Genomic DNA, 57,671 nt, shown 5'->3' with positions numbered 1-57,671 from the left:
TTTCGCCGCTGTCGTCCGGGTGGAAACGGTAGGCCATCACCCGGTCAAACCCGGTGGCTCGCTGGACTTCGCGCACCATGTTGTCCAGCAGACCCTGGATGTCGCGCTGGCGGCGCACGCGTTCGATGCTGCGATAGATTCGGTCGGGCGAATAGACGTCCGGGCTGTCGGCGCGGCGCTCCAGTTCGACGACGGTGAGCCCGTCGGCGTTGCGGTGACCTATGACGTCGTGGATCTCGCCGTTCAGCGAGAGGGTCAGCGGGTCAAAAACAGGGTCAGCGTGGCCCAGCCAGTTGGAAAGGCACTGCGCAAGGCCGGGCGGCAGTATTCCCGGCGCGCAGGGTTGATCAAGCACCAGGCTCGCCCCCAGGGTCTGCGCCGCGTTTTCGCTGGCGTAGCGCAGGATTCCCTCTTGGTCGAACGCGAGCAATGCCCCCAGCGGCTGGATGGCGCTAGGGATATGGATCGGTTCACTGTCGCAGTTTGCGAGCGTGAATGGAGGGTAGGATTGGGGAGGCGCATTCATTCGTTTGAGGTGCCGTAGAAGCGCAAGTGTGCTGACATTATGTCAAAGATATTGTGAGAATGTGTGCATTTGCTGCCCCTTCACCTTTCAGGAGTTCGCATGGCCCGCTTGCCCTACGCTGATCTGACTCATCCCGAAGCACGGCCCTTGGTGGACCGCATCGTTGCCGAGCGCGGCAGCGTGCTGCACCTGTACCAGATGCTGCTGCACAGCCCCGCCGTGGCCAGCGGCTGGCTCAACTACCTGACATCGATCCGGCAGCTCAGCACGTTGCCGGGCGACCTCCGAGAACTGGTCATCATGCGCGTCGCCGCCATCAACGGCGCGCCCTACGAGGCCGACCAGCACGCGCCGATCGCCCTGAAAGAGGGCGTGTCGCAGGCGCAGCTTGACGCCCTGGACCGCTGGGAGGATTCAGATCTGTTCAGTGAGCGCGAGAGGGCGGTGCTGGCCTACACCGACGCCATGACCCGCCAGGTGCAGGTCCCGGACGCGGTTTTCCAGGCGGCCAGGACTGCGATGGGCTCGGAAAAGCTGGTCGTCGAACTGACGGCGACCGTGGCCGCGTACAACATGGTGTCGCGCTTCCTGGAAGCGCTGCAGGTGCATTCCCACGATCACCGCTAGCGGGTGCGCGCGGGTGATCGCCGCGCCCGCCAGCTTGGGCGCCGACCGCGGTCGGCGCCCCACCGCATCAGCCGCGCTGGGCGTCGATCAGGCCGTCCAGCTTGATGGCGTCGGCCACGAACAGACGGATGCCTTCCGACAGCTTCTCGCTGGCCATGGCGTCGTCGTTCAACAGCGTACGGAAAGTGACTTCGTCGGCGCCGATGCGGACGACGTCGCCCGAGGCATCGCCAGCGCGCAACTGCGCCGGGGCGTCGCCCTCGGTGGAGGCCAGCTTGTTCAGCAGGTCCGGGCTGATCGTCAGCAGATCGCAGCCGGACAGGGCCAGGATCTGCCCCACGTTGCGGAAGCTCGCCCCCATGATCTCGGTGGGGATGTCAAAGTGCTTGTAGTACCGATAGATATTGGTGACGGACTGCACGCCCGGATCCTGCGAGCCTGCGTTGTTGGCCTCGACCCAGGCGGCGCCACCCGATTTCTTGTACCAGTCGTAGATGCGCCCGACGAAGGGCGAAATCAGCTGCACGTGCGCATCCGCGCAGGCCACGGCTTGAGGCAGCGAAAACAGCAGGGTCAGGTTGCAGCGGATGCCTTCGGATTGCAGGGCGCGCGCGGCCTGGATGCCTTCCCAGGTGGAGGCGATCTTGATCAGCACGCGCTCGCGCGGGATGCCGGCGGATTCGTACAGGGCAATCAGGCCCCGGGCGCGTTCGATGGTGGCGCGGGTGTCGAAGGACAGGCGGGCATCGACTTCGGTCGACACGCGACCCGGAACGATATCCAGAATGGCGCGGCCGAAGGCGACCAGCAGCCGGTCCATGAGTTCGGCGGTGGAAGCGCCGCGATGCTCGCGGGCGGTCTTTTCCAGAAGGGGACGATAGGCGTCCTGCTGGACGGCCTTAAGAATAAGGGATGGGTTCGTGGTGGCGTCGGTGGGACGCAACGCCTTCATTGCTTCGAAGTCGCCGGTGTCGGCGACGACGGTGGTGTGGTCACGCAGGGCGTCAAGTTGGCTGGACATGGACGTATACGGCTCGCAGCGGGCTAGGGTTGAAGGTGCTGCTAGCGTATCACCGACGCCGTCGGGCCGCCGTCCCCCGCAAGGGCTAGGGGCAAATCGCACAATCCCTGCAACGGCGCGGAAAAACAGCCGGTAACACCGATTCCGGCCTTATTTGGCGCGGTTCGCCGGGAAAAACCTCCGGTCAAGGTATAATCCGAAGGTTTGATTATCGATTCTAAAACCGGGGTTTACTGTGCTGCCGCAACTCTTTCCCGAGGGGATCAACCGCTTCCCTCCTGCAATTCTGGCTCTGGCGGACGGTACCATTTTTCGAGGCGTGTCGATCGGTGCGCCTGGCCATACCGTTGCCGAAGTGGTGTTCAACACCGCGATGACCGGGTACCAGGAAATTCTCACCGATCCCAGCTATAACGGTCAGATCGTCACGCTGACCTATCCGCACATTGGCAACACTGGCGTCAACGTCGAAGACGTCGAAGCCAATCGCGTCTATGCCGCCGGCCTGGTGGTCCGCGACTGTCCCGCCCGCGTGTCGAACTTCCGTTCCACGCAGTCCTTGCCCGAATACCTGTCCGAACAAGGCATCGTCGCCATTTCCGGCATCGACACCCGCAAGCTCACGCGCATCCTGCGCGAAAAGGGAGCGCAGGGCGCATGCATCTTCGTGGGCACCGACGCCGAGCGCGCCGTTGAACTGGCCCGCGGCTTTCCCGGCATGGCCGGCCAGGATCTGGCCAAGGTGGTATCCATCAAGGAAAGCACCGGCTGGAACGAAGGCACCTGGCAACTCGGAGAAGGCTACTCGTCGCCCGAGCAGTCCAAGTTCCACGTGGTCGCGTACGACTACGGCGTGAAGAGCAACATCCTGCGCCTGCTGGCCGACCGCGGCTGCCGCATCACGCTGGTGCCGGCCCAGACCACCGCCGAAGACGTCTTCAAGCTCAATCCCGATGGCGTGTTCCTGTCCAACGGCCCCGGAGACCCCGAGCCCTGCGACTACGCCATCGAAGCCACGCGCGCCTTCCTGGACAAGAAGCTGCCCGTGTTCGGCATCTGCTTGGGTCACCAGATCCTGGGCCTGGCCGTTGGCGGCAAGACCGTCAAGATGAAAACGGGCCACCACGGCGCCAACCATCCCGTGCAGGACCTGCAGTCCAAGCGCGTGTTCATCACCAGCCAGAACCACGGTTTCGAGGTCGACGCGGCCAGCCTGCCTGCCAACACGCGCGTGACGCACGTCTCGCTGTTCGACGGCACGCTGCAAGGCTTCGAGCTCACCGACCGCCCGGCCTTCTGCTTCCAGGGCCACCCTGAAGCCAGCCCGGGTCCGCACGACATCCTCGAACTGTTCGACAAGTTCATCAGCCTGATGTCCGGCCAAAAGTAAAGATTGCATCATGCCCAAGCGTACAGACCTTAAAAGCATACTCATCATCGGCGCCGGCCCCATCATCATCGGGCAGGCCTGCGAATTCGACTATTCCGGCGCACAGGCGTGCAAGGCGCTCAAGGCCGAGGGCTATCGCACCATCCTGGTGAACAGCAACCCGGCCACGATCATGACGGACCCGGAAACGGCCGACGTCACCTACATCGAGCCCATCACCTGGCAAGCCGTCGAAAAGATCATCGAGCGTGAAAAGCCCGATGCGCTGCTGCCCACCATGGGCGGCCAGACCGCGCTGAACTGCGCGCTGGACCTGGCCCATCACGGCGTGCTGAAGAAGCACAACGTCGAACTCATCGGCGCCAACGAGCACGCCATCGAAAAGGCCGAAGACCGCCAGAAGTTCAAGCAGGCCATGACCGACATCGGCCTGGAATCGGCCAAGTCGGGCGTCGCCCACAGCATGGACGAAGCCTGGGAAGTGCAGCGCCGCATCGCGGCCGAAGTCGGCACCTCGGGCTTCCCCGCCGTGATCCGCCCCAGCTTCACCATGGGCGGTTCGGGCGGCGGCATCGCCTACAACGCCGAAGAATTCGAAACCATCTGCCGCCGCGGCCTGGAAGCTTCGCCCACCAGCGAACTCCTGATCGAAGAATCGCTGCTCGGCTGGAAGGAATTCGAAATGGAAGTGGTCCGCGACAAGGCGGACAACTGCATCATCGTCTGCTCCATCGAAAACCTGGACCCGATGGGCGTGCACACCGGCGATTCCATCACCGTGGCGCCGGCGCAAACGCTGACCGACAAGGAATACCAGATCATGCGTAACGCATCGATCGCGGTGTTGCGCGAGATCGGCGTGGATACGGGCGGCTCGAACGTGCAGTTCGCCGTCAATCCCAAGAACGGCCGCATGATCGTCATCGAGATGAACCCGCGCGTGTCGCGTTCGTCGGCGCTGGCGTCCAAGGCCACCGGCTTCCCCATCGCCAAGGTCGCCGCGCGCCTGGCCGTGGGCTACACGCTGGACGAGCTCAAGAACGAAATCACCGGCGGCGCCACGCCCGCCTCGTTCGAACCGTCGATCGACTACGTCGTCACCAAGGTGCCGCGTTTCGCCTTCGAAAAATTCCCCACCGCCGACGCGCGCCTGACCACCCAGATGAAGTCCGTGGGTGAAGTCATGGCCATCGGCCGCACCTTCCAGGAATCCTTCCAGAAGGCGCTGCGTGGTCTGGAGGTCGGCGTCGACGGCCTGAACCAGAAAACCACCGACCGCGAAAAGCTGCAGGTCGAACTGGGCGAGCCCGGTCCGGAACGCATCTGGTACGTGGGCGACGCCTTCGCGCAGGGCTTCTCGCTGGACGAAGTGCACAACATCACGCACATCGACCCCTGGTTCCTGTCGCAGATCAAGGAAATCGTCGACATCGAGTTGGCGCTTGAACAGAAGACCCTGGCCGACCTCGATTACGCCACGCTGTGGGAACTCAAGCGCCGCGGTTTCTCCGACCGTCGCCTGGCCTTCCTGCTGGACTCGTCGGAATCCGAAGTCCGCAAGCTGCGCCATCAGTTGAACGTGCGCCCGGTCTACAAGCGCGTCGACACCTGCGCCGCCGAATTCGCCACCCGCACCGCCTACATGTACTCCACGTACGAGGAAGAGTGCGAAGCCGCGCCCACCGATCGCAAGAAGATCGTGGTGCTGGGCGGTGGTCCGAACCGTATCGGCCAGGGCATCGAGTTCGACTACTGCTGCGTGCATGCGGCGCTGGCGCTGCGCGATGACGGGTACGAGACCATCATGGTCAACTGCAACCCGGAAACCGTGTCCACCGACTACGACACTTCCGACCGCCTGTACTTCGAGCCCCTGACGCTCGAAGACGTGCTGGAAATCGTCCACAAGGAAAACCCGGTCGGCATGATCGTCCAGTACGGCGGCCAGACGCCGCTGAAGCTGGCGCGTGCCCTGGAAGCCAACGGCGTGCCCATCATCGGCACCAGCCCCGAATCCATCGACGTCGCCGAAGACCGCGAGCGCTTCCAGAAGCTGCTCAACAAGCTCGGCCTGCGCCAACCGCCCAACCGCACGGCGCGCACCGAAGGCGAGGCCCTGGCCCACGCCACCGAAATCGGCTATCCCCTGGTCGTGCGTCCCAGCTACGTGCTGGGCGGCCGCGCCATGGAAATCGTGCACGAGCAACAAGACCTCGAACGCTACATGCGCGAGGCCGTGAAGGTCAGCAATGACTCGCCCGTGCTGCTGGACCGCTTCCTGAACAACGCCACCGAAGTGGACGTCGACTGCCTGGCCGACGGCGAAACCGTCTTCATCGGCGGCGTCATGGAACACATCGAGCAGGCCGGCGTGCACTCGGGCGACTCGGCGTGCAGCCTGCCGCCGTACTCGCTGTCGGCGGACGTCATCGCCGAGATCAAGCGCCAGACCACGATGATGGCCAAGGCCCTGAACGTCAGCGGCCTGATGAACGTGCAGTTCGCCATCCAGGGCGGCGACGTCTACGTGCTGGAAGTGAACCCGCGCGCATCGCGCACGGTGCCCTACGTGTCCAAGGCCACCGGCCTGCAGCTTGCCAAGATCGCCGCGCGCGCCATGGCCGGCCAGACCCTGGCCGCCCAGGGCGTCACCAAGGAAGTCGTGCCGCCGTATTTCTCGGTCAAGGAAGCCGTCTTCCCCTTCGTCAAGTTCCCCGGCGTGGACACCATCCTGGGACCGGAAATGAAGTCGACCGGCGAAGTGATGGGCGTGGGCATGAGCTTCGGCGAAGCCTTCGTGAAGTCGCAGCTTGCCGCCAGCGTGCGCCTGCCGGAATCCGGCACGGTGTTCATCAGCGTCAAGAACCAGGACAAGCCCCGCGCCGTCGAAGTGGCCCGCGGCCTGCACGCCCTGGGCTTCAAGCTGGTCGCCACCCGTGGCACTGCGGCTGAGATCGAAGCCGCCGGCATCCCGGTGCAACTGGTCAACAAGGTCACCGAAGGCCGTCCGCACATTGTCGACATGGTGAAGAACGGCGAGATCTCGCTGGTCATCAACACCGTCGAAGAGCGTCGCAACGCCATCGTGGACTCGCGCACCATCCGCACGCAGGCGCTGGCCAACCGCGTGACGTTCTTCACGACCATCGCCGGCGCTCGCGCCGCGGTCGAGGGCATGCAGTACCTGCGCCAGGGCCTCGGCCTGCAGGTGTACCCGCTGCAAGAGCTTCACGCGTCCCTGCAGCAGGGATAATCCGGTAGTCGACATTAGGGCACGCGAGAGCGTGCCCTAATTCTTTGCAACGCCATCACCGCTTCGGGCAATCATGGACAGAGTCTTCATAACCGGCGCCAGCAGCGGCCTGGGACGCGCCCTGGCGCAGCAATACGCGGCCGCGGGCGCCACGCTGGGCCTGCTGGGCCGCCGCGAGGATGCGCTGCGCGAACTTGCCGCCAGCCTGCCGGGATCCCACCGTTGCTACGCGGTCGACGTACGCGACCGCCAGGCCCTGCATGCGGCGGCGCACGACTTCATTGCGTTCTGCCAGGGGCGCGTGGACGTCGTCATCGCCAGCGCCGGCATCAGCGCGGGGACGTTGACGGACCACGGCGAAGACTTCGACATTTTCAAGGCCATCGTCGACACCAACCTGCTGGCGACCGTGTCCACCTTCGAGCCCTTCATCGAGCCGATGCGCGCGGCGGGTTCGGGGCGGCTCGTCGGCATCGCCAGCGTGGCCGGCGTGCGTGGCCTGCCCGGCGCTGGCGCCTACAGCGCCTCCAAGTCCGCGGTGGTCACCTATTGCGAGAGCCTCCGGCTCGAGCTCGCCGCGCAGGGCATCGGAGTCGTGACGATTGCGCCGGGCTACATCAAGACAGCCATGACCGCCCACAACCCTTATTCCATGCCCTTCCTGATGGAAGCGGACGCGTTCGCCAAGCGCGCGCATGCGGCCATCGGCCGCGGCACGAGCTATACGGTGATTCCGTGGCAGATGGGCGTGGTGGCCAAGCTGATGCGGCTGCTGCCCAACGCGGTCTATGACAGGCTGGCGCGCAACGCGCCCCGAAAGCCGCGCAAGACGGCCTGATCGCCTGCGCGATCAAGGCACCACGTCGTCGCCCACTTCAGCGGCGACGTGGCCCACGTCGCCCCAATCCAGCACCTGCCACTTGCGGCCCTGCACGCCGACGCGGTTGATGCTCACGTTCAGCAGCGCCGCATCGCGCGGGGCGTTCAGCGGCACGCCGGACGCATGGCGCCAGATGATGTCGAGCACCCCGCCGTGGGTGAACATCAGGATGCGCTCGCCTTCATGGCGGCTGGCGATGTCGTCAACGGTGGAGATGACGCGAGACTGGAACTGGCCCAGGGTCTCGCCGCCGTCCAGCGGGCGCAAAGGATCGCGGCTTTTCCAGGCGGCCGCGGCCTCGGGCGCCTGCACATCGATGCGTTCGTGATCCAGGCCTTCAAGCACGCCGAAGCCGCGTTCGCGAATGCCCGGTTCCACGCGCACGCGCAGTCCCAGTTGCTCGGACACGGGCAGGGCGGTGGCATGCGCGCGCTGCAGGTCGCTGCTGTAGATGGCGTGGATGGGCGTCTGGCGCGCTTCCTCGCGCATGCGGGCGGCCAGCAGGCTGGCCTGATTGACGCCGAATTCGTTCAGGGGAATGTCTTGCCAGCCTTGCAGGCGCCGCTGGCGGTTCCAGTCGGTTTCGCCGTGGCGGATGAACCAGATTTCAGTCATTACAGTCTTGATGCGGGGATTGAGCCTTATGCCTGGGCGGACGCGATGGGCGCGCGCGGTTTCCAGATGGCTTGAATGATCGAGCTTAACGCGACCAGCGCCGGCTCGCTAGCGCGTTCGTAGGGCAGGATGAAGCCCAGCATCGCGTCGACCCTCGCCTGGCCCCACACGATGAAGTCATTGGAAGCGGCGCCCGCCAGCGCGGTTTACTCGCGTAGCAGCGCACAACCGGCGCCCGCCCGCACCAGCGCATCCATATTGGCCTGATCGTCGTTCTGCATCACGATACGTGGCGACAGGCCGTGGCGTTCAAACATGTCGCGCAGCAAAAGATGCGTATGGCTGCCCGAGGGACCGTCCAGCCATGGCAGCTGCGCCACCTCGCGCCAGCCGCCGCGCTTGAGCACCGTCGCGTGCTCGCCGGGCATGGCAATGCGGTAGCGCACGCTGCGCAAGGGCAGCCACAGCACGCCGCGCGGCGCGTTGGCGGCGATCGTCAGCGCGGCCGGCAGGCGGCCCGTGCTGACCTGTTCGGCCAGCATGGCGGCCGGTTGTGTCTGCGTCTTCAGCTCGACCAGCGGCAGGCGTTGCGTGACGGCGGAAGCCAGTTCCCCCAGTCTCAGGAATTCGGGCTTTTCGCTGGGAACGCCCAATTCCACGACACCGTGCAAACTGCCCTGAAGCTGCTGGGCCTCGGACTTGAACTGCGCGCCCAGCACCAGCAGCGACTCCGCCGTGGGCAGCAGCACTTCACCTGCCTTCGCCAGCGCAAGGCGTCCGCCGCTGCGGTCGAACAGCGCCACGCCCAGGCTCTGTTCCAGCGCCTTGATCTGCGCCGTCACGGCGGGCTGCGTCAGCGACAAGGCTTCGGCCGCCTTCGTCAGGTTGCCCAGCCGGGCGACCGTGACGAAAGCGCGGATCTGGTAGATTTCCATGGCCGCGAGTGTAGGTCAGGCCGCCAGCAACCGCACCTGCGTCGGTTCCAGTCCCACCGACACCGGCGCGCCGGCCGGAAACGGCGACAGCCCGGCCAGGTGCGACTGGTCCGCCGTCAGCCGCTGTTCGCCCACCAGCACCTGGTAGCGCGTGAATTCGCCCAGAAATTCACTGCTTTCCACGACCCCGGGCAGCCAGACGTAGCGGGCGTCGCCCAGGCCGTCGGCCATTTCGATCTGCACCGTGTGCGGGCGGAAGCTGGCCGCCAGTCGGGATCCCGCGGGCGCCTCGCCGGACAGCGGCAATTGCAGGTCGCCGACGCCATCCACGGCCAGCGTCACACTGCTGCTGGTGCGTTCCCGCACGTTGCCTTCCAGTACGTTCATCGTGCCCACGAAGTTGGCCACGAAGCGGTTCACCGGGTAGTCGAACAACGTGCTGGGCGCGCCGATCTGCTGCACCACGCCGTGATCCAGCACCGCCATCCGGTCGGCGGTGGTCATTGCTTCCTCCTGGTCGTGCGTGACGAAAATCGTCGTGATGCCCAGGCGGCGCTGCAGGCTCAACAAGTCCTGGCGCATCTGCACACGCAACTTCTTGTCCAGGTTGGACAGCGGTTCGTCCAGAAGCAGAACCTGGGGCTCGATGACGATGGTGCGGGCCAGCGCCACGCGCTGCTGCTGGCCACCCGACAGCTGGTTGGGGCGCCGCTTGGCGTACTGCGACAGTCCTACCAGGTCCAGGGCCGCCTCCACCTTGGTCCGGATCTCGGCGCGGGGCAGCTTGCGCTCGACCAGCCCGAAGGCCACGTTGTCCCATACTGTCATGTGCGGCCACAGCGCGTAGTTCTGGAACACCATGCCGATGTTGCGGTTCCAGGGCGGCGTGCCGCTGATGTCCTTGCCGTCCACCAGCAGTTGGCCCGCGTTGTGCCGATTGAACCCGGCGATCAGGCGCAGTAGCGTGGACTTGCCCGACCCCGAGGGCCCAAGCAGCGCAAAGAACTCGCCGGGTTCGACGCTGATGCTGACGTCCTTGAGCACCTCGGTCTTGCCGTAGGAAAGCTGGATGTTGCGGCATTCGACGCTGACTTTCTTCATGCGGATTCCCCTTCATTGCGAGCCGGCTGCTGGCGCTTCGATGCGCGCTCCACCAGCAGGTGCGATACGTACGTGCCAATGCCCACGGCAACCACCGCCAGCACGCCGAGCGCCGCGCCCGGCCCGCGGCCAGCCGCGCTTTGCATATACAGATAGATGCCATAGCTCATGGGCGCCTGGCTGTCTTTCGTGACCAGCATGATGGTGGCGGACAGTTCCACGGCGGCCGTGACGAAGCTGGTCACGAAGCCGGCCAGCATGCCGCCCGCCATCAGCGGGACCACCACGCGGCGTATGGTCCGCATGCGCGTCGCGCCCAGCGATTGCGCCGCTTCCTCGAGCGATACGTGGATCTGCTGCAGCGCCGCGACGCACGAACGCAGCGCATAAGGCAGCCGGCGCACGGAATACGCAAGCATGATGATGATCCACGAAGAGGTCAGCAGCGTGCCGGTGCCCGGCAATTCCACGCCACGGAAGGTCCGCAGCAGGCCGATGGCCAGCACGATGCCCGGTATCGCCAGTGCGGCGGACGCCAGGAAGTCCAGCCATTGCCGCGCCGGCAGCCGGGTTCGCAGCATCAGGTAGGCGATCGCGGTGCCCAGGATCACGTCTATCCCAGCGGCCAGGCCGCAGTAGAGCAGGGTGTTCGCGATCATGCCCTGCGATTCCGAAAACACGGCGGCGTAGTGCGCCAGCGTGTATCCGTCAGGCAGCGGGGCGTAGCTCCATACGGTTGCCAGCGACAGCAGCAGCACGCCGATATGCGGAGACAGCACCAGCAGCAGCACGAGGATGATCCATCCGTAGGCCAGCGCGTTTTCAATCGGCCGCAGCTTGCGCTTCTGGATGGAGTTGCCGCCCTTTTGCAGGGTGGAATAGTCGCGCCCCTTCAGCACGCGCGCGGAAAGCCACAGCGCCAGGATCGAGAATCCGACCATGATCACGCTGATCACGTATCCCAGCGGATCCTCCAGCCCTACCTGCGTGATGCGCAGGTACGCTTGCGGGGCCAGCATGTTGGTCGTGCCCAGCACCAGCGGCGTGCCCAGGTCGTCGAAGACCTTCACGAACACCAGCGAAGCGCCGGCGACATAGCCGGGCAGCGCAAGCGGAAAGATCACGCGGCGGAACAGCCGGAACCCGCGCGAGCCCATGTTGAAGGCGGCTTCCTCCATGGCTCCGTCGATGTTGCGCAAGGCCACGACCAGGTTCAACAGGATGAACGGGAAGTAGTGGATGGCCTCCACGAAGATGACGCCGTTCAGGCCTTCCATGAAGGGGATCGTGAAGCCGAACCAGTCGTTGAGCAGCAGGTTGACGCTGCCCGAGCGGCCGAAGATCAGCTGCATGGCGACCGCGCCTACAAAGGGCGGCATGATCAGCGGCAGCACCCCCAGCGTCTGGATCAGGAGCGCCCCGCGGAAATCGAAGCGCACCGTGAAGTAAGCCAGTGGCACCGCGATCAGCGACGCCAGCAGGGCGGACCAGCCCGCCACATACAGGCTGTTGAAGAACGCTTCCCGCATCAGCGGCTGGTTGAAGAACGCCCCGAAATGGCCGGTGGTGAAGCTGCCGTCGGCATTGACGAACGCAGTGTGGAACACCGTGCCCACCGGCACCAACAGGAAGAGCAGCAGAAAACCCAGCACCAGCAGCGCCGCCACGACGGGGCCGGCGGGCAGGCGAAAATGGCCCGAATGATTCATCGAGATTCCCGAAATCGTTGCCAAGGAACAGCGGCGGGCCGCGGCGCACGGGATCAGGCCCGTGTGCCGCGGTCAGCGTGTGCAGCCGATCAGAGGGCGGCGGCCTGCCGCGCCAGCTTTACGGCTTCTTCATAGTTGGCGCGAGCGCGGCCGTTCCATTCGCCTTCCAGCTGCGTGATCTGCTGGTTGATGGCGGCGTCCTTCTTGTTGCCGGCGAATATGGCCAGGAACGCAGGGTCCGCCGCCTTCTTGCTGTCGACAAGCGGCCCCCATGCCAGCTTGCGGGCCTGTTCCAGCAGTTCCGCGGCCTGTCCGCTCTTGGCCTTGTCGCCAAGCTTGGCTTCGGCGTCGTAGATGGCCTTGGTTGCCGCCTGCAGTTCCTTCAGCCGGAACGTGACGGTCTGGTCGTACAGGGATTGCACGACGTAGTAGCGCGACTGCGACAGGTCCGCGTCGAAATGGACCTTGCTGCGCTTGGCGATCTCGGCCGGGTCGGGATAGCCCGGCGGGATCTTGCCGGCCAGCGCGGAGTAGGGCAGGACGGGCAGGCGGGAGATCTTCGGCTCCAGCAGCAGTTCCTGGCCCGTCTGGCTCAGCGTGAAGGCGATGAACTTCTTGCCTTCCTCGGTGTTCTTGGCGCCTTCGATCAGCGCGATGTTCGCCGGCACGATCGCCGTTTCAGACGGGTAGACGAATTCGACCGGGAACTTCGAATACTTGCTGGACAGCCCGAAGAAGTCGATCACCGGACCCGCGCCGAACTGGCCGTTGTTCACCCCGTCCGGCACGCCGAACGATCGCTCGGTGACCGCGCTGCTGTTGCCCGACATGCGCAGCAGCGTGCGCCAGCCGTCGTCCCAGCCTTCGCCCTGCAGGATGGTTTCCACCGTCAGGTGCATCGTGCCGGAGCGCGACGGCGACGTGATGCCCACGTGGCCGAACCACTTGGGCGACAGCAGGTCCTTCCATTCGACGGGCGCCGGGATCTTGTGCGCCGCGATGTAGCGGGTGTTGTAGATGATGCCGTATCCCGCCAGCGCCTGCCCCAGGTACATGCCGCCCGGATCATTGATGGGATAGCTGCCGATCTTGTCCGGCACGTCCTTGTTCGCCACGTCGGCCGACTTGGCCAGCAGCTTGTCGCGGCCCAGCACCTCGAACGCGTCGGGCGCGCTGGCCCAGAACACTTCGGGACGCTGGCCAGCCGGCGTTTCACGCACGAAGGCGATGCCCGACACGGTGTTCTTGTTCAAGATTTCCAGCGTGATGCCCGGGTTGGCTTTCTCGAACGCGGTCTTGTAGGCCTGGGTCAGGTCCTTGGGAAACGACGTGATCACCGTGACGGTGCCGGCCAGGGCCGGCGCCGCGCAGACGGCCAGCAGCGCCCCCGCAAGGGCAGTGCGCATTGCGTGCATGGTTTGTCTCCGTAGTTTTTGATTTGTCTGGAGACAGTACCGGGCGCCCTGCGGGGCGTCCAATCAGAAATTTTGATGCGCGCCATCAACCGGCGCGCCGTGCCGAAGGCGCTGGGGCGTCAGGCTTGGGCGGATACGCCGCCTTGCGCCGCGCGGGCCTGCTGCGCCAGGATCTGCGCGATCTGCCCCTGGATCTGCACGGCCTGGGCGTTCAGCGCCATCACCTGTTGCGCCTTCATTTCGGCCGACATGCCGCTGGCCTGGACTTTCGCGATCTGGTCCATGATGCGCTTGAGCTGCTTCTGCAACTCCTTGATCTGACGGGTGTACTCGTCCTCGTTGTCCGTTTCTTCGGTGGCCTGGGCGTTGGCCACTTTCATCCCGGCGGGATTATTGACGCGGACCTTGCCTTCCGCCGTCACGGACACGGCGTCCTGGCCCGCAGCGTTCTTTGCTTCCTTGTTGGCTTGGATCTTCTCGGCCCACAGGTCGGCAAGGCTGCCGATACGGGAGGTGCCGCTGATTGAATTGATCGCCATGATTGCTCCGGGTGCCTCAAGGATTTTCGGGTTTTTCCCTAATACGGCTGATGCGCCCCGAAACTTAAACATTGCTCCCTCTTGATGGCCCCCTTTACACTGGCGCCCGCTCGCAATCAGAAACCCTTGTCCGTTTCCTCGGGGAATCCATGTCCAATTCCTATTTTCCGCGCTGGCGCCTGGCGGACGACGCCGAGCCCGGCGTCATCATCGCGCCCGACGAACGCCTGTCCTGGCCGAAGAACGTCGCCATGGGCGCGCAGCACGTGGTCGCGATGTTCGGTTCGACCGTCCTGGCGCCATTGCTCATGGGCTTCGACCCCAACGTCGCCATCCTGATGTCGGGCATCGGGACGCTGATCTTCTTCCTGTTCGTGGGCGGACGGGTGCCCAGCTACCTGGGCTCCAGCTTTGCCTTCATCGGCGGCGTGATCGCGGTCACCGGCTATGCCGGCGCGGGGCCAAACGCCAACATCGGCGTCGCGCTGGGCGCCATCATCGCTTGCGGCCTGGCCTACACGCTGATCGGCGTGATCGTCTGGATCGTCAACGCGCGCGCCGGGGGCGGCGCCAACTGGATCGACACGCTCATGCCGCCCGTCGTGACGGGTGCGGTGGTCGCCGTAATCGGCTTGAACCTGGCGCCGATCGCCGCGAAGGGCGCCATGGGCGCCTCGGGTTTCGACAGCGTCATGGCGATCATCACGATCGTGTGCGTGGGCGGGATCGCCGTGTATACGCGGGGCATGGTGCAGCGCCTGCTGATCCTGGTCGGCCTGATCCTGGCCTGCGTGATTTACGCGGTGCTCGCCAATGGCATGGGCCTGGGCAAGCCCATCGACTTTACCGCCGTTGCGTCGGCTGCCTGGTTCGGCCTGCCGCATTTTTCGGCGCCGGTCTTCAAGACCGAAGCGATGGGCCTGATCGTGCCCGTCGCCATCATCCTGGTCGCGGAAAACCTTGGTCACGTGAAAGCCGTCAGCGCCATGACGGGGCAAGACCTGGACCGTTATCTCGGCCGGGCGTTCGTCGGCGACGGCGTCGCTACGATGGTCTCGGGCGCGGTCGGCGGCACGGGCGTCACGACCTACGCCGAGAACATCGGCGTGATGGCGGTTACCCGCATCTACTCCACGCTCGTCTTCGTGATCGCCGCCCTGATTGCCATCGTGCTGGGCTTTTCGCCCAAATTCGGCGCGCTGATTCAGACGATTCCGGGCCCCGTCCTGGGCGGCATGTCCGTGGTGGTGTTCGGCCTGATCGCCATCGCCGGCGCTCGCATCTGGGTGGTCAACCAGGTGGACTTCAGCGACAACCGCAATCTCATCGTGGCTGCGGTCACGCTGGTGCTGGGCGCAGGCGACTTCACGGTCAAGCTCGGCAACTTCACGCTGGGCGGCATCGGCACAGCCACCTTCGGCGCCATCATCCTGTACGCTCTTCTGCGGCGCAGGAAGTGAACCTCCCCAGGAAAACCCTGGGACGCGTCATAAATTTCAAGGCGGCGTGATCCAAATCACGCCGTTTGTTTGTGAAATGCCCGGTTTTGGCGGGTTACAGCGGCGAAATGCGCCGAAAAGGCCGTTTTCTCCGGCGGCTTGCAATTCCCGCGGACTTTGACCACAATATGACTTTGATTGCCCCGGTTCCGACCCGAGCCGGGGTTTTGTTTTGGTCGTCCGCGCCGCTCGCCTGTTATTTCAAGTCTTGATCGGCAAGCGCGCCTGGTCCACGACCTTCACCGAGAACGCTCCTTCGGGGCGTTTTTCTACTTTTTGTTTGGGAAACGACATGTCTGCCATTCCTTTGACCGTGCGCGGGGCCGAGCGCTTGCAAGAAGAGCTCCAACGGCTGAAAACCGTGGAACGTCCTGCCGTGATTAACGCAATCGCCGAGGCTCGCGCGCAGGGTGATCTGTCGGAAAATGCCGAATACGATGCTGCTCGCGAGCGCCAGGGCTTTATCGAGGGCCGGATTGCCGAGCTTGAAGGCACGCTTTCCAATGCCCACATCATCGACCCGTCCTCTCTCGAGGCCGAAGGCCGCGCGGTGTTTGGCGCTACCGTCGACATCGAAGACCTGGATTCGGGCGATCGCGTTACCTACCAAATCGTCGGCGACGTCGAAGCCGACATCAAGTCGAACCTGATTTCCGTGTCCAGCCCGGTGGCTCGCGCGCTGATCGGCAAGAGCGAAGGCGACGTGGTCGAGGTCATGGCCCCGGCTGGCGTTCGCGAATACGAAGTTCTGGGCGTGCGTTACATCTGACGCAAACGTCTCTAGCGGTAAAAAAGTCAAACCACCCTGGCCCGGACGCATCGTTCGTCTGAATTCCGCGGTAAATTGCGGATCGCTATGGTGGACCGGGCGCGTAAAGCGCCCGTTTTTGTGCCTGGCCTTACCTTTTGGGCGACCTGCGGGTCGTGCCGCTGCGGGCTCCGGCGCGCAGGCTGAGCGCGCTGCCAGCGCGGCGCGGGATGCCGTGGCCACCCGAAGCAGAGCGGTTGCTCGTGGGACGCATCGGCTTGCCCTTCTTGTTGAGCTCGTCCTGCGGCACGAAGCGCTTCTTTGCGGGCTTGGGCTCTTCGGTTTCGGTGCGGCGCGGGCGTTTGGACACCGACTTGCCTTCCGCGGCCAGCTTCTTGGGCGTGTAGGGCTCGGAGGCGCGGCGCTTTGCGGGGCGTTCCGGTTCCTGGGCGGCCAGTGCGGCGGGCTTGATGTTGCCGGCCAGCGGGCGGAAGAGAATCAGGGTCTTGCCCAAGTGATGCACGGGCGCGCACGATAGCGTGTCGCAGATGGTGGCAAGCATCGCATCGCGGGCTTCGCGGTCGTCGCCGCCGGCGCGCACCTTGATGAGGCCATGCGAAGTCAGTGCCAGGTCGATTTCCTTGAGCACGGCTTCGGTCAGGCCGTTGTCGCCAATCAGGACGACAGGGCGCAGAGGGTGAGCGGCGGACCGCAGGTCGCTTCGCTCACGAGAGGTAAGTTCTAATATAGGCATGCGTGGAATTGTACGGTAATGGCCAAGAATAAATTCTCCAAAGACTGGATTCACCAGCACATCAACGATCCCTATGTGAAGCTGGCGCAACAGAAGGGCTATCGCGCCCGCGCCGCGTTCAAGCTGATCGAGATCCTGGACACCGAAAAGCTGATGCGCCGGGGCGACCTGGTCGTCGACCTCGGTTCCGCCCCAGGAAGTTGGTCTCAGGTGGCGCGCGAGCGGCTGGCCGGGCCGGGCGGCGTCGTGGACGGCCGCATCATCGCCCTGGACCTCCTTCCCATGGAGCCGGTGGCGGGGGTCGAATTCATCCAGGGCGACTTCCGCGACGATGAAGTTTTGAAACAATTGGAAGACATGGTCGGATCCCGCGCGGTGGACCTTGTTATTTCGGACATGGCCCCCAACTTGTCAGGCGTGGGTATTGCCGATTCCGCGCGCATCCAGCATGTTTGCGAACTGGCGATGGAATTTTCCTGCGCCCATCTAAAGCCCAACGGAGCGCTGATCGTCAAGGCTTTTCACGGTAGCGGCTTTTCGCAAATCGTGGAATCTTTCAAGCAGCGCTTCCGGCGGGTGGTCGAACGCAAACCAAAGGCATCCAGGGATAAGTCCTCTGAAACCTTTCTGGTGGCGCGCGATCTGAAGTAACCCACTTCCGGGGCTTTGCCGCCCCGGCCAGAAAAAACACCGGCCCGCCGAGACAACGACCAGAAAACTCAAGAATCAATTGTAATTAAATGGGCCCCACGGCTGCCCGGACGCAATGCGGTTTGACAGGGTAGAATGGGCTATTGACATACTTGTGACTGTGCCATACGCGGGTGCGCAGTCGCCGGTCGGAATCGAAAGCAGGAGATCGACCTTGAACAATTCATTTTCCAAAGTCGCTGTCTGGATGGTGATAGCCCTGGTGCTGTTCACCGTCTTCAAACAGTTCGACGGACGTGCCCAGACCCAGGACGGCGTGACTTACACGCAGTTCATGGACGACGCCAAGGCGGGACGTATCCGCAAGGTCGACGTCCAAGGCGACGTGCTGTACGTCACCCCTGACGCAGGTCGCGCTTACACGCTGACCTCGCCCGGCGACCTCTGGATGGTGTCCGACCTGCTGAAGTACGGCGTGCAGGTTTCGGGCAAGCCGCGCGAAGAGCAGTCGCTGCTGATGAGCATCTTCGTGTCGTGGTTCCCCATGCTGCTGCTGATCGGCGTCTGGGTGTTCTTCATGCGCCAGATGCAGGGCGGGGGCAGGGGCGGCGCGTTCAGCTTCGGCAAGTCGCGCGCCCGGATGCTCGATGAAAACACCAACCAGATCACCTTTGCCGATGTCGCCGGCTGCGACGAAGCCAAGGAAGACGTCCAGGAACTGGTCGACTTCCTGCGCGACCCCAGCAAGTTCCAGAAGCTGGGTGGCCGCATTCCCCGCGGCGTGCTGATGGTAGGTTCGCCCGGCACCGGCAAGACGCTGCTGGCCAAGGCCATCGCTGGCGAAGCCAAGGTGCCGTTCTTCAGCATTTCCGGTTCGGATTTCGTTGAAATGTTCGTCGGCGTGGGCGCTGCCCGTGTCCGCGACATGTTCGAAAACGCCAAGAAGCATGCTCCCTGCATCATCTTCATCGACGAAATCGATGCGGTTGGCCGCCAGCGCGGCGCAGGCCTGGGCGGCGGCAACGACGAACGCGAACAGACGCTGAACCAGATGCTGGTCGAAATGGACGGCTTCGAATCCGGCCAGGGCGTGATCGTCATCGCCGCAACCAACCGTCCCGACGTGCTGGATCCCGCGCTGCTGCGTCCGGGTCGCTTCGACCGCCAGGTCGTCGTGCCGCTGCCCGATATCCGTGGCCGCGAGCAGATCCTGAAGGTCCACATGCGCAAGGTCCCGCTGTCGCCCAACGTCGACGCGACCATCCTGGCTCGCGGTTGCCCGGGCTTTTCCGGCGCCGATCTGGCCAACCTGGTCAACGAAGCCGCGCTGTTCGCCGCCCGCCGCAATGGCCGTACGGTTGACATGTCCGACTTCGAAAAGGCCAAGGACAAGATCATCATGGGGGCGGAACGCCGCTCCATCGTGATGCCCGAAGAAGAACGCAAGAACACCGCGTACCACGAATCCGGCCACGCGATCGTTGCGCGCATGCTGCCCAAGACCGACCCGGTCCACAAAGTCACCATCATTCCGCGCGGCCGCGCGCTGGGTGTGACGATGCAGCTGCCGGAAACCGACCGCTACAGCATGGACAAGGGCCGCCTGCTGTCGACCATCGCCGTGTTGTTCGGCGGCCGTATCGCCGAAGAACTCTTCATGGACCAGATGACGACGGGCGCCTCGAACGACTTCGAACGCGCTACCGCCATCGCCCGCGACATCGTCACGCGCTATGGCATGACCGACGAACTGGGCCCCATGGTCTATGCCGAAAACGAAGGCGAAGTCTTCCTGGGCCGCAGCGTCACCAAGACGACGCACATGTCGGAAGCCACCATGCAGAAGGTGGACACCGAGATCCGCCGCATCATCGACGAGCAATACGGTGTTGCGCGCAAGATCCTGGAAACCAACCGCGACAAGGTCGAAGTGATGACCTCCGCGCTGCTCGAATGGGAAACCATCGATGCAGACCAGATCAACGACATCATGGAGGGCCGCCCCCCGCGTCCTCCCAAGACGCCGCAAGGCCCGTCGGACACGTCCGACACGCCGCCGACCGGCCTGGCTGCAGGCGGTAACACGGCAGCCGCGGTCTGAGGTCGTTCGTTCTGGTTTATGGCAAATAACTTTCTTTGCGGGCGCTTCGAGTTTGATCTCGAGCGCCCGCTTGTCATGGGCATCGTCAACGTCACGCCGGACTCGTTTTCCGACGGTGGCCAGCACGACGATACCGATTCCGCCGTGGCGCATGCGCGCCAATTGATCGACGAGGGCGCTCAGATTCTGGATCTGGGTGGTGAATCCACCCGTCCTGGCGCCGATCCCGTTTCCATCCAGGACGAGCTGGCCCGGCTGTTGCCCGTGATCGAGGCGCTGCGCGAATGCGGCGTGCCCTTGTCCATCGACACGTTCAAGCCGGAAGTCATGCGCGCCACGCTGGACGCCGGTGCGGACATGATCAACGATATCTATGGCTTCAGGCAGCCGGGCGCGATCGAGGCGGTGTCCCAGTCGCGCTGCGGGCTGTGTGTCATGCATATGAAAGGCGAGCCCCGCACCATGCAGGCAACGCCACCCGAGTACACCGACCTGATCGGTGAAATCGGCCTTTTCCTTGGGGCGCGCGCCCAAAAGCTGCGCGCCGCCTGGATCGATCCACGTCGCATCGTGCTTGACCCCGGCTTCGGCTTTGGCAAGACGGGCGACCAGAATTTTCAATTGCTGCGCCGGCTGTCCAGCCTGCGCAGCACCGGCTATCCATTGCTGATCGGCCTGTCGCGTAAAACCATGATCGGCCAAGCTACCGGCCGGCCCGTGGGCGACCGGCTGCCCGGCAGCATTGCCGCCGCCCTTGCCTGCGTGGCGCGTGGGGCTTCCATCGTGCGCGTGCACGATGTTGCCGCCACGGTCGATGCGCTTAAGGTATGGCAGGCGGCTGAACAAGGAGCAATCAGTTCATGATTCGACGTAAATATTTCGGTACCGATGGCGTGCGCGGTGAAGTCGGCGGCCCGGTGATCAACGCCGAGTTCGCACTGCGGCTGGGCTACGCGGCCGGCCGGGTGCTGGCGCGCGAGCACGCCGTGCGCGGCGGCAGCCGTCCGCAGGTCGTGATCGGCAAGGACACCCGGATCTCCGGCTACATGCTGGAATCCGCGCTGGAAGCGGGCCTGTCGGCTGCCGGCATCGACGTCCTGCTGGCCGGTCCCGTTCCGACGCCCGCCGTCGCCTACCTGACTCGCGCCCTGCGCCTGGTGGCCGGCATCGTGATCAGCGCTTCGCACAATCCTTACCAGGACAACGGCATCAAGTTCTTCTCGGCCCAGGGCATGAAGCTGCCCGATGAAATCGAGGCCGACATCGAAGCCGCGCTGGACGAGCCCCTGGGCTGCGTCAGCTCGGAAGGGTTGGGCCGCGCGCGCCGCATGGGCGACGCCCAGGGCCGCTACATCGAATTCTGCAAGAGCACCTTCCCCAACGACCTCGACCTGAATGGCATGTCGATCGTGATCGACGCCGCGCACGGCGCCGCCTACAACATCGCTCCGCATGTCTTCCGCGAGCTGGGCGCCGAGGTGCACGCCATCGGTGTCCATCCGGATGGCTTCAACATCAACAAGGGCGTGGGCGCACTGCACCCCGAGCTCCTGGCCAAGGAAGTGAAAGCGCGCGGCGCGCATCTGGGCATTGCGCTGGATGGCGACGCGGACCGTCTGCAGATGGTGGACGGCGACGGCCGCATCTACAACGGCGACGAACTCATGTACGCCATCGTGCGCGAGCGCATGCAGCGCGGCAAGGTCGAGGGCGTCGTCGGCACGCTGATGACCAATTTCGGCTTCGAGCGCGAAATGAACCGCCTGGGCGTGGGTTTTGATCGTGCCAACGTGGGCGACCGCTACGTTCTGGAGCAGATGCAGTCGCGCGGCTGGCTCTACGGCGGAGAAAGCTCCGGCCACCTGTTGTGCCTGGACTGCCATTCCACCGGTGACGGCATCGTCGCCGCGCTGCAGGTCCTGACCGCGTTGCGCCGCAATTCGGTCTCGATGGCCGATTGGGTGCGCGACCTGCGGATGTATCCCCAGACGATGATCAACGTGCCGTTGACGCCCGGCCTGGACTGGAAGACGCACGCCGGACTGACGTCGGCACGCCAGGCGGTCGAGGCCGAACTGCAGGGACGGGGCCGGATTCTTATCCGTGCGTCGGGCACGGAACCGAAGCTGCGGCTCATGGTCGAGGCCGAGGACGAAGCCCTGGCAACCGCTTCTGCGGAAAAGCTTGCGGCAAGCCTGGGGTAAACCCTGAGTTTTCGTTTTAATATGTGGGCCACGCGTCGTTAATTGATGCGTGGCCCTTATTTTTTGTCCGCGGCTTGTTCCTCAGTTGTAAAGGCGCATCCGCTGGTCGAAAAGTGAACACATCTGTACCGAACCAAACTTCATAGTCACGTAACATATTGGTCAAGTCATTGACATACAGGGCGTCCACACTGGCTGGACTCTCTAGGAGCTTCGCGCAATGCTGGAACTAGCACGCATCAACCCAAGCCGTAATGCCGCAGAACGCTGGACGGGCGTCGCCCCGAAAGTGCTGGCGGTCGGCCTGGCGCGCACCGTTGAAGAAATAGAGCAGATCCAAAGGCTGCGCTATGACGTCTTCACGGAGGACATGGGCGCGGTGTTTCCGGACGCGCAAGATGGCATCGAACAAGACCGCTTCGACCCCTACTGTGAGCACCTCATGGTGCGTGAAATCGACACGGATCGGGTCGTCGGCACCTATCGCATCCTGACCCCCGAAAAAGCGCGGGAAGCGGGCGGCTACTACTCGCAGTCTGAATTCGACCTTTCCGGCCTGGGCGCCATCCGGGACGAAGTGGTCGAAGTCGGCCGCTCCTGCACGCACGCGGACTACCGCGGCGGGGCGGTCATCATGCTGCTCTGGTCGGGCCTGGCCGAATACCTGCGTCGCGGCGGGTACGAATACGTGCTCGGCTGCGCCAGCGTGAGCCTGCGCGATGATGGCGTCACGGCGGCCGAAGTGTGGCGCACCGTCGCCAAGCAGATGCCGCAGGGCAACGAACCGCGCGTCACGCCGCTGCACCGCTATCCGGTTGAAAAGCTCAACAGCACCCTGCCGGCGCGCGTTCCGCCGCTGATCAAGGGGTATCTGAAGCTGGGCGCCACGGTCTGCGGCGAACCCGCCTGGGATCCGGATTTCAATGCGGCGGATTTCCCGGTGCTGCTGAAGATGGGGCGCATGGACGAGCGCTACCGCCGCCATTTCGGCCTGGACGAGCCGGCCGTGGCCGACGCCGTAGCCGACTGCCAGCGCTAAGCATCATGCGCCGCCTGTTCCGCCGATTGACGATCAGACTGATACGGCGGGCCACCAGGCCGCTGCGCATGGAACTCCGGCGGCTGGATCGCGAAACCGATCTATCGCCGTTCTAGGCAGGGAGCGCGGCAGCGCCGCGCCCCGTGCCAGTCTGTCAGAACTCCAGCAGTTCGAACGAAAACCCCACCTTGTTCCATTCCGCTTCTTCCGCGCGCAGCGTGAAGTCGCTAAGGGGGTGTTCGGCCAGCCATTCGCGATTGACCCGGACGACGATGGAGTTGTCACGCACCGAGGCGGTCAGCGGAAGCGGTTCGATCTCGCCGCGGCGGCGGAACAGCAGCACCGCCAGGCGCAGCGCCAGGATGGCTTTCCACTGCGCGCGGGTGCGCACCAAAGGTTCGAGCTTGCTCAGCTTGCCCAGGTGCCCCAGCGCCAGCAAGGCCAGCAACTGCTGGTCCGCGCGCGAAAAACCAGGCATGTCGGCGTTTTCAAGCACGTAGGCGGTGTGCTTGTGATAGGCGTTGTGCGCGATCGACAAGCCCACTTCGTGCAGGTCGGCCGCCCAGCCCAGCGCGGGCCGGAGCTCGGCACGTTCCGGACCTTCGGGGAACATGGCGTCGAACAACGTCAGCGCGGCGTGGCGCACGCGCCGGGCCTGGTTCACGTCCACGTGGTAGCGCTTCATGAACTGGCGCACGGACTCGTCGCGCTTGTCGTGTTCGTCGTCGCGGCCCAACAGGTCATACAGCACGCCAAGGCGCAGCGCTCCGTCGCCCGTGTGCATGACGTCAATGCCCAGCTCGTCAAAGAGCGCGCTCATGATGGCCAGGCCGCCGGGCAGCACGTCGGCGCGCTCGATCTTGATTCCGGGCAGTTCGGACGGAATGACCCGGCCCGACCGCACGATGCGATCTTTCAGCTTGGTCAGGCCGGCGCGGGTGATGCCGCGATCGGAATAACCGCCTTCCGTCAGGATGGCGAACAGGGCCTTGGCCGTGCCCGATGAGCCATATGCCTCTTTCCAGCCCGTCTTGCGGTACTGCTTGGCGATGACTTCGATTTCGCGGCGGGCGGCCAATTCGGCCTGTTTCATCTGGTGCGCGTCCACCACGCCGTCCGAGAAGAACTGCCGGCTGTAGCTGACGCAACCCATGTACAGCGAAGACATCAGGCCGGGCTCGTGCCCTTTGCCGATGATGACCTCGGTGGACCCGCCACCGATGTCGATGACCAGGCGCTTATTGGGGGAGGGGGGCAGGGTGTGGACCACCCCCGAGAAAATCAGACGGGCTTCTTCGCGGCCGGCGATGACTTCAATGGGAAAGCCGAGCGCGGCTTCGGCGCGGGGCAGGAAGTCTCGAGTGTTGCGCGCGACGCGGAAGGTGTTGGTGGCGACGGCGCGGACCCGATTGGGATGGAAACTGCGGAGGCGGTCGCCGAATCGTTCGAGGACCGCGATGGCCCGGTCGATGGCGTCGTCGCCAAGCCGTTTCTCTGCGTCCAGCCCGGCGGCAAGCCGGACGGTTTCCTTGAGTCGGTCGATTTGATAGATCTGGGGCGTACCGTCCTGCTGAACGATGCGTCCGATGGAGAGGCGAAAGCTGTTGGACCCGAGGTCCACCGCGGCCAGAAGTTGATCCATGCGGCTCGTAATATTGGCTGTGAGGTGGATCGATTATAGAGACCCCATGTGACAGCGCCCCCGCCTCCGGCTTTTCGCTTACGTAACAAGGGTTTGGGAGCATCGCGGCAACGTCCAATATGTCCCGTATTTGGCGTACGCTAACAATCGTGCCGTTGTCATAGAAGCGTCACTATTTTGAAGTAAAACTTCACGCTCTCCTTTCCCCTGGAATCCGGTATGCCCTCACGCCCGCCTGGCGAGCCTTTGCTCATGAACCGCGAATTGTCGCTGCTCAAATTCAACGAACGCGTGTTGGCGATGGCGGAGAATCCCAAGACGCCGCTGCTGGAAAGGCTGCGTTATGTGTGCATCGTCAGTTCCAATCTGGATGAGTTCTTCGAAATCCGGATTTCCAGCCTGAAAGAGCAGCAGCGCCAGTCGCCCAACACGGTCGGGCCGGATGGCATGACGCCGGACCAGGCGTTCGAATGCGTCCAGCAGGCGGTGCATGAACTGGTGGGGCGCCAATACAACTTGCTCAATGACGAGATCCTGCCGGCGATGCACGCCGAGGGCATCTCGCTGCATCACGCGTCCGAATGGAATCCGCAGCAGCAGGAGTGGGCGCGCGACGTGTTTCATCGCGACGTGATGCCGTTGCTGACGCCGATCGGGCTGGATCCCGCTCATCCGTTTCCCCGCGTCTACAACAAAAGCCTGAACTTCATCGTGTCCTTGTCGGGCGCCGATGCCTTCGGCCGCCAGGCATCCATTGCCATCGTGCAGGCGCCGCGCGCCTTGCCGCGCTTGATCAAGATGCCGCAGGAGCTGTCCGGGCAGCCCGAAGGCTACATCCTGCTGACGTCGCTGCTGCGCGCCTTCGTGGGCGAGCTTTTCCCGGGCCTGGAGATGCTGGGCTGCTACCAGTGGCGGGTTACTCGCAATAGCGATCTGTTCGTGGACGAGGAAGAAGTCACCAACCTGCGCCATGCGCTGCAGGGCGAATTGTCCCAGCGCAACTTCGGCGCCGCCGTCCGGCTCGAAATCGACAAGCTGACGCCCGTCGAACTGGAAACCTTCCTGCAGCGGGAATTCTCGCTCAAGCCGGATGACACCTACCGGGTGCCTGGGCCGGTGAACCTGTCGCGCCTCATGCAGCTGTGCAATTCGGCGGCCCGCCCCGACCTGCTGTTTCCTGAGTACCGCGCGCCCGTGCCCGCGCCCTTCGACCGCATTGGCGACAAACCCGCCGAACTGTTCGAGGCGGTGGCCGAGAGCGACCGCCTGCTGCATCACCCCTACCAGTCGTTCCAGCCGGTCATCGACTTCCTGACGGCCGCCGCCCTGGATCCCGACGTGATGGCCATCAAGCAGACCATCTACCGTACCGGCGAAGATTCCGAGCTGATGAAAATCCTGCTGGCGGCGGCGCGTGCCGGCAAGGAAGTGACGGTGGTCGTGGAGCTGATGGCGCGCTTTGACGAGCAGACCAACATCAACTGGGCGTCCAAGCTGGAAGAGGTGGGCGCGCACGTGGTCTACGGCGTGGTGGCGCACAAGACGCACGCCAAGATGGCGGTCGTGCTGCGGCGCGAAAAAGGGCGCTTGCGCCGCTACGCCCACCTTGGAACCGGCAATTACCACCCGCGCACGGCCCGCCTTTACACCGATTTCGGCCTGCTGACCGCGGATCCCAAGCTCTGCGAGGACATGGACAAGGTGTTCGCGCAGCTGACGGGCCTGGGCGCCCGCCGGGCGCTCAAGTCGCTGATGCAATCCCCGTTCACGCTGCACGAAGGCATGGTCGCCCTGATCCGCGCCGAGGCGCGGGCGGCCAAGGCAGGCAAGCGCTCGCGCATCATGGCCAAGATGAACTCCCTGCTGGAAGAGCAGATCATCGAGGAGCTCTACAAGGCCAGCCAGGCAGGCGTGAAGATCGACCTGATCGTGCGCGGCGTCTGCGCCCTGCGCGCCGGCGTGCCCGGCCTGTCCGAAAACATCCGGGTGCGCTCCATTGTCGGCCGCTTCCTGGAGCATTCCCGGGTCTTCTATTTCTACGCCGACGGCGAAGAGACGGTGTACCTCTCGTCCGCCGACTGGATGGACCGCAATTTCTTCCGCCGCGTCGAAATCGCCTTCCCCATCTACGACAAGACCCTCAAAAAACGCGTCATCGACGAAGCCTTCACCTACGCCCTGCGCGACAACCAACTGGCCTGGCAACAGCAGCCCGACGGCGGCTACGCCCGAGTAAAAAGCCGCCGCGAGCCCTACAACCTGCACCAGTTCCTGATGCAGAAGCTGGGCGTGTAAGCCTCAATCTATCTGCTCCGTCCTCCGCCGGCCGCCTCCGGCGGAGCACTGGCCCGGACCGGACCTCAATTTCTAATGGGGCCGGTCCCCGAATTTAAGTGCCGGCTTGTCTCGGCAAGTGCAGTTAGCGGCGCCTGCCAAACTCGCCCACCATCCCGAACGACGTTCGGGCGCATACCTCCAGGCAAGGTTGCGCGATTCCAGCCCGCCCCGAACGACCCATCACGAGATTCGAGGCACGCGCCCCCAAGCCAGGCCGCGCGGATCCGGCTACGCCGGTCCGCCACCGGCGCCCCCCTGGGGGGGAAGCGCGCAGCGCTCCGGGGGGGGAATATGACTGTCACTATCCTGTCACGTTGGGCTTCTAAGATGCGAGGGTCGCTGAAAGACAGGCAGATTTCAAAGCCTGCCAAGACTCCTCCAACGAGCACAGAAGGAACCCAGATGTTCAAACGTGTCTTCAAGCAAGTCTCCCTGGGCGTCGCGCTGAGCGCCGCCGTGTTTGCCGTCCAGGCTGCCGATGTCACCGGCGCCGGCGCATCGTTCCCGTACCCGATCTACGCCAAGTGGGCGTCGGACTACAAGGCTGCCACCAACAGCGCGGTCAACTACCAGTCCATCGGTTCGGGCGGCGGCCAGCAGCAGATCATCGCCAAGACGGTCGATTTCGGCGCCTCGGACGACCCCATGAAGGCAGCCGACCTTGAAAAGCACGGCCTGCTGCAGTTCCCGGCCGTCATCGGCGGCACCGTGGCTGTCGTGAACATCGACGGCGTCGAGCCGGGCAAGCTGAAGCTGTCGGGCAAGGTCCTGGCCGACATCTTCCTGGGCAAGATCAAGAAGTGGGACGACGCCGCCATCAAGGCGCTGAACCCCGACGTCAAGCTGCCCGCGGCCGACATCATCGTCGTGCACCGTTCGGACGGCTCGGGCACGACCTTCGGCTGGACGAACTACCTGTCCAAGGTTTCGCCCGACTGGAAGTCGCAAGTCGGTGAAGGCAAGGCCGTCAAGTGGCCCACCGGTCAAGGCGGCAAGGGCAACGAAGGCGTCGCCGCCTACGTCGGCCAGCTGAAGAACTCGATCGGCTACGTCGAATACGCCTACGCCAAGCAGAACAAGCTGGCCTGGACCCAACTGCAGAACAAGGACGGCAAGTTCGTCCAGCCCGAGCAGAAGGCATTCGCCGCCGCGGCCGCCAACGCCGACTGGAAGAGCGCGCCGGGCATGGGCGTGGTCCTGACCGACGAGCCGGGCGCCGATTCGTGGCCCGTCACCGCCGCCACCTTCATCCTGATCCACAAGTCGCAAGACAAGCCGGTTCAGGGCAAGGCTGTGCTGGACTTCTTCGACTGGACGTTCAAGAACGGCGCCAAGTCGGCTGAAGCCATGGACTACGTGCCGCTGCCGGAAGCCGTGACCAAGGAAATTCGCGCCGCTTGGGGCGAAGTGAAGTCCGCCGACGGCAAGGCCGTCTGGAAGTAAATAGCGGGATCGTGCGGCCCCAGACGTTTCAAGGCGGATGGGGCCGCCGCCTGCAACATGACCTACCTGCATCTCCCCCAGGTTTCCTAAGGAAAGTCCATCCATGAGCGCGGTAATGGATAATAGTGTGCCGCTTCCGCCCAGCGTGGCGGATTCCGTGACTACCGGCACGCCTTCGCCTATGAAGCAAACCAAAAATGCGCTGATGGATGCGCTGTTCAAGAATCTGACCCGCACGTTCGCCTTCCTGGTGTTCATCCTGCTGGCGGCAATTCTTATCTCCCTGATCTACGGCGCCCGGGAATCGCTGGCCAAATATGGCTTGTCGTTCCTGTGGCTCAATGACTGGGACCCCGTCAATTCCAATTACGGCGCGGTTGTGCCCATCATCGGCACCCTGCTGACGTCGGCGATTGCGCTGATCATCGCCGTGCCGGTGTCGTTCGGCATCGCCATCTTCCTGACCGAACTCTCGCCGACCTGGCTGCGCCGTCCCCTGGGCACCGCGGTCGAAATGCTGGCGGCCATTCCGTCCATCATCTACGGCATGTGGGGCCTGTTCGTCTTCGTGCCCGTGTTCCAGCAATACGTGCAGCCGTTCATGATCGCCACCCTGGGCAACGTGCCCTTGATCGGCGGACTGTTCGCGGGGCCGCCTTTCGGTATCGGCATCTTCACCGCCGGCCTGATCCTCTCGATCATGATCATCCCGTTCATCGCCGCCGTGATGCGCGACGTGTTCGAACTGGTGCCAGCGATGCTGAAGGAATCGGCATACGGCCTGGGCAGCACGACCTGGGAAGTGATGTGGCGCGTGGTGCTGCCCTTCACCAAGTCGGGCGTCATCGGCGGCATCATGCTGGGTCTGGGTCGCGCCCTGGGCGAGACCATGGCCGTGACCTTCGTCATCGGCAACGCGTTCAAGTGGTCGGGTTCGCTGTTTTCGCCGGGCAACTCGATCGCCTCGGCGCTGGCCAACGAATTCAACGAAGCCGGCGGCATCCAGAAGGCCGCGTTGCTGGAACTGGGCCTGATCCTGTTCCTCATCACGACGATTGTGCTGGCCCTGGCCAAGGCGCTGCTGGTCCGCCTGTCCGCCGGTGAAGGCAAGAAATCCTGACGCGCCCGGAGCACAAGGAAAAAACCATGGCTGTATCCGTACTCAACATGCAGAACGGCATTTATCGCCGGCGCCGCGTGATCAACCGCATCATGCTCGGCGTGTCGATGGGCACGCTGGCGTTCGGCCTGTTCTGGCTGTTCTGGATCATCCTGACGCTGCTGATGAAGGGCGCGCCCGCGCTCTCGTACACGCTGTTCACCGAAATCACGCCGCCTCCTGGCCAGGCCGGTGGCCTGCTCAACGCCATCATCGGCAGCGTGATGATGGCGGGCGTGGGCACGCTGATCGGCACGCCGGTCGGCATCCTGGCCGGCACCTACCTGGCCGAATACGGCCAGCGTGGCTGGCTGGCGCCTGCAACGCGCTTCCTGAACGACGTGCTGCTGTCGGCCCCGTCCATCATCATCGGTCTGTTCATCTATGCCGTTTATGTGGCGCAGGTCGGGCACTACTCGGGTTGGGCCGGCGCCGTCGCGCTGTCCATCCTGGTGATTCCGGTGGTCGTGCGCACGACGGACAACATGCTGATGCTGGTGCCCAACAGCCTGCGCGAAGCCACCGCCGCGCTCGGCTGCCCCAAGTGGCGCATGATCACGCTGGTGTGCTATCGCGCCGCCAAGTCCGGCATCATCACCGGCGTGCTGCTGGCGATTGCCCGGATCTCCGGCGAAACCGCGCCGCTGCTGTTCACCGCGCTGTCGAACCAGTTCATGTCGCTGAACATGAACGGTCCGATGGCCAACCTGCCGGTCGTCATCTACCAGTACGCCGCCAGCCCCTTCAAGGACTGGAACAACCTGGCCTGGGCCGGCGCCACCCTGATTACGTTGCTGGTGCTGGGCATCAACATCATTGCCCGCAACATGTTCCGCAAGTAAAGATCGCTTTGCCGGCGCGCTGGGCGCGCCGGAGCCAAGGAAAACGCAATGGAAAACACCGCTACCGCAGTCAAGAACAAGATCGAGGTCAAGAACCTGAACTTCTACTACGGCAAGTTCCACGCGATCCGCAACGTGAACATGTCGATCCAGGAGAAGAAGGTCACCGCCTTCATCGGCCCGTCGGGATGCGGCAAGTCGACGCTGCTGCGCACGTTCAACCGCATGTTCGAGCTCTACCCCGGCCAGCGCGCCGAGGGCGAAATCATCCTTGACGGCGAAAACCTTCTGACGGCCAAGACCGACATCTCGCTGATCCGCGCCAAGGTCGGCATGGTCTTCCAGAAGCCCACCCCGTTCCCCATGAGCATCTACGACAACATCGCTTTCGGTGTTCGTCTGTTCGAGCGCCTGTCCAAAGGCGAGATGGATGAACGCGTGGAGTGGGCGCTGAGCAAGGCCGCGCTGTGGAACGAAGTCAAGGACAAGCTGCACCAAAGCGGCAACAGCCTGTCGGGCGGGCAGCAGCAGCGCCTGTGCATCGCACGCGGCGTCGCGATCAAGCCGGAAGTCCTGCTGCTGGACGAGCCGTGCTCGGCGCTGGATCCAATTTCCACGGCCAAGATCGAAGAACTGATCGCCGAACTGAAGAACGACTACACCGTCGTGATCGTCACGCACAACATGCAGCAAGCTGCGCGCTGCTCGGACTACACGGCGTACATGTATTTGGGCGAGCTCATGGAATTTGGCCAGACCGACCAGATCTTCGTGAAGCCCTCGCGCAAGGAAACGGAAGACTACATCACGGGCCGCTTCGGCTGAACGTTCCCGCTCCAGCGGTTCCCGACACGGCGCGCCCAGAAGGCGCGCCGTTTTTCATATCGGGTCCGTTGCGGCGAGGTCGCGGCGTCCGCCACTGCGCCCAACTTCGGATTGCCCGCGCAGCGCCGCGCCAGGCCGGTTTCTGTTATAGTTTCCACCCTTCGGGGCGTAGCGCAGCCTGGTAGCGCATCTGCTTTGGGAGCAGAGGGTCGTGAGTTCGAATCCCACCGCCCCGACCAATAAAATCAAAGGGTTAGCTCAATGTTGTTGAGCTAACCCTTTTTCTTTGCTTGGCTTATGGGACAACATATGGGACAACAAAGCCAAAGCTGAGTGGAGCCGCAATTCAGACGCGCTCCAGGCGCGACGTTGTGCCACCTAGGAGACTCGCGCGGCGAAGCGTTTCGCTTGTTGCTGGAGATGGGCGCGAAAGGGCAGGGATGAAGGAATTCGACGAAAAAAAGCCGAGCATAGTGCTCGGCTTTTTGTGCTGTTCGAAGAATGGTGCAGCTACGTCGGCTGGCTTCGAAAGTACTGGGTGCCTACTGATCCGCTGATGCGCGCATCCAGACGCCGGGACTATGCGTGCTGCACAATCCGGTTGTAGCTGAGGGGTCGTTCCCTGGGGGCGGCAGTGGTGCGGGCATTCTTTTGTTCGCGGACCCACGCCTGGACCTCCGATGCGGGCCATCGCGATGCGCGCCCCACCTTCGCAGGCGCCGGGAACGTCCCGTCCTTGATTCCCTCGTAAATCTTGGTCTTTTTGATGCCCGTGGCCTTGATGACCGCAGGCAATTCTAGAAGTTGCTCGCTCGGTTCCTGAGCGAATTCGTTGGTGTCGATCTCGCGCGCATCCATATGCCGTCCTTTGCTTCTGCCCGAGGTAAGAGAGGCGAGTTCGTCGCCTCCGACGCGGCGACGTGTGGCGTCGACCCGGCTAGTAGGTTGGCATAAAGATAAGTGTTGCTTTATTAAGTGTCAAGTTTTGATTAAATTTCGGAGGTCATGCGAGTCGCTCGGCCCAGGTGAAAGGAACGCGTGCGACCACCTGAACGAAATCATCCAGGTCCTGAACTGGCACATCGATCGGGGCGACCTTTGTGCTCTCGGTAGATAGCCGAAGCCCCCCGCCTGGAAGACGTTGGACGAAGCGAAGGTCAACCTGCTCTCCCTGCCGGATGAGATACAGGCCGTCCGCATTGACTTCCTTCACATCGCTTTGCACGAACGCGATATCGCCCTGACGGAACGTAGGTTCCATGAACGCCCCTTCTATGTACACAAACCCCACATTAGTTAGGTTCGCGTCCAGAGGAAGGCGACCGTTGAGCCAGGCCCGGCTAACCCGCAGGTGTCGGATTGCGCATGCCGTTGGCGGCAACATAGTTCCGTAATTCAGCCGCGCTCCAAGGAAAGGAATGTCGATGGTCTCTGCGTCCGATCCCGCGAGGGCCGAAAGGTCAGTAGGGGCGGCGACGGGAATCTCGGGAGAGAGCCAATAAGCGATGGAGGTACCAAAGACTTGGGCTAGAGCCACCGCATGTTCGCGGTCGAACCGGCCATTGTTTCTCCATCCGTAGACGGCAGGCGTGCTGACGCCTAGCCGTTCGGCTAATGCGGCGGCTGAGACGCCATTCGACTGCATCTGAAAATCCAGCTTTGCGACAAAGTCGCGTTGCATCTGTGACAGCTGCGGAGACGTGGAGCCTTCAGGCCTCTTTGTCTTTTGTGTCATCGGGGTTTACCTTCCATAAAGTATCGCTTAATATTCGAAAACTTTTACTTAACCGAATTCGCGCCCATGGCTACTTCCAATAAGCTCGCGACCTCGACAAGAGCAACAATAGTCGAAGCCGACCGAATCAACTCTTCCGTCGCTATCGGCGGGCGGACGGCTGGCATAGTCGCAGCGCTGGCGCGGCTTGCTGAGGTAACCCCGCCCCAATCCAGCCTTTGGTTAAAGGGGGACACGGCGATGCCTCTTCGGCGAGGCATTTTAGTGGAGATAAATAGCGAGAGTCGCGTTTCTTTGGAGGGGCTCATTCAGGAAGGCCTCATCTCAGAGCGTGACGCGCTCATCGTCCGATACATTCAAAACCCGGCTGAGTTCGCCGGCGCGGAGCGACGAGCCGCGCTACTCGACGCGCTGCGTGCTCGCCCATGAAATGCCATCTTCTGCAATCCGTGCCGCTCAATGTCTGACCGGACAAGACTGCGATGCACTTCTACCCCCATAACATCGGCGACCACGTCAAGGACACGCGGCACCTGACTCTTTTGGAAGAAGGGGCGTACCGCCGTTTGCTTGACCACTACTACACCATCGAGAAGGCGCTGCCTTTAGACGAGGCCGACCTCTGCCGCAAACTGCTCGCGCGGAGTGACGACGAGCGCAAGGCCGTGGGTGTGGTGCTGAGGGAGTTTTTCGTTCAGACGGAAAGCGGGTGGTGGCATAAGCGCTGCGAGGAAGAGATCGCCGCGGGCAATAAGCGGCGACAGCAGTCCCGCGAGAACGGGAAAAAGGGTGGCCGTCCGCGAAAGTCGGTGCCGCCTCAGGAGCTACCTGGAGGCGACGGAAGACCCGATACGGGAAACCCGGACGAAACCCAGCGGGTTATTGGCGGGTTAGCGCTAGGTTCTGGCTCTCGTCCGGGCGATGGCTTGGAATCTGCGCAGGTTGAGGGACTGCCGCCGTGCCCCCACGAGCGGCTCGTAGAGATTTATCACGACCGAATGCCCCTCAACCCCAGGATCAAAGTGCTTGATGACAGTCGGCGAAAGCTCCTCGCAGCACGCTGGAAGCAGGCTGCGAGGCTGGACGTGCCTCCGTTTGGCTATCACACAATGCAGCAGGGCCTGGACGCATGGCACACATTCTTCGAGATATGCAGCGAGTCCGATTTCTTGACGGGGCAGGCGCCACCGTCAGATCCGGGACGACCACCATTCGTCGCCAGTCTGGACTTTCTCATCTCCCCCGACGGATTTCGGAAGTGCGTCGAAAACCACTATCACCGCGAGTAGATTTTACAAAACGGCGCCAAATTTGTTACGACGGCAATGTTTAGCCACGAAGTTACACACATAGAAAGAAATAATTACGAAACTTTGTCACCTTCTGCAATAAAGCAGCGGGTCAGCAAAGGAGATCAAGTGATGTTGTCTAACGAGCTGCGGCGCCTGTTGTTTCAGGGTGAAAGTGGCCAGAAGCACGATGCAGAGCCGCTTCCATGCCTATCCGGCGACGAGGTGCTGGCGAAGGCGCACGTACCCACAAGGTACAAGTCTTGCACCTTCGATACCTTTCACGCGTACAGCGAAGAACATAAAGCGAGAAAACTGGCTTGCGAGAGTTACAGCAAGCATTTCAACGTCGCGCGCTACGACGGCGTTTCCATGGTGTTGGGGGGGCCTCAGAAGGGCAAAACGCACCTGGCGACGGCGATGCTGTTTGCGGTTATCGCAAGCGGTCGCACCGGCCGGCTTATACGCGCCCGTCGGGCTATCGCTGCCGTCGTCGAGTACGGGGAGGATGCCCTCGCCGAGCTAGCCAATCCCGACCTACTCGTGTTGGATGGGCTGCTCTCGCACCCCTGGGATGAGGCGGGTCGACATGCGATCTTTGAACTCATCGAACGCCGCTTCGAAGAGGTAAAGCCCACAGTCATCACCACTCACCTTAGAAAAGCCACTTTTTTGCGTGCCGTCGGCGATCGTATTGCGTCGCGGCTGCGTGAGAACGGCGGCAAGTTTGTTTCGTTCGAGTAGTTTCAGAAGAAATGCGCCGCACAATTCCGGAGGGTGATAGCCCACTGCACGCTCGGGCTGGCACGGCGGAGCGAGCTTTGCTCGGAGCCCTGCTTGTTAACAATGACACCTTCGACCGCATCGCGCCGGTGAGGATTGGCGCTTCGCACTTTGGCGCCCATGGCAATGCCCTGATCTTCAGTGCAATCGCTTCCCTGATTTGTCGGGGGCAATTGGCTGACGTGATCACCGTGCACGATCTCTTGTGCGAGCGCAACGAAGCACCCCGCGCCGGCGGGCTACCCTATCTCAACTCGCTTGCCGCGGAGTGCGCCAGTGCCACAAACGCAATTCGGTACGCCGAGATTGTGGTCGAACAGGCCCTGCTCCGACAGCTGATCTTCGTGACGTCGGAGATCCAAGCTTCTGTATCCGAACCAGCTGGCCGGAACGTTCACCAACTCCTCGACCATGCACAGAAATTGATCGGCGGTCTGGGGGAGCAAACGGTCAAGCGGGACGCTGTGCCCATCGCTGCCGCAGCGGCACGCTTCATTGAACAGCTGGACCAGAGAATTTCGGGAGGCATAGCCCGAGACGTCGTCTCTACAGGGCTGACCGATCTGGACAAGGCGCTGCACGGCGGACTGTTGCCGGGGCGGTTGTATGTCCTGGGCGGTCGCCCGGCAATGGGGAAATCGGCATTGGCCGGCACGGTTGGAAGTCACCTGGCTGCAGAGCAAGTCCCGACGGCGTATCTGTCGCAAGAAATGCCCGAAGAGGAGCTCACCGGGCGTACCTTGGCTCAATGGTCCGATATTTCGATCGATGCGCTCCAGGCGGACAATCCAGAAGCAGTGCAAAGTGACTTCTGGGCGAGACTCGTCACAGCGGGACAGCTTGCGGCCACAGCCACGCTGTTCATCGACGAAACCTCAGGCTTGACGCTTCTCGATGTAGCGTCCAAGGCGAGAACTTTGAAGCGCAAATCAGGCCTGCGCGTCTTGATCGTCGATTACCTCCAGCTTATGGTCGGGACTGAAGAGAAGCGCCACAGCCAGATTGAAACTATCACGCGCGGTCTCAAGAGCCTCGCAAAGGAGCTTGGCATATCTATCTTGCTCCTGTCCCAATTGAACCGCGAAATCGATCGAAGAACCAACAAACGTCCACTGCTCGCCGACTTTAAGGACTCAGGGTCCATCGAGGCGGATGCCGACGTTGTGATGGGGATATACAGACCCGAGCAAGATGACCCGGATACTCCGTATCCGGGTTGTGCAGAGCTCCATATCCTGAAGCATAGAGGCGGAAAGCTGGCAAAGGTGCTGCTGGCTTACAAGGGGATGGCGACGAAGTTTCACGATTACCACGGTGCGCCGCCCCTAGATTCTGCCGTTGAATCCCGCGGGCAGCGTGCGCGGAAAGGCTTCGACAGGCTGCCTCACAGGCATGCAGACACATAGGACGCAAAAAAGCCAACCACAAACCAAAAAGTACACATTGTTAGGTATGAAATAAAAAGCGCCATAAATATAATCGAAGCATAGACAATGGAGATGTCATGCTATTCAAGGCGTTTTTCGGCACCGCCGTATTTCTCGGGACAATCGCTTGGCTGGGCTACTCGCTGGTGGCGACCGAGCCGTGCGAGCGGATGGACCGGCTAGCACTACCGATTCGGCTGACGATGGACGCGACGCGCTTTATCGCCAGCAACCTGTTTGCTGGACCGGAGCACACCGAGCTTCGTCTATCGCTCCTGGAGCTGAGCATAAAGGTGGATTCCGGCGCGCAAACCTACGCAAGCGCCGTGCTCTACGGGCCCAGTCTTACGTGCAAGAACTTCCTATAAGGCGGACGAAGCGATGAGTAGACTCGGCCGTCAGCGCGATCAATTTATCTACATGGGCCCGGAAGACAAGCCGGCCGCCGACTTCCTGAACGAACTCTTTCGTCGAGCGGCATTGGAGGGCATGACCGACATTCAACTTCGCTTCGTCCATGGCGCCATGCGCCCGGTTGAAGTTGCTGACTCGGGGGTTCGTCTAATCAGCTGGCTTGAGCCGGAGTACGAAGGAGATCTTGTCAAGCATGTCGAGGAAAAGCTTCGCGCACGTGCAAGCATGGACTTGTCCGAACAGTTCATACCGATGGATGGCGCGATTCATCTTCGCTATCCGGAAGATGGGCTCAAACTGAGTCTCCGTGCCAGCTTCCTTCACACCATCGTCGGCTCAACAGCCGTATTTCGGCTCGCTCGGGAACAAGCACAACGGCTTGCCTACCGTGACATATACATGCCCTTAGCAGTCCGACGCGTAATCGACCAGGCACTCGCGGTGCGCGCGGGAACGGTAGTGGTGTCGGGCCCCATGGGAAGCGGCAAAACGACGCAGCTCATGGCATACATGGTCGAGTTGCGCGACAGGGGAGAGAACGTCAAGACGGCAGAAGAACCTGTGGAGATACCTACGCCTGGCATAGACCAATGTGAGCTGGTGCCGGGAAAGGTCACGTATCCCATGCTAGCCAGGGCATTCCTTCGACAGCGTGCCCACCGCATCATGATCGGTGAGACTCGGGACGAAGAGACCGCTGAGGCGTTGGGCCGTAACGCGAACACCGGGTGCCAGCTCTGGACAACCACGCATTCGGATACGAGTGCGCTGGTGATTGAGCGTTTGCTCGAGCTGAAGATGCCCCGGGACTTGATTGCGAAGACGCTGCGACTCATTATTGCGCCTCGCCTCGTCAGGACCATCCCCGCCGAGGCGACGGTCGAATGGGTTGCACCCAACGAATCCAGCAAAGCGTGGTTGAAGGCCGTCGGAGCCTATCACCCGGACGACAAGTTCCCGGTCATTGTGAGCGACCACGACATGTCGGAAACCAAGATGCCGATCTTTGAGGTTATCCAGATCGATGATCGCGTGCGACGGGTGATTCTGGCCGGCGGAGACGCCAAAGAACTGTACGAAGCGGCGAGCTATCAACCTCAATTCGAAACTCTCGCGGAGGCGGGCGTCCGCCTCGCGCGGGAAGGGAAAACCACGCTCAGCGCCATTCAGTCCCTCCTGAACCCGGCGCTGTGGCCTACGTTTGAGCGGCAGAGGCTCGACAAGAGATTGATCGCTTCCGGTGTGATAACTCCCGCGCAGGCGTATCAAGCGGTGGAGACGATGGCTCGCGCGGCCATTGAAGAACATCGCATCCTTGAACTGTGGGAAGCGCTCATTTCGACTGGAGCGGCGACGCGCCTCCAGGTCATCGAATGCTTAGGCCGAACAAAGGAAGCGGTGGACCTCCTCGGATACTTCATAGACAACGGGATCCTGGCAGAACAACCAGTAGAACACGTGATCGAAGAGTGGAAACGAGGCGAGCGACGGCAATCGCTTTTCGCTATGTGCATTGACCAAGGACTACTAAGCAATGAGCAAATTCAAGATGAGGCGTTCCTGCATTACCGCCGTGCTGGCATTAGCCACAACTAGCGCCCTGCACGTGGTGGCGAAGGCTCAACCCTCCATGGCAATGGGTGGTGACGGAAAGGGACAGCCATATACCCCGCCAATGCCATACCGAGAGGTTGCCGAGGTTGAGGCGGACCAGCGAGTGGTGCGCATCTTTTTCTCATTTAGCTGCCCCTTTTGCCGCACATTCCACACGCCACTGCGTCAGTGGGCCAAGAGTCTCCCAGCCCCTTGGCGATATGAGTTCGTACCGATTCTGCTTGCGGATGGCACGGGAATTCATGAAGCCGCAGGGTATTTAGCCGCGCAAAAGGCGTTGGGGCCTGCGGTCGCGAGATTCGAAGATGCAGCCTACCGCGCGATCCAAGGCGAAGGCCGCTCGCCGCGAGCTCCTGAGACCTGGCGTGGCATCGTGAACGCGGCGGGGGGGAGCGTGCTGGCGTTCGAGGAGGCCTGGGAGAGTCTGTCGCCGGCGGAGGTCGCAGAGCTTCCCCGGTCGATGATCGCATACGCCGTGGACGCAACGCCAACAGTCGCTATCGCCGGGAAGTTCGTTCTGACGCCTGACGGAGTGCAAGGCGACGAAGCCTTGTTTCTCCAACTGTGCAGCGGACTGGTGTCGCGGGCGATGGGGCACGCATGAGAACCGCGGCCTCGCTATTGCTATTGTCATTGATGGTCGTCTCGCCGGCCTCGATGTCGAGCCCAATTGCGAAGGGCACGCTTTGCTTTCGAGAGGCAGCGGAACGCTACGGGGTCAGTGAAATCATGTTGCGTGCGATAGCGTGGCATGAGTCAAGGTGGAAAGCGAACGCCTTGAACGACACCTTGAACCGAGACGGCAGCGAAGACGTCGGGGTGATGCAAATAAACAGCTGGTGGATCGAGAAACGGCTGCCTCGCTACGGAATCACACGTGAGCACCTTTGGGAGCCATGCTTGAACATCCACATTGGCGCGTGGATCTACGCAGACGAAATTGCACGCCATGGCAACACATGGAAGGCTGTCGGCCACTATGGGTCTCCCAATGAGAAAGGCCAACAGTGGTACATCGCTAGGGTCAAGAAGGCGCTGGAAGAGGTGCTCGCTGGAGAACCGGAATCCACCCGAAGGAAAGCGGCGATGCCGCGGCCAAGTGGAGCGCTGACGGCAAAGCAGATTGTCATTCACATACAGAACTGAGGGAGAGAATTATGCGAAACGAACACGCCTTGGAGGATCGTATCAAGCGGGTGAACCGACAGCTCGACGATCTGCGAGCTCAGAAGCGGGCCGTGGTTATCCGCCAGATTCTGGCCCAACTCGAAAAAAACGGGATCACCCTGAAGGACCTCAAGGAAGCGCGCGCGGGCACCAAGTCACAGTCCAAGGCGGCTCCGGGCAAAAGAATGGTGGCGCCCAAGTATCGCCACCCTGACACTGGTGAAACCTGGTCGGGGCGAGGGCGGGCTCCGCGCTGGCTCGTCGCCGCCGAACTCGGCGGTGCCTCTCGAAACGACTACCTCATTCCCGCCTGAGGTTCTCGCGCTCAATAAAATAGGCCCGTACAGGGCCTTTTCTTCGTCGCTCTCGCCGTAGCACCACGTCCGCCGGGCACGCAGCCCACCTCGGACGATCGTTCGACAACTAGTCGTCACCACGGGAATAGGTCGGACCAGCTGCTGTCCCGCCTTCCTTTTGCCGAGGGGTTGCGTCCGGTGAGATACCAGTTGTCTCCCTGTTGGGATGCGAGAGAAGCCTCATCGAGCCTTTCAAGTGCGGCGCACTCGTCCTGATCTCGCACGGCGTCCGACGTCATAATGCCCGGCTGCTGCCATATCCGCTCAGCCACGTTCACTGCGGCGCGGCCGCCGCGCATGCGAATGGAGTCTGCAACCTCCTCCGGCAAAGAAAATAGACCAAGTTGAATAGGCTCTGAAAATACGTGCCACCGCTTCCACAGTTCGAATTGCAGACGTAGCTGTACGACGCCCGGTCGGGCCCCGTGAACGCGGCAGCAGTTCTCGAACGAGAGAGGACCATCATCGAATCCCAGGAGCCAACGGCCGGCGTTCATGATGTCCCGATCTTTCGCACGACTGTTCAACAGAAGCTGTACGGCCGTTTTGATTGCCAGAAGCGCCCATCGTTCCGGACCTTCCTCAAAGTCATCGACCGTCAGCTTGGCTATGACTTCTCGACTGGGTGCTTCCTTCTTGCAGATAGGGAAGGGAAGATCGCGGAGTGTGGCTTCAGCAAATTCTGGATGATCACCCAATGGTCCAGCCAAATTGTCTTGAGCAAGTAGGCGATCCAAAGTAGAACTGGCTTCGCCACTGCCGTCAGGCCAGGTGATACCAGATCCGTAAACAGGTAGATCAAAATCGCCCTCGTCCAGCTCGCCAGAAGTAGGCCAAGCACTATCACGAGAGCTATCAAGCCCCAAAATTGAATTTGTTCGACCATAACCTTTGTTGTCCATAGCGTGCATAGCGGTGATAGAGGTTCGGGCGTGCTTCAAGCTCTGGCAGCCTTTGCTGCGGTCAGATACCGGTCCGCATTCTTGAAATAGTCGCAGCCTTTTACTTGTTTACGTTTGGTGCGATTGACGCGGATAGGAGCTGCCTTGGACGATAGCCATTTCGAGATCGTGATGTTTGGTATCCGCAGGTTGAATAGCTCGCACCCTTGATAGAGCATGATGCACTCACCACGATCGACCTTCTTCAGGTCATCTTCAGTGACGCGGTACTGCTCCTCCTCTGACTCTGCGATCGCGTATCCCGCATCAGTGCTGAGCCCGCCTTCCGGCGCGGGCGTGATTTTTGGCGTCGACTCGGACGCACGGCTGGTGGCGCTGATGGTCGTCTTGGAGAATGTCCCTTTGCCGATCATCTTGGCTGCCTCCTCAGTTGTCTTCGGGCTCGCGAGCTTGAAGAACAGCTTTGTATCGGTGTTTTCTTCCAGCATGTCGCGAAAATCTGGTGACACGGCATCGAGGTTGGCGATACTTTGGAACATCGCCCACACCGAAATTCCGGCACTTCTTGCCTGCTCAAATACTCGATTCATCGCCATCAGCGCGTAGGCGCCGAACTCGTCCAGCAGGGCGAGATATGGGATGCGCGATCGGTGCGACTTCGGTAGCTGCTGTATCCGCGCGATAGCGGATCGAAGATCTGCCAGGAGCATCTTCGCAAAATTTCGGGCGGATTCGTCCTTCCCCATCGTTGGCAAAGAGACGTATGTAATCTTGTTCGACATCATGCTGTCGAACAGACGTACGTCCGGGCTGTACGACGACCCGACTTCGCCGAAGGTCCCAGTGCCGAACGCATGCAACCGCCCGGCGATGCCGCCTAGGGTCTCTTTCAGACGCTTCATGTTGATCCTGGCTGAGGCCGGTCCCGTGTCGTTCCCGAAACCACCTCGGTACTGCTCAATCCAAAGCGAAAGATTCTTCGTTGCGGGATGGTGAGGCAGCACGGAGCGAAGGCGCTCTTCTAGCTCGGATAGTGCGCGCTCGTTGTGTAGCAGTATGGAGAGATCAATGCAGTTGTATGCCAGTCCAAGCGCCTGGACTCCTCCGACGATCGCCCCGAGTGCCTGCTTTGCGGACTGACGATAGTGCTCCGCGGCCGGGGCCACTTCTGGAGCGGGGAGGCTCGTCAATATTCTGTCGGCGACCTCGTCCGGGTCGCCTTCAAGAACGGAGTTGTAGCTGTTGCTGTTGGCGGGATCTCCGAGGTTTATGAACTGCATGTCTTGGTATCGTCCGGCCCAGCGGGCGACTTGCGCAACCCACGACATGTCGTCGCTGTCGAGCTTGGCGTCGATCATGAGCAACCCGCCACCTCGGATGATCTGTTGCAGCATCATCAGCCGGGCAAAAGTCGTTTTTCCATAGCCGCTTCGCCCCGCGACCATGCCGTGGTACGGCAGCGCTTCGTCTGGGAGCCGAACGGCACGCCCGCGATCAGTCGTATACCCGATCAGCATGCCATCGTTTGAGAGCAGGTCGCTGGAACGGATATTGAGCTTTGAGCGGAATAGATGCATGCCAGCCAAGCCGTGCATGCAGCGTCCGGCCACCCATGCAGCACCTAGCCCAGCAAGAGCGTATGAGGGCACAGTAGGCAGGCCGCTGAAGAACGGGGACGTGGTCAACACTGACGACGAAATTGCCGCTAAGGCTAGGGTGTCGGCCGCCCCGCCCAAGCGATTTCCAAAAAAGCCTATTCCTTTCATTTCCTCCTAGCTCCCTGGGGCGCGTGGCCCGACGCCCAAAAAATAAACATTCACAGGTTGAGATATAAACATTCATCGCTAAAATACCACGCTATGCAAATAGTGGGAGGCGTCCGAATGCGGCGTTTTATTGGCTTGGTAGGAAGTGCTCTTGTTCTGACGTCGAGCATGGCGGCAGCACCTGAGGGCCAGGGTCAGTTCGATATGCGCGAGTGGATCGTGCCCGAGACGTCCGCCCTCGTAACCGTCCCTGAGCACTCTGAGCATGCGGTCGCGACACCGAAACGGGTGGGACCAGAGAAGCTCAAACCGGTGTGGTCGGTTCAAGGGCCGTCTACGTACCGTCCCGGAACGTGGATCGATACGAGTTACCGGAAGGATCCGAGACTCATATTGAGCCAAGTCGTTCGATTCGATTTTGATTTGTCGGAGTCGGCGTCCACGAACGCTGCGGCGCTGGTTGCCGCGCAAGTTGCAGGGCAGGGCGTCTCGTATCTGGTGGTGGGGCATGCGGACGAGCGTGGTACCGACGCCTACAACCTCGCCCTGTCGAAGCGCAGGGCGGAGGGGGTGAAACGCGCGCTGGAGGTCGCTGGTGTGCCCGCCAAATCAATCGAAGCGCGCTGGTACGGAAAGAGGCTACCGGTGAGCTTCGCGGATCAGAGTCTGAACCGCCGGGTGGAGATCTTGGTCAGCGGCGATCGTCCGGCTCAACTTAGGCGCGGAGCTAAGGCGGTGGGAGCTACGCCGCGTAGCAATCCGGGCATCGCGGAATCCGCGGCCCGTCAACCACAACCATCCCCTGGAGCCGTCTCGCCAGGATCTGCCGCATGCCATGTGCCTGGAGCGCAAGTCGTGGGCGGAAGGATTGTTCCTGCTTCGAACAACAAGGAGTGCAACCAATGATCGACGAAATTGATATTCCTGCGCACACGGACGACATGCCTTCATTTCTTCTATGGGAACTGGACGAGTTCCTGGTCTTGATGCTGTGCTTCCTGGGCGGCTACATCGCTCGCGGCATGTGGCCGTTCGTTGGCGCCGCCATCGGACTTTGGTTCACAGCGCGGATGCGCCGCTGGAAGCAGAACGAGATGATGGGAGCTATCCCACACATCGTATTTGCAGCAGGTTGGGCGGGTATCAACAAGCTGTATCGGAACGCGAAGCATGGGGTGCTGTGGTCATGAAGCTCAACTTTCTGACGAAGTCCTGGCGAAGCGCCGAGCGAAGCGTCCAGTTTTTGCTCGTGATTCTTCTGATTGAGAGCGTGGTCACCTTGGGAGCGCTGTACGGCTGGCTGAAGAAGGACGTCGTGACTCGCCTGGTGCCGCCTCGCATGACAGTAGAGGCAGAGATCAGTGCGGATAGTGCGTCCAAGGACTACCTGATCAGCGTTGCATTAACTGCGGCGACCCTTACGGGGAACGTGAGCCCCAAGAACGTGACGTTTGTGGCAGACGCGATGGGGCTCATCACGTCGCCAGCGATTTATCCGGAAGTCAGGCGCCGACTCTTCGCGCTTGCGATGGATCCTGTGTTCAAGGACCGCGGAGGCAGCGTGACGTTCACTGCGACCGGAATGGACTACGAGGCGCGCACCAAGACGGTATTCATCAAGGGCGAGCTCCAGTCTACGACTACGGCCGGCCCGATCGGGAAAGGAACTCCGTACGTTTACGAAATCCAAGTCGCCATCGAGAACGGCTGGCCGCAGATCTCCAAGTTCGATCACTACCCAGGCAAGCAAGAGAAAAGCCAGCATTGGCAATCAAGAAACCGTCGCGCGTTGGAGCGCGAGGCGGCTGAGCACGCGGCGGATCAACGTGCGGAAGACGCCGCAAAGGATCCTTGGTTCGACGACGCTGTTCGCTTCGGCGCGGCCGGCGGCAGCGTCGAAACCAGAGATCTGATGAGCGACGAGCGGCGTCAGAACAATGAGCAAGGAGAGAGTAAGTGAAGCGAGTCGTTTATAGCCTACTTCTGGCGTCATGCGCCGCGTCGAACGCCTTCGCGGTGGACCAGTACAAGTTGCCCCCCCCAGGACAGACTCCCGTGCAACGCCAGGCGATGCCTGGTGTCGGCACCATGCCTGGCGAAGCCGTCCAGCGGAGCAACGTGGTCCCTGTGACGGGAGAGGAGACCGTGCCTGTCGACATCTCGGCCACGTACATGAACCGCATCGCGACGCCTTTTGCGCGAGCGAAGGTAATCGACGCTACGAGCGGCGAAGACAAAAAGCCTCAACTTGGGGAGATGGTTATCACGGCCAACGGCTCGTCTGTGTACGTGCACGCCAATGGTGCGACTGATGCGCAGGCGATTTACATCACGGGCGACCAGCCGGGGGATCCCGTCATCTCGCTTCTCCTCATTCCGAAATCGATACCCAACCAGGTGATTCCTCTTCAGTTGAACGGCGGGTCTAACGCTGGTGGTTCATCGACGTCCGGATTCGATGCGCGTGCAAAGTCTGATGTGTACACCGATCAACTTGTCTACGCGTTGCGGACCCTTGCGTCGGGAGGGCGATTGCAGGGCTACGCTGAGGGATACATGCCTTCTGCGGTTGCAGCTATCGGTGAGGTGAGCATCCGGCCCCTGTCGCGGCATTCTGGGGCGCACTACGACATATACCGGTACCGGGTATCTGGACCGGCTGATCGGACGGTGGAGTTGCAAGAGCCCTCCTTCTGGGCGGAAGGTGTTCGCGGGGTTGCATTCTTCCCAACCTCCGTCGTGGGAGGTGGAGCGGAGACCGATCTCTTCGTGGTCGCGGACAAGTCCGCCACGGGGCAGGGAGGAGCGCAATGAGCGAGAAGAAAGGTCTGAAGGACTGGTGGAACGAGCAAGGCTCGGGTGTTCGTCTGGGGATCGTCGGCGTCAGCTTCATCGTCGTCGTGGTGCTGCTCTTCATTCTTCTGAAGCCCGCGCCCAAGAAGCGCGTCCCGAAGAATCCCGAGCCCCCGGTGTCGGCAAACATGCTGCTGCCAAAGCCGAAGGATCGCACGGTCGAGATGCTCGCTGGCGACCTTACGGCGCAATCAAAGCAGTTGAAGGATCTTGGAGACCAGATCAAGCAGGAGCGAGAGGCCCGGAAGCAAATCCTCGGTCGTTTGGAGGACGCGATTGACAAGATCAAATCGGCGCCAGGCGCGGACGGCGTGTCCAAGGACATTCTTTCTGAGGTCCAGAAGCTGAGCACACGCCTGGACTCGCTGGAAGGGAAGAGGGAGTTGGGTGCGGGATATCAACTTCCGAATGCCCCAGCCTCTTCTTTGCCTTCCGGAGCTCCGATGGCCGCACCCACGGCCAGTCCGGAGGTGAAGGCCATTCGCATCCGGGTTACCGAGAACGCCACGCCAAAGCCCGAAGAGCCACGGACAGATTCCGAGGCTCCTGGTGAATACGTCCCGATGACCACGGTGTTTGAAGGGCACCTCATCACGGGTATGGACGCTCCGACGGACCAGTCCGCCAAGGCAAAAGTGAACGCGGTACCCGGAATCCTCCGCGTTAAGGGCATTTCGTCAATGCCCAATGGACATACGTCGCAGTCGCTGAATGATTGCCGCGTGCTGGTCGCAGGCTACGGGGGACTTTCCGACGAGCGTGCCCAGCTGCGCACCGAGAGTATCGCTTGCATCATTCCCAATGACGATCCGACCAAAGAGCCTCGCGTCGTAGAGGCTCCGCTGGATGGGTTTGTGCTAGGCGAAGACGGGCGCGTGGGTGTGCGGGGACGGCTCGTTTCCAAGCAGGGGCAGCTGATCGCAAAGACGTTGATGGCCGGCGTGCTGTCCGGATTCGGCGACGCGTTAAAGCCGACCCGCGTACAGGGCTTGGATCTCAACCCTTCGGGAAGCGTCCAGACTCAGTCCGTCGACGCCAGCACGATCGGAAAGACCGGGCTCGCAACAGGCCTCTCCGACGCCGCCAAGAGCGTGAGCGAGTACTACCTGAAGTTGGCAGATCAAATGATGCCGGTGCTCGAAGTTGACGCCGGCAGGAAGGTGACCGTGGCACTTAAGAAAGGATTTGTACTGAAATGAAGAAGCTCCTATTGGTGTGTTCGTTAACCGTGGCCCTCAGCGGTTGCGCGTCGATCTTGGATCCCGCGGGCGGCCGCTCTTCGTTCACGTGCATGGATCCGAACAATCCGGATTCGCTGCAAGACGGAATTACGTGCAAAACGCCGATGGCCGTCATCAAGTCGACCGATCAACCGATGCCTCTGAGGGAGAGCGATTTGCCTTTCGGGGTGACCATGAAGGACGTTGAATCCGGGGCGGTCGCGGGCAATGTGCAGATCGGAAGCTTTCCGGCTGGCAAGAGCGATCGGCAGCGGACGCAAGGAGCTACGGTTGCAGGCTCCTATGACCTGGTCACGGCGGTCGGTGCCGGGGCTGGCCCGGGCGCTGGAAGCGACATCTACGGTAAGCCCGTTCGCGAGCCCGCCGTGGTGATGCGCATTTGGGTGGCACCGTGGATTGACGCACGTGACGACCTGCATTACCCCTCGTACGTCTTCACCGAAGTCCAGCCCCGCCGCTGGGCTATGGGGGCGGCTGGTTTCGTTAATCGAGGAATTCTGGCGCCGGCGAAGATGGTGCGGCCGGCGGGTGCGAAGGCTGTCGGTTCGCCGCGTGTGCCGCGCTCCGGCGGATCTCAGGAACCCGCCGAATCCTCTGCAACAAGCACCAGGGAAAACAGCATTAAGGACATGGGAGGAATGCCACAAATCACCAACCCGTAGCGAACGAAAATCTCACCAACCAAGGATAGAAACTAAAGGAATAAAACATGGAAATCTCCCTCAAGCCGATGGCTTCCGGTTCCAGCGAGAGTGCGATTCAGAACCCTCCGAAATGGCTGCTCATGGTCGCCGCCTTCATCATTATCGCCATTGTGTCGCTGGCATCAGCACATGCTGGTGGCGGCGGCGACGCGTTGACCGAATTCAACGACTTCCTGGAAGACGAGTACAACGGCTCGCTTGGCCTGGCCATTGGCCTCGTATCGGTCCTGTTCGGGCTTGTGGCCACGGCGGTCATGATGACTTTCAAGCCCGCCGCGATCGGCGTGGGCGTGGCGTTCCTTATCGGTCCGTTCGTCGATGCTGTCGTGAAGGCGCGTGCGTCCGGGTTGCCCGAGGTCGTCGCGCACGTCGTAACTACCGGGATTCCCGGCCTCACCCTCTAGGGGTGCCTGCGCAGAGGCGAACTGATCCCTCTATCTGCTCTACCAAGTAGCAAATGCAGGAAGGCAGCGACGTCCGGCTCGATGCCCGGACCCGCTGCCTTAGTTTTACTGTGCACCCTTCGCTGAGCTTGGCATGCCCGCTAGTCGGCAGCCTCGCGATCGCAATCATCCCCACCCCGGACGCCAGATAATGAGCAAGCTCAAGAAAAACCATCCCGCCGAGAACATCACGGTCACTGCGTGGGATGACTCCTCCAATATCCTCTACTTCGAATCCAAACGGTTGAAGGAGCGTTTCATTGGCGCGGTGGGTGTCACCTCGCCGGTGGTGGGAACCGACAACCAGTTCGTTGAGCGCCTTTCAGTATCCTTGTCTGCGAACCTTCCCGCGCGGTCCATCATTCATTGGGGTATCCTCGCCGATCCCGACATCGATGCCATTGTGGAGGGCTACCTCTCAGGGAAGGCCGGTGCTGGCGGCATATTGGCCTCGATGGCTCGCGAGCATGCCGAATACATAGCGTCAGGTACCACGCAGCCGCTCATTCCGACGAATGGAGTTCGGGTCCACAAAAAACGGCTTTTTGTGGGAATTAAAGTGCCAGTGACCGCGGCTGACGTCGCGGCCGACGATCTCGCACCCGCGACCGAGCACGTCACAGGGCTGTTTGACCGCCTGAAGACCGCGGGCTTTCATTTTCGTCTGCTCGACGAGGCGGGGTATCGGCGAATCGTTAAGAAGGTCCACAACCCCTGGGCTTCAGACGATGATTGTGTGGCCCCGTTGGACGAAGAACGTCCACTCAACGAGCAGATTCTTCCCAACTCGTTCTCGGTCGACTATTCCCAAGATCACGCGTCGATATCGTTCAATGACGGGCAGCATTTCGCCAAGGTGCTCAGCGTGAACAACTTCCCCCAGCGTGCGCACTCATGGATCATGAATGAGGTGATAGGCGACGCCAAGGGGCTCACCAATCAGATCCAGGAGCCCTTCTACCTGTCCTTCGTCATGCTTTACCCCGATCAGCAGGCGCTTAAGCGTAAGGTCGGCTTGATGTCGACGGTGATCAACAACCAGGCGTACGGGCCGACGATCAAGCTCTGGCCCGTTATTGGCTATAAGAAAAAGCGTATCGACACGCTCGTCCACGCGTTGAACGGCCGCGGTGAAATTGGCGTGCAAGTGTCCATGGCGCTTGTCATCTATTCGAAGAGCAAGGACCGACTTCGCTCGTACAGCGAAAGCTTGTGCACTTACTACCGTGCGATCGGCGGTAAAGGAAAGAAGTTCGATATCCGAGAGGACAAGCGAATCCTGCGCACCGTATTCGAGCAGGCCCTCCCATTGAATGGGAGTGAAGGCGGGTTGCACCGTTCCTTCCGCCTGCGCTCCATGTCAGTTCCGCAAGCCGTGCGATTTTTGCCGATCTATGGCGACGGAACGGGGAGTCGGACCTCGTCAGGAACCCTAGTTCTAACACGACGTGGCGAAGCCGCGATGATAGACCCGCTGGCTACACCCGGTAATGCAAACGGCCTCGTGTATGCCGAATCTGGCAGTGGGAAGTCCTTTTGGGTGCAGGCGGTCGTCTCCGACATGCTGGCCTCAGGGGTGAAGGTGTGGATTATCGATGACGGCCGATCCTACGAGAAGCTTGGTCGGTCGCTGGGCCCCGATAAATGCCAGGTCATCACCTTCTCCAAGGAAAGCTTTCTGTCGCTCAATCCTTTCACATCAATTCCATTGGGGGGGCTTCAAGAAGAGATGTCGCTGCTCTCGACGATCTTCACGAAGATGGCCGCGCCAAATGATGGGCTGGACGACGTGAAGCGGCCGATTCTGGAACGCGCGATTACGGCTGCGTACATGAACAACACGAACGAGGCTATTCCCGAGGATGTCGCCAATTTTCTGTTGACGCAGCCTGACGAGTTGTCGCGGACGATTGGTAAGCAGCTATACCCGTTTGCCTCGGGCCAGTTTGCCCATTGGTTCAACAAGCCCTTCAACATCAACATGGACGCCCAACTCATCATTCTGGAGATGGGTGACCTGAAGCTTCTTCCTCATCTGCGGGACGTGGTTGTGCTTCAGATGTTTGCCGCGATCGCGCGCAGCCGACAGAAGTTGAAAACCCAGGGCATTCGAAATCTCTTGCTGGTGGAAGAGGCGAAACAATGGCTGCTGAATCCGATCATGGCGGAGGGCATCGACGAGTCCTACGCCCGCGCGCGTAAAGACCTTGGCGCAATCGCTTGCGTGACCCAGGGTCTGCTGGATATCGGCAAATCTCCCCGCGGAGACTCGATCCTCCAGAACACGGCGTGGCATGCGATTCTCAAGCAGAAGCCGGATCAGGTGCAGAAGGCACTTAATCAAGACCACTTTTCAATCGACGCCTATGGCGCGGAGCAGATCAACTCGATTCACAAAGTGGACAACGTCTACTCCGAGTTCATGTTCAAAGTCGACTCCGCATACGAGATCTACCGACTCGTGCGAAGCCGCTATTCGAATGTGATGTTCTCCACCAGCGGGAGGGAACGGACGGAGATCCTTCGCATGATCGATCAGGGTGTTTCGGCTGACGCTGCTATCCGCAGATTCCTCGACGAAGAGGCGCGCGGTGTGGTTTCCCGTCACGAACCCACTCTCACTATGGGCTGAGCCAAGACAACTCTTCTTTTGCAAGGTGATCGGAATGAATTTGTTCTCGTTTTTGTACGTGGCCGCCGGCGCTGCGTTGCTGTGTTTATTGGGATTGTGGCTGGTGCGGCCTAAGGCCATAAAGCCGGAATTTGCGATCGCGGTGTTCGTCGCGGTGGTAATTGCGTCAACTCTTGCGGCATGGAACCTTGACTCGGACGGCCCGCTGAGCGCTGAGTCGGATTCCCCGCAAAGGACACGATCGACCGCTACGTCTCAAGAAATGGGCGGTGGCACGCCCGTCGTAGTGCTCGATGCGGCAGGGTTAGCTGAGCGATTCTATGAGAGGGCGTCGCTTGCCGGGGAGGTGAACTCTCCGGTCGATGTCGCTCAAGATTTCGCGGCGCACTTAGCTCGCGTCCTTCGCGACTATGAAGGTGCAGGAATTCTTGTGCTGAACAAAAATGCTGCACTCGCTGTCCCGCCCCTGGGGGATGTCACCACGGTCGTCGCCGAACGCCTGGGCTTGGGGGCAGAGAAGTAGATGACTTACCTGAAAAGCTCCTGGCGAAGAATCGCGGCCAACTGCCGCCAGCTGAGCAAGAACCGGACGGCAATATTGTTAACGCTGGTGGGCGCCGTGCTGGCGCTCTCGGCCCGTCCGGTAATCACCGACGCATTGCGCCAGAAGATGCACTTTGCTCTGGACGTGCAGGTGGAGGAGAACCGCTGCCTACCTCACACCTTCTACTTTGTAAGGCTTGGGCGTCCCGAAGGCGGGCTTACTCGCGGCATGTACGTCGAATACATCGCCAATGGTGGACTGATGGGCCATGCCTTGGATGGACAGCGGATCATTAAGATCGTGGCCGCGCTGCCAGGTGATAGGGTTCGCGTGGACGATTCGGGCATCTCCATCAACGGGAAATTCTGGGGCCCGCTAGGCCTGTCCAGTCGGCTCGACGTAAGTGGGTTACGCATGCAGGGAGATGCAACGGTTCCAGGGGGCAAGGCGCTGCTGCTCGGCACCATGCCCGGATCCTACGATGGCCGGTACTGGGGATTCCTCGACCAAGACCAAATTATTGGACAGGCATGGCCCCTTTTTTAAATCAAAAAAATATGATTTAAATAAATCATTTGTGGGACACCGTGAGATGTGTGCAAATCCGATTCTCAAGATATTTGCCGGGCTGTGGTTGTGCGCTGCGATCTTGCCGACCGCGGCGGCTGCACAAAACACAAGCTTTTATGACCGCAAGGGCGAAGGTTGGTTTTGGTACCAAGATCCGGAGTTGGAGCCCGAACCTGTAGACGAGAACCAGGTAAAGCAGCAGGCAACCACGCCACCAGCCGATCCCAAATCGCCCAAGGCTGTTGAGCCTCCATCCTACAGGCGGCAGGAGGTGGAGCCTTTTTCCGTAGAGTGGTTACAGAAGCAGATGCCGGTGCTTCTAGGTCGAGCAATTGACGACCCAACAAAGGAAAACGTGGAGGCATATCTATACGCTCAACGGGTGGCGATGGACAAAGCGCAACGGTATGCAAACCAGGTTCAGATGGTTGTGGCAAACGATCCGTATCTAGACGAAAACAATCGCGTTCCACTGTCCAGCTTTGCGAAGAAAGATTTCCTGCGATATCGAGGGGAAGGCCAAACCGAGGCGATGGAGCATCTCAGCAAGATCGGTGGCCTCTGGGTGTTCTTCGACTCGACGTGCGCCTTTTGTCCGCCGCAGGTCTCGGCTGTGAGGGATCTTGCCCGCGAATTCGGTTTCCTAACCAAATTCATTTCGATGAACGGCGAGGCGGTCCCCGGGCTTGGACAGGATGAGTTTGTCCCGAATGGTGGCCAGGCGCAGCGGCTAGGTCTGCGGCTCACTCCCACTACGGTGTTCGTGGTCCCACCGGACAACTACTACATCCTGTCGCAAGGGATGATGTCTCAGGATCAGCTTCGTGACCGTCTCATCGTCGCTGCCGACTACAACGGGCTGCTACCAGAAGAAATCCTGAAGAAGCTACGCGTGTTCGATCGCGGTGTGCTCAGTACCGAGGACATGAAGGCGGGAGCGGGCGACGACCCAGGTGAGTGGGTGCGCTATTTGAAAGAGCGGCTGTCGGGCCAGTACTAAAAGGAAAACACTATGAGGTTGAGACTTCACATGCGAAGGTCCGTCGTTCTTACGGCACTAGCCGTCGCTTTAAGCTTGTCACCGGAGCTAAAGGCGGCCTCGCTGAGCTCTGAGCTGGATGGCATGTTTGCGAATGCGACCGCACCTGGGTCGTTTAACAGCCAGCTACGCAATGGCTTTGTCGGTGGGGGAATCGGTGTGCGAACTCCGGTTCGTCCGATAAACCTTATCGCGTTTGACCCGCCGAGGCTCGCTGCTGGATGTGGTGGCATAGATCTCTATGGTGGCTCGTTCTCGTTCATCAATAGCGAACAGCTGCAAGCCCTTCTTCGGCAAATCGCGGCGAACGCAATCGGCGTGGCATTCAAGGCGGCGATCGACTATATCAACCCTGCGCTCGGCAAGATCATGGGCGACTTTCAGTCGATATTGCAAAGCTTGATGCAGAACCTTCGCAATACCTGCGCTCTTGCCCACACCGTCGTGAACTGGGGAAAGCAGGCGTTGTTTGCTTCAGAGGAGTCGCTCTCCGCGGAAAACTCGGAAGGAAGCGGAGGCTTTGTCGACCGGGTGGCGAGCATCACCGATTCGGTCAAAGGCTTTTTCAGCAGCGCGAATCGCCAGTCGAAGGAGGCCGCGGACAAGAACGCCATTACGGAGACCGGAAATCTCGTGTGGAAAGCGCTGGGTAACTCTGGCGCGGCAGACGAGTTCGGCAATCTGTTGACGGGCGAGTCCACGCGAAAGGCGTCGAAGGAATTCGTCATGTCGCTTTCCGGTACTGTCGTTGTCGGAGCAGACTCCTCTGACAGCGATAGCGCAAAATCCATTGGCCAGGTTCGGGCGGGCACCGTCGACCTTTACAACATCCGTGATGGAGCCAAGGAGGGCCAAGCGAGCCGGCTGGAAATGCTGCGTTGTCCAGCTAGTGGATACAACGACAGCACGGCTGACCGGGTTCCAGATGGGCCGTGCACCACGGTGACGCTTGAAGCGGTTCCATCGTCTTTCACGGGAGTGAAAGAACACGTCGCGAAGCTGCTGTACGGTTCAACGCTTGGCGCGAAGGACCAAGTGTATGCGGATTCCATTATCGCGAAGATCAACAGTTGCGAAAGCACGCGGAACGAGTGCGGATTCACGGCGCAGCAGCGAGCTCTACTGAACGCGGTATCGGCGCCTCTCCTAGGCCTTCTGGTCGCAACCCAACAGAACACGGCATCAATGACTCAAGTCGCAAAGCAACTTGAGCCATTGATCGTGAACGAAATAACGATTTCGTATGGGGACGCTGCGTTGCGCGCCATCCGCCAAGCATTCTCGGGTAAGGACCAAACGACAATGCCGCCAGTGATCGAGGCTCGCGAACGGTTACTGAGCGACCAAGTCCGTCAGATGCGCGAGGAAAATGCTATCCAGTGGGACCGAGTGATGAAGGCGAAGGAGTACTCGGACATCCTGGTCAAGTTCAACCCGGCCATTTTCAGGAACTATCGATGATCCCGCGGAATTCCCTCGATATCGCCGTGAACGCGCAGGCGACAAGCGATTGGCTGATTCGGGTGCTGACAGTCGTACTCCCGCCAGTGCCCGGCGTCATTGCTGTCGCGACGTGCATCTTTTGCTGCGTAATGTTCGCTCTTTCTGGAGGAAAGGTAGGCGTATTGCCGTGGGCGGGCTTCGCTGGCTTTATCGCACTGGCCGTCTGGCTCATTGTGTACACGTCGCTTTCAACTGTGCTCGTCGCGTCGCTCTTGTTCCGGCGGCTGAGGTTTGGGGCATCAGTGAAGCGCGCCGTTTCGAAGAACGACGTCCAAGCGGATTGAGAACTATGCCGACCTTTACTACCTACCTGACCGGCCCGCTCGATATGTTCTATGCCACGCTCAATGGCGTGGCCATGGCGTTCAACGATACAGGCCTCATTACCGGCGCAGCGGTGCTTGGCGGGTTGCTCGCGATCGCCTCTGGTGCCTGGTTCCACATGAACCAGTACATGCCAAGCACTGTCAATCGAGGGCACAGCATCTTCGAGAGCGCTGTGATCATCGTGTTGGCGCTAACCGCTGCCGGATTGCCGATCCGCAACCAGCTGGTAAATGTGTATGACGGCAGTATTCGTGCGGTTGATAACGTGCCCGCGGTGCTTGGCATTCCGGCGGCACTCTACAGTCAGCTTAGCTACGGCGTCCTGGAGACCGTGGATACCTCGTTCTCGACGGTGAGCGGTAGCTACATGACTGTGGCGCAGAATGGCTTCGTTACCCCGCTTGCGCTGCTCTTCACCATGCGTGGCGGTTTGGAGAAGGCCGACCCGGCGATGGTCGCGACCTGGAAGAATTTCGTGCTTTATTGTTCGCCAAACTCTGCCGTCAACAGCACAGAGACGGAGCAGGTTCCCGACTATTTCAACTATCTCTTGGACAACTCCAAACGGGGTGGCGTACTGATCGGATACATCAACTACGACGGCACTGGAAATATCGAAGCTGGCGTTGCAATGTCGTGCATTGAGGCGGCAGAAGCACTGCGATCGCGCGTCGATTTGCTTTTCGCCAATGCCAATCTATCCACGTCTCCTCTGAACACCCTCATTAATCAGAACATGAAGACTGCCAAGGTCGGTTTGGGAGCGGGCGGGCAATCTTCGTATACGGTTGCGGACGTGGAGAACAGCTACAACGCCCTGATGCAGCTTGGGGCAGGATGGGGCCAGTCGGCGCAACAGTTTATGCTGAACGCGCTGCTTCGCAATGCAACCGCAGACACATATCGATGCCGACTTGCTGCCACAAGCCCATCTGCATTCAATGAGTGCACCATGATGCAAAGCGACGCCATGGAGAAGTACAAGGTGGACGCGACGGCGGCTGGTAGCGGCTTTCAGAAGACGATGTTTACCGGCATGACGTATATGCAGATGCTGTACTACGCGTTCGGTGTCATTGTTTTCCTGTACGGCTTGATTGCGGGCGCCCGTTGTTTTGGAGCAATGGCGAAGTTCATGCAGTTCGGTGCATGGGTCTTCAGCTGGCTCCCGTTCGCGGCCGTGATTAATGGGTTCATCCAGCTCACCGTGGTCGAGAAGATGGGCCAGTACGCGCTCAACGCGTTAACGTTGCAGAATTTCGATGCGGTGATGTACGACACGTTGAGCACCAACCTTGCATATGCCTCCGATCTAATGGCGGCTGTTCCGTTGCTGACGATGGCGATCATCTATGGGTCCCCGTATGCAATGGCCGGTATGGCCCAGCGCATGTCCGGGCGGGACTACGTGTCCGAGGATAAGGTTGCGCCCGACTCCGTTAAGAACTCCGCTCCCATTCAAGTGACGCCGGCGTACACACAGAATATGCACGCCGGCGGCGCTTCGTCCTATGCGGCGGACCGACAGATTCAGGTCGGTAACGACCTTTCGGCCATGCAGCAGAGTACGTGGCAGCAGACTCAGCAGGCGCAAGCGTCAGTTGCTGATGCGATGGCCCAGGTCCACTCGACTGCTTTCGGGCTCAAGTCAGGCAGCAGTACATCGACTGCTGTACGGGACACAGTTGCCACGGGTGAGGAAAGCGCACAGATGGCCGCTCAGCAGACGTTCAAGCAGCGACTCATCGAGAGCGGGATGACGGAGCAGAAGGCAGATGCGATCTTCCGTGAGCAAAGCAAGAGCATTGGAACCAGCGTGGACGGAAAGCTGGGATTCAGCGCTCCGATGGTTGGCGGTGTGAGCGCAGGTCGATCGGTCAGCTGGACCGATTCGGATGGGAAGCGGCACACCGAGACTATCACGCAGCAAGAGTCGGAGAAAATAAACCGCGCGGCCATGGCCGCAAATTCATCCGCCACGACGATACGAATGGGAGCATTGTCGGACGCGGCTCATCAAGTGCAAAGAAGCGACGGCTGGGAATCAAGCGATGTGAGGTCGGCCACCGGATCGGTGACTGAGACCGTGTCGCGCGCGCGCTCTGAAATGGAGACTTATGCGCGCACGGAGTCCGCTGGCAGTCGAATCGGTGCGGGCTTCACGTTGAGCCTCAGCCAGAACGGGCATTTGCTGGAGAGGAACGATTCGTATGCCCCGGTCAAGTCAACTATCGATGACCTGCATAACAAGCTGGTTGAGGCTCGTCCAGAGCTTCAGTCGGTGACCAACACCACCTATAGGCAACTCACCGACCAGGCTGGTTCCAATCGTGCCGGCTCCGAGGAATGGGCAAAGCTGGAGACGCTGCGGCAGTATGACCAGGGCGGGTACGTCCGCGCGGTCGACGTGATTGCAGGTGCGACTGGGATCGGCGCTGGTTTCGATGCCGGTGCGTTGCGAGGCGTCTCAGGTGACGTGCAGGCGCTCGCCCCGCCTGACGTAACCGGCCGCGTTGGGCCTGGCGGCGACGCCAGCTACCGGAGCGCCGGAGTGCCTGACACGATGACCGGCGACCAGTTGCGACAACAGCTGCAAAGTTCGAATCAAGGATCGACTATCGTGAGACGCGGTGAGACGCTGGAGGAAGCTAACCACGCTCGGTATGAAGGCCAGAACGCGGCGCCCGGGTCTCGTGCAGCGGATGTTGACCTGACGGGGCGGGTCATTGAAACTCTTTCGGGGGTTCCTGCTTCCGATCCAGTCGCACGAGCTCAAGCATACCTTTCGGGCCGGGCATTCGCTGATGCGCCGCCAGTGGACGGCCAGCTTCGTGGGGACGCCACGCCTATCGCGGGTGATCGTCAGAATGGTCCGTCCAGCGCCAGTCCCGTACAGATGCCGGTAGCGGCGCCGGTGGCTGATGGGCAGCTTCGTGGGGACGCTGCGCCTATCGCGGGTGATCGTCAGAATGGTCCGCCCAGCGCCAGTCCCGTACAGATGCCGGTAACGGTGCCGGTGGCCGATGTGCAGCTTCGTGGGGACGCTGCGCCTATCGCGGGTGATCGTCAGAATGGTCCGTCCAGCGCCAGTCCCGTACAGACGCCGG

The 57,671-nt window shown here is 61.5% G+C and carries 50 protein-coding genes, 1 tRNA gene and 1 pseudogene (1 of these 52 running past the window's edge); 38 read left to right on the top strand and 14 right to left on the bottom strand.

Features of this window, described 5'->3' with window-relative positions; all coding sequences use genetic code 11:
* On the bottom strand, positions 1-526 hold the start of the coding sequence (locus RT614_RS05545) for an ATP-binding protein (RefSeq protein WP_313620858.1). Its footprint begins 1,664 nt before the window's first position; 526 of the gene's 2,190 nt are visible here — the first part of the coding sequence; its start codon is at positions 524-526; its stop codon lies off the left edge, out of view.
* Between the two features lie 99 nt (positions 527-625).
* Between RT614_RS05545 and RT614_RS05540 the strand changes: the two genes are divergently transcribed.
* A complete protein-coding gene (locus RT614_RS05540) occupies positions 626-1,153 on the top strand; it encodes a carboxymuconolactone decarboxylase family protein (RefSeq protein ID WP_313620857.1) in 528 nt (175 codons plus the stop codon).
* 67 nt (positions 1,154-1,220) lie between these two features.
* Here the strand turns inward: RT614_RS05540 and tal are convergent, their stop codons facing one another.
* Positions 1,221-2,174, bottom strand: coding sequence for a transaldolase (gene tal / locus RT614_RS05535; RefSeq protein WP_313620855.1), 954 nt, complete (start codon positions 2,172-2,174; stop codon positions 1,221-1,223).
* A gap of 235 nt (positions 2,175-2,409) precedes the next feature.
* On the opposite strand from tal, the gene carA reads away from it, so the two are divergent.
* From carA to RT614_RS05520, 3 genes are all read left to right on the top strand, one after another.
* Entirely contained in the window at positions 2,410-3,564 is a 1,155-nt protein-coding gene (gene carA / locus RT614_RS05530) for a glutamine-hydrolyzing carbamoyl-phosphate synthase small subunit (RefSeq protein ID WP_313620853.1), read from the top strand.
* 10 nt (positions 3,565-3,574) lie between these two features.
* Positions 3,575-6,817, top strand: coding sequence for a carbamoyl-phosphate synthase large subunit (gene carB, locus RT614_RS05525; protein WP_313620851.1), 3,243 nt, complete (start codon positions 3,575-3,577; stop codon positions 6,815-6,817).
* A gap of 73 nt (positions 6,818-6,890) precedes the next feature.
* The gene (locus tag RT614_RS05520) at positions 6,891-7,655 is read left to right on the top strand and encodes an SDR family oxidoreductase (RefSeq protein ID WP_313620850.1); all 765 of its coding nucleotides are present in this window, start codon (positions 6,891-6,893) and stop codon (positions 7,653-7,655) included.
* A 12-nt stretch (positions 7,656-7,667) separates the two neighbouring features.
* On the opposite strand, the gene RT614_RS05515 is transcribed toward RT614_RS05520, so the two are convergent.
* From RT614_RS05515 to RT614_RS05490, 6 genes and pseudogenes are all read right to left on the bottom strand, one after another.
* Positions 7,668-8,312 (bottom strand): histidine phosphatase family protein, encoded by a 645-nt coding sequence (locus tag RT614_RS05515; protein ID WP_313620849.1) that lies wholly within the window; start codon positions 8,310-8,312, stop codon positions 7,668-7,670.
* A 26-nt stretch (positions 8,313-8,338) separates the two neighbouring features.
* Positions 8,339-9,247: pseudogene (locus tag RT614_RS05510) on the bottom strand (LysR family transcriptional regulator).
* Between the two features lie 15 nt (positions 9,248-9,262).
* Positions 9,263-10,348 (bottom strand): ABC transporter ATP-binding protein, encoded by a 1,086-nt coding sequence (locus tag RT614_RS05505; RefSeq protein WP_313620847.1) that lies wholly within the window; start codon positions 10,346-10,348, stop codon positions 9,263-9,265.
* Positions 10,345-12,057, bottom strand: coding sequence for an iron ABC transporter permease (locus RT614_RS05500; protein ID WP_313620845.1), 1,713 nt, complete (start codon positions 12,055-12,057; stop codon positions 10,345-10,347). The genes RT614_RS05505 and RT614_RS05500 overlap by 4 nt, the downstream gene beginning before the upstream one ends.
* An 89-nt stretch (positions 12,058-12,146) precedes the next feature.
* The gene (locus RT614_RS05495) at positions 12,147-13,472 is read right to left on the bottom strand and encodes an extracellular solute-binding protein (RefSeq protein WP_313620843.1); all 1,326 of its coding nucleotides are present in this window, start codon (positions 13,470-13,472) and stop codon (positions 12,147-12,149) included.
* A gap of 119 nt (positions 13,473-13,591) precedes the next feature.
* Positions 13,592-14,011, bottom strand: a complete 420-nt coding sequence (locus RT614_RS05490; protein ID WP_313620841.1) for a FlxA-like family protein — start codon at positions 14,009-14,011, stop codon at positions 13,592-13,594.
* 149 nt (positions 14,012-14,160) lie between these two features.
* Between RT614_RS05490 and RT614_RS05485 the strand changes: the two genes are divergently transcribed.
* A complete protein-coding gene (locus RT614_RS05485; protein ID WP_313620840.1) occupies positions 14,161-15,471 on the top strand; it encodes a solute carrier family 23 protein in 1,311 nt (436 codons plus the stop codon).
* A 331-nt stretch (positions 15,472-15,802) separates the two neighbouring features.
* Complete coding sequence (gene greA, locus RT614_RS05480; RefSeq protein WP_008158056.1) at positions 15,803-16,279, top strand: transcription elongation factor GreA; 477 nt, start codon at positions 15,803-15,805, stop codon at positions 16,277-16,279.
* 130 nt (positions 16,280-16,409) lie between these two features.
* Here greA and RT614_RS05475 read toward each other — a convergent pair whose 3' ends face one another.
* Positions 16,410-17,012, bottom strand: a complete 603-nt coding sequence (locus tag RT614_RS05475) for a YhbY family RNA-binding protein (protein ID WP_313620839.1) — start codon at positions 17,010-17,012, stop codon at positions 16,410-16,412.
* A gap of 18 nt (positions 17,013-17,030) precedes the next feature.
* On the opposite strand from RT614_RS05475, the gene RT614_RS05470 reads away from it, so the two are divergent.
* The 5 genes from RT614_RS05470 (at position 17,031) to RT614_RS05450 (ending at position 23,007) form a co-directional block, all read left to right on the top strand.
* Positions 17,031-17,663: an RlmE family RNA methyltransferase gene (locus tag RT614_RS05470; RefSeq protein ID WP_313620837.1), complete on the top strand. Its 633-nt coding sequence runs from the start codon at positions 17,031-17,033 to the stop codon at positions 17,661-17,663.
* A gap of 214 nt (positions 17,664-17,877) precedes the next feature.
* Positions 17,878-19,764 (top strand): ATP-dependent zinc metalloprotease FtsH, encoded by a 1,887-nt coding sequence (gene ftsH, locus RT614_RS05465; RefSeq protein ID WP_313620835.1) that lies wholly within the window; start codon positions 17,878-17,880, stop codon positions 19,762-19,764.
* An 18-nt stretch (positions 19,765-19,782) separates the two neighbouring features.
* Positions 19,783-20,628: a dihydropteroate synthase gene (gene folP, locus RT614_RS05460; RefSeq protein ID WP_313620833.1), complete on the top strand. Its 846-nt coding sequence runs from the start codon at positions 19,783-19,785 to the stop codon at positions 20,626-20,628.
* Complete coding sequence (gene glmM / locus RT614_RS05455) at positions 20,625-21,968, top strand: phosphoglucosamine mutase (protein ID WP_313620832.1); 1,344 nt, start codon at positions 20,625-20,627, stop codon at positions 21,966-21,968. Before folP ends, glmM begins: the two co-directional genes overlap by 4 nt.
* A gap of 220 nt (positions 21,969-22,188) precedes the next feature.
* Positions 22,189-23,007 carry a GNAT family N-acyltransferase gene (locus RT614_RS05450; RefSeq protein WP_313620831.1) on the top strand — a complete coding sequence of 273 codons (819 nt, stop codon included), beginning with the start codon at positions 22,189-22,191 and terminating at the stop codon, positions 23,005-23,007.
* Between the two features lie 154 nt (positions 23,008-23,161).
* On the opposite strand, the gene ppx is transcribed toward RT614_RS05450, so the two are convergent.
* A complete protein-coding gene (gene ppx / locus RT614_RS05445) occupies positions 23,162-24,649 on the bottom strand; it encodes an exopolyphosphatase (RefSeq protein ID WP_313620830.1) in 1,488 nt (495 codons plus the stop codon).
* Between the two features lie 219 nt (positions 24,650-24,868).
* On the opposite strand from ppx, the gene ppk1 reads away from it, so the two are divergent.
* The 6 genes from ppk1 (at position 24,869) to RT614_RS05415 (ending at position 31,494) form a co-directional block, all read left to right on the top strand.
* A complete protein-coding gene (ppk1, locus tag RT614_RS05440) occupies positions 24,869-26,944 on the top strand; it encodes a polyphosphate kinase 1 (protein WP_313620829.1) in 2,076 nt (691 codons plus the stop codon).
* 444 nt (positions 26,945-27,388) lie between these two features.
* Positions 27,389-28,429, top strand: a complete 1,041-nt coding sequence (pstS, locus tag RT614_RS05435) for a phosphate ABC transporter substrate-binding protein PstS (protein WP_008158040.1) — start codon at positions 27,389-27,391, stop codon at positions 28,427-28,429.
* A gap of 103 nt (positions 28,430-28,532) precedes the next feature.
* A complete protein-coding gene (gene pstC, locus RT614_RS05430) occupies positions 28,533-29,549 on the top strand; it encodes a phosphate ABC transporter permease subunit PstC (RefSeq protein ID WP_313620827.1) in 1,017 nt (338 codons plus the stop codon).
* Positions 29,550-29,575: 26 nt separating this feature from the next.
* Positions 29,576-30,430 (top strand): phosphate ABC transporter permease PstA, encoded by an 855-nt coding sequence (gene pstA / locus RT614_RS05425; RefSeq protein ID WP_313620825.1) that lies wholly within the window; start codon positions 29,576-29,578, stop codon positions 30,428-30,430.
* A 48-nt stretch (positions 30,431-30,478) separates the two neighbouring features.
* A complete protein-coding gene (pstB, locus tag RT614_RS05420) occupies positions 30,479-31,255 on the top strand; it encodes a phosphate ABC transporter ATP-binding protein PstB (protein WP_006221056.1) in 777 nt (258 codons plus the stop codon).
* 162 nt (positions 31,256-31,417) lie between these two features.
* Positions 31,418-31,494 (top strand) — tRNA-Pro (locus RT614_RS05415).
* A gap of 340 nt (positions 31,495-31,834) precedes the next feature.
* Here the strand turns inward: RT614_RS05415 and RT614_RS05410 are convergent.
* Together RT614_RS05410 and RT614_RS05405 are read right to left on the bottom strand one after the other, a co-directional pair.
* Entirely contained in the window at positions 31,835-32,113 is a 279-nt protein-coding gene (locus RT614_RS05410; RefSeq protein WP_313620823.1) for an AlpA family phage regulatory protein, read from the bottom strand.
* 145 nt (positions 32,114-32,258) lie between these two features.
* Positions 32,259-32,936: an XRE family transcriptional regulator gene (locus tag RT614_RS05405; RefSeq protein ID WP_279968323.1), complete on the bottom strand. Its 678-nt coding sequence runs from the start codon at positions 32,934-32,936 to the stop codon at positions 32,259-32,261.
* 536 nt (positions 32,937-33,472) lie between these two features.
* On the opposite strand from RT614_RS05405, the gene RT614_RS05400 reads away from it, so the two are divergent.
* The 8 genes from RT614_RS05400 to RT614_RS05365 all read left to right on the top strand — a co-directional run bounded on the left by RT614_RS05400 (position 33,473) and on the right by RT614_RS05365 (position 39,998).
* Entirely contained in the window at positions 33,473-34,279 is an 807-nt protein-coding gene (locus RT614_RS05400) for a YdaU family protein (RefSeq protein ID WP_076515825.1), read from the top strand.
* Positions 34,280-34,411: 132 nt separating this feature from the next.
* Positions 34,412-35,023, top strand: coding sequence for an ATP-binding protein (locus RT614_RS05395; RefSeq protein WP_313620822.1), 612 nt, complete (start codon positions 34,412-34,414; stop codon positions 35,021-35,023).
* Positions 35,024-35,034: 11 nt separating this feature from the next.
* On the top strand, positions 35,035-36,468 hold the full coding sequence (locus RT614_RS05390; RefSeq protein ID WP_313620821.1) for a replicative DNA helicase: 1,434 nt from the start codon (positions 35,035-35,037) through the stop codon (positions 36,466-36,468).
* A gap of 98 nt (positions 36,469-36,566) precedes the next feature.
* Complete coding sequence (locus RT614_RS05385; protein ID WP_054470919.1) at positions 36,567-36,857, top strand: hypothetical protein; 291 nt, start codon at positions 36,567-36,569, stop codon at positions 36,855-36,857.
* 13 nt (positions 36,858-36,870) lie between these two features.
* Entirely contained in the window at positions 36,871-38,499 is a 1,629-nt protein-coding gene (locus RT614_RS05380) for an ATPase, T2SS/T4P/T4SS family (protein WP_279968328.1), read from the top strand.
* Positions 38,438-39,121: a hypothetical protein gene (locus RT614_RS05375; RefSeq protein WP_131727037.1), complete on the top strand. Its 684-nt coding sequence runs from the start codon at positions 38,438-38,440 to the stop codon at positions 39,119-39,121. Before RT614_RS05380 ends, RT614_RS05375 begins: the two co-directional genes overlap by 62 nt.
* Positions 39,118-39,663, top strand: a complete 546-nt coding sequence (locus RT614_RS05370; protein ID WP_313620820.1) for a lytic transglycosylase domain-containing protein — start codon at positions 39,118-39,120, stop codon at positions 39,661-39,663. Before RT614_RS05375 ends, RT614_RS05370 begins: the two co-directional genes overlap by 4 nt.
* An 11-nt stretch (positions 39,664-39,674) precedes the next feature.
* The gene (locus tag RT614_RS05365; RefSeq protein ID WP_313620819.1) at positions 39,675-39,998 is read left to right on the top strand and encodes an H-NS histone family protein; all 324 of its coding nucleotides are present in this window, start codon (positions 39,675-39,677) and stop codon (positions 39,996-39,998) included.
* Positions 39,999-40,114: 116 nt separating this feature from the next.
* On the opposite strand, the gene RT614_RS05360 is transcribed toward RT614_RS05365, so the two are convergent.
* Both RT614_RS05360 and RT614_RS05355 read right to left on the bottom strand, forming a co-directional pair.
* Positions 40,115-40,942, bottom strand: coding sequence for a hypothetical protein (locus RT614_RS05360; protein ID WP_313620818.1), 828 nt, complete (start codon positions 40,940-40,942; stop codon positions 40,115-40,117).
* A 35-nt stretch (positions 40,943-40,977) separates the two neighbouring features.
* Positions 40,978-42,537: a type IV secretory system conjugative DNA transfer family protein gene (locus RT614_RS05355; protein ID WP_175493132.1), complete on the bottom strand. Its 1,560-nt coding sequence runs from the start codon at positions 42,535-42,537 to the stop codon at positions 40,978-40,980.
* 264 nt (positions 42,538-42,801) lie between these two features.
* Here RT614_RS05355 and RT614_RS29070 point away from each other — a divergent pair, with 264 nt between their 5' ends.
* The 13 genes from RT614_RS29070 to RT614_RS05295 form a co-directional block, all read left to right on the top strand.
* Entirely contained in the window at positions 42,802-43,614 is an 813-nt protein-coding gene (locus RT614_RS29070; RefSeq protein ID WP_409558426.1) for an OmpA family protein, read from the top strand.
* The gene (gene traL, locus RT614_RS05350) at positions 43,611-43,898 is read left to right on the top strand and encodes a type IV conjugative transfer system protein TraL (protein WP_313620816.1); all 288 of its coding nucleotides are present in this window, start codon (positions 43,611-43,613) and stop codon (positions 43,896-43,898) included. Before RT614_RS29070 ends, traL begins: the two co-directional genes overlap by 4 nt.
* Entirely contained in the window at positions 43,895-44,668 is a 774-nt protein-coding gene (locus RT614_RS05345; RefSeq protein WP_054470927.1) for a TraE/TraK family type IV conjugative transfer system protein, read from the top strand. The genes traL and RT614_RS05345 overlap by 4 nt, the downstream gene beginning before the upstream one ends.
* Entirely contained in the window at positions 44,665-45,522 is an 858-nt protein-coding gene (locus tag RT614_RS05340) for a type-F conjugative transfer system secretin TraK (protein ID WP_054470928.1), read from the top strand. Before RT614_RS05345 ends, RT614_RS05340 begins: the two co-directional genes overlap by 4 nt.
* A complete protein-coding gene (locus RT614_RS05335) occupies positions 45,519-46,760 on the top strand; it encodes a TraB/VirB10 family protein (protein ID WP_279968335.1) in 1,242 nt (413 codons plus the stop codon). The genes RT614_RS05340 and RT614_RS05335 overlap by 4 nt, the downstream gene beginning before the upstream one ends.
* On the top strand, positions 46,757-47,464 hold the full coding sequence (locus tag RT614_RS05330; RefSeq protein ID WP_054470930.1) for a TraV family lipoprotein: 708 nt from the start codon (positions 46,757-46,759) through the stop codon (positions 47,462-47,464). Before RT614_RS05335 ends, RT614_RS05330 begins: the two co-directional genes overlap by 4 nt.
* A gap of 47 nt (positions 47,465-47,511) precedes the next feature.
* Positions 47,512-47,910, top strand: a complete 399-nt coding sequence (locus RT614_RS05325) for a hypothetical protein (RefSeq protein WP_054470931.1) — start codon at positions 47,512-47,514, stop codon at positions 47,908-47,910.
* Between the two features lie 190 nt (positions 47,911-48,100).
* Entirely contained in the window at positions 48,101-50,581 is a 2,481-nt protein-coding gene (locus RT614_RS05320; RefSeq protein ID WP_313620813.1) for a TraC family protein, read from the top strand.
* 34 nt (positions 50,582-50,615) lie between these two features.
* Complete coding sequence (locus RT614_RS05315) at positions 50,616-51,104, top strand: hypothetical protein (protein WP_313620812.1); 489 nt, start codon at positions 50,616-50,618, stop codon at positions 51,102-51,104.
* A complete protein-coding gene (locus tag RT614_RS05310) occupies positions 51,105-51,671 on the top strand; it encodes a S26 family signal peptidase (RefSeq protein ID WP_279968337.1) in 567 nt (188 codons plus the stop codon).
* A complete protein-coding gene (traF, locus tag RT614_RS05305; protein WP_313620811.1) occupies positions 51,607-52,695 on the top strand; it encodes a conjugal transfer protein TraF in 1,089 nt (362 codons plus the stop codon). Before RT614_RS05310 ends, traF begins: the two co-directional genes overlap by 65 nt.
* Positions 52,696-52,818: 123 nt before the next feature.
* A complete protein-coding gene (locus RT614_RS05300) occupies positions 52,819-54,195 on the top strand; it encodes a conjugal transfer protein TraH (RefSeq protein ID WP_279996641.1) in 1,377 nt (458 codons plus the stop codon).
* A 331-nt stretch (positions 54,196-54,526) separates the two neighbouring features.
* Positions 54,527-57,671, top strand: a 3,145-nt coding sequence (locus tag RT614_RS05295) for a conjugal transfer protein TraG N-terminal domain-containing protein (protein WP_313620810.1), incomplete at its 3' end; no start/stop codon positions are given.

Origin of the sequence: Achromobacter sp. (genome assembly GCF_032102605.1) — a bacterium.
Taxonomy (GTDB): Bacteria; Pseudomonadota; Gammaproteobacteria; order Burkholderiales; family Burkholderiaceae_B; genus Achromobacter.
Note: the sequence above shows the minus strand (reverse complement) of the source record. Positions and strands in the feature narration are given on the sequence as shown.

Coding starts and splice junctions, on each gene's coding strand:
- RT614_RS05300 (WP_279996641.1), top strand. CDS start 52,819: ATGTTTGCGAATGCGACCGCACCTGGGTCGTTTAACAGCCAGCTACGC.
- RT614_RS29070 (WP_409558426.1), top strand. CDS start 42,802: ATGCAAATAGTGGGAGGCGTCCGAATGCGGCGTTTTATTGGCTTGGTA.
- RT614_RS05540 (WP_313620857.1), top strand. CDS start 626: ATGGCCCGCTTGCCCTACGCTGATCTGACTCATCCCGAAGCACGGCCC.
- pstB (WP_006221056.1), top strand. CDS start 30,479: ATGGAAAACACCGCTACCGCAGTCAAGAACAAGATCGAGGTCAAGAAC.
- RT614_RS05320 (WP_313620813.1), top strand. CDS start 48,101: ATGAGCAAGCTCAAGAAAAACCATCCCGCCGAGAACATCACGGTCACT.
- RT614_RS05360 (WP_313620818.1), bottom strand. CDS start 40,942: ATGGACAACAAAGGTTATGGTCGAACAAATTCAATTTTGGGGCTTGAT.
- RT614_RS05335 (WP_279968335.1), top strand. CDS start 45,519: ATGAGCGAGAAGAAAGGTCTGAAGGACTGGTGGAACGAGCAAGGCTCG.
- greA (WP_008158056.1), top strand. CDS start 15,803: ATGTCTGCCATTCCTTTGACCGTGCGCGGGGCCGAGCGCTTGCAAGAA.
- RT614_RS05515 (WP_313620849.1), bottom strand. CDS start 8,312: ATGACTGAAATCTGGTTCATCCGCCACGGCGAAACCGACTGGAACCGC.
- carB (WP_313620851.1), top strand. CDS start 3,575: ATGCCCAAGCGTACAGACCTTAAAAGCATACTCATCATCGGCGCCGGC.
- RT614_RS05330 (WP_054470930.1), top strand. CDS start 46,757: ATGAAGAAGCTCCTATTGGTGTGTTCGTTAACCGTGGCCCTCAGCGGT.
- glmM (WP_313620832.1), top strand. CDS start 20,625: ATGATTCGACGTAAATATTTCGGTACCGATGGCGTGCGCGGTGAAGTC.
- RT614_RS05505 (WP_313620847.1), bottom strand. CDS start 10,348: ATGAAGAAAGTCAGCGTCGAATGCCGCAACATCCAGCTTTCCTACGGC.
- RT614_RS05410 (WP_313620823.1), bottom strand. CDS start 32,113: ATGGATGCGCGCGAGATCGACACCAACGAATTCGCTCAGGAACCGAGC.
- ppx (WP_313620830.1), bottom strand. CDS start 24,649: ATGGATCAACTTCTGGCCGCGGTGGACCTCGGGTCCAACAGCTTTCGC.
- RT614_RS05380 (WP_279968328.1), top strand. CDS start 36,871: ATGAGTAGACTCGGCCGTCAGCGCGATCAATTTATCTACATGGGCCCG.
- RT614_RS05325 (WP_054470931.1), top strand. CDS start 47,512: ATGGAAATCTCCCTCAAGCCGATGGCTTCCGGTTCCAGCGAGAGTGCG.
- RT614_RS05520 (WP_313620850.1), top strand. CDS start 6,891: ATGGACAGAGTCTTCATAACCGGCGCCAGCAGCGGCCTGGGACGCGCC.
- RT614_RS05405 (WP_279968323.1), bottom strand. CDS start 32,936: ATGCAACGCGACTTTGTCGCAAAGCTGGATTTTCAGATGCAGTCGAAT.
- ppk1 (WP_313620829.1), top strand. CDS start 24,869: ATGCCCTCACGCCCGCCTGGCGAGCCTTTGCTCATGAACCGCGAATTG.
- RT614_RS05385 (WP_054470919.1), top strand. CDS start 36,567: ATGCTATTCAAGGCGTTTTTCGGCACCGCCGTATTTCTCGGGACAATC.
- RT614_RS05390 (WP_313620821.1), top strand. CDS start 35,035: ATGCGCCGCACAATTCCGGAGGGTGATAGCCCACTGCACGCTCGGGCT.
- RT614_RS05355 (WP_175493132.1), bottom strand. CDS start 42,537: ATGCACGGCTTGGCTGGCATGCATCTATTCCGCTCAAAGCTCAATATC.
- pstS (WP_008158040.1), top strand. CDS start 27,389: ATGTTCAAACGTGTCTTCAAGCAAGTCTCCCTGGGCGTCGCGCTGAGC.
- RT614_RS05400 (WP_076515825.1), top strand. CDS start 33,473: ATGCACTTCTACCCCCATAACATCGGCGACCACGTCAAGGACACGCGG.
- RT614_RS05375 (WP_131727037.1), top strand. CDS start 38,438: ATGAGCAAATTCAAGATGAGGCGTTCCTGCATTACCGCCGTGCTGGCA.
- tal (WP_313620855.1), bottom strand. CDS start 2,174: ATGTCCAGCCAACTTGACGCCCTGCGTGACCACACCACCGTCGTCGCC.
- RT614_RS05495 (WP_313620843.1), bottom strand. CDS start 13,472: ATGCACGCAATGCGCACTGCCCTTGCGGGGGCGCTGCTGGCCGTCTGC.
- RT614_RS05345 (WP_054470927.1), top strand. CDS start 43,895: ATGAAGCTCAACTTTCTGACGAAGTCCTGGCGAAGCGCCGAGCGAAGC.
- RT614_RS05500 (WP_313620845.1), bottom strand. CDS start 12,057: ATGAATCATTCGGGCCATTTTCGCCTGCCCGCCGGCCCCGTCGTGGCG.
- pstA (WP_313620825.1), top strand. CDS start 29,576: ATGGCTGTATCCGTACTCAACATGCAGAACGGCATTTATCGCCGGCGC.
- RT614_RS05395 (WP_313620822.1), top strand. CDS start 34,412: ATGTTGTCTAACGAGCTGCGGCGCCTGTTGTTTCAGGGTGAAAGTGGC.
- RT614_RS05315 (WP_313620812.1), top strand. CDS start 50,616: ATGAATTTGTTCTCGTTTTTGTACGTGGCCGCCGGCGCTGCGTTGCTG.
- RT614_RS05490 (WP_313620841.1), bottom strand. CDS start 14,011: ATGGCGATCAATTCAATCAGCGGCACCTCCCGTATCGGCAGCCTTGCC.
- folP (WP_313620833.1), top strand. CDS start 19,783: ATGGCAAATAACTTTCTTTGCGGGCGCTTCGAGTTTGATCTCGAGCGC.
- pstC (WP_313620827.1), top strand. CDS start 28,533: ATGAGCGCGGTAATGGATAATAGTGTGCCGCTTCCGCCCAGCGTGGCG.
- RT614_RS05310 (WP_279968337.1), top strand. CDS start 51,105: ATGACTTACCTGAAAAGCTCCTGGCGAAGAATCGCGGCCAACTGCCGC.
- RT614_RS05365 (WP_313620819.1), top strand. CDS start 39,675: ATGCGAAACGAACACGCCTTGGAGGATCGTATCAAGCGGGTGAACCGA.
- traL (WP_313620816.1), top strand. CDS start 43,611: ATGATCGACGAAATTGATATTCCTGCGCACACGGACGACATGCCTTCA.
- RT614_RS05470 (WP_313620837.1), top strand. CDS start 17,031: ATGGCCAAGAATAAATTCTCCAAAGACTGGATTCACCAGCACATCAAC.
- RT614_RS05485 (WP_313620840.1), top strand. CDS start 14,161: ATGTCCAATTCCTATTTTCCGCGCTGGCGCCTGGCGGACGACGCCGAG.
- RT614_RS05475 (WP_313620839.1), bottom strand. CDS start 17,012: ATGCCTATATTAGAACTTACCTCTCGTGAGCGAAGCGACCTGCGGTCC.
- RT614_RS05370 (WP_313620820.1), top strand. CDS start 39,118: ATGAGAACCGCGGCCTCGCTATTGCTATTGTCATTGATGGTCGTCTCG.
- RT614_RS05450 (WP_313620831.1), top strand. CDS start 22,189: ATGCTGGAACTAGCACGCATCAACCCAAGCCGTAATGCCGCAGAACGC.
- traF (WP_313620811.1), top strand. CDS start 51,607: ATGGCCGGTACTGGGGATTCCTCGACCAAGACCAAATTATTGGACAGG.